This window comes from Paenibacillus sp. P22, assembly GCF_000469945.2.
Taxonomy (GTDB): domain Bacteria; phylum Bacillota; class Bacilli; order Paenibacillales; family Paenibacillaceae; genus Paenibacillus_O; species Paenibacillus_O humicus.
Window position 1 is genome coordinate 1 of the sequence record NZ_CBRA020000002.1, and the last position, 55,154, is coordinate 55,154.

Here is a 55,154-nt window from a genome sequence, read left to right on the forward strand (position 1 = left end):
CTTCCAGCGGCGGCTGCGCGCCGCCGCCGGGGGTGAGGACGGTCAGCGATACCTGACCGTCCCTCACCATAATATCGCGGACGGCAATCCCGTCCGCGGCAAAAGCGGCCGTCACCGAATTGACAGCCTCTATCACGAGTTCACGTGTAAGCATGTTCCACTCTCCACCTTCCGCATAAATCCATTCCATTATAGCATAATGAAATCGGATTTCTCTCCTCTCCTACGGCCTTGCCGCCGGAGATGGGAGCGGCGAAGACGGGCTGGAGGAGCTGCCGGAAGGACGTTCGCCGCTGCTGTAGCGGAGAATGCCCTGATAGACCGCCGCCGCCACCTGCTTCTGATACCCGGCGTCGCCAAGCCTGGCGGCCTCGCCCGGATGCGAAAGGAAGCCGACCTCGACAAGAGCGCTCGGCACCGTATCGACGGCTTGGAGCAGATACACTGTATTGGGAGCCTTGGCGGCCACGCGCTCCGTATTCTGCAGGTTGACGCGGATCTCATCCTGGATGAGAGCTGCAAGCGCGGCATTGCCTTCATGGTTCGGGTAGTAGAACGTCTGGGCTCCCGACCATTTGGGCGAAGGGATGCTGTTCATGTGGATGCTGATCATAAGATCCGCTTGATGCTCCTGCACGAATTTGGCCCGCTTCGCCAAATCCTCGCTCTTCCGTTTGCGGTAGGCTTTCGTATCCGGTGAAGCCAGATCCGTATCTCCCTCCCTCGTCACGTATACAAGGGCGCCCGATTGCTGCAGATAATCCCGCAGCTGGAGCACGATCGCCAGGTTGAGATCCTTCTCGACCAAGCCGCTTTTGCTTACCGCGCCTCCATCCGGCCCGCCGTGTCCCGCATCGAGCACGATCGTCCTGCCGCTCAGCGGCATGGACCAGTCGCTCCATGTGCGGGCCGCCGGCATCTGCTCCGTCAGCATCCAGGCGAGAAGCGCCAGCATGCCTGCGATGATGCCCAGCCGGGTCCAGCCCCGCGGATTCATCCAGACGACGACGCGTCTGCGGCTGCGGTACAGGCCATGCCTATTGTCTTCGGCCACTTTTTTTGTCAAAAAAACACCCCATCCCGCATACATGATCGGCAGCCGCGGGGCTCATGTGGCAAGCCATCCGCGCTCTAATCATTTATATGGGACAGGGCGTTCATTCATTCCGGTTTGTCCGGCTTAGGCATTCGCAGGCTGCTCCTGCATGCCTTCAATGAGAATCTGGGCCACTTCCGGACGGGAGAACTCCGGAGGCGGGCAGATGCCGCCGCGCAGCATCTCGCGAACCTTCGTGCCCGAGAGCGCGACATGCTCCGACTTGTCATGCGGACAAGTCTTGCTCGTAGCCATGTTGCCGCATTTCTTGCAGAAGAAGCTGTGCTCGAAATACAGCGGGGTGATGTCCAGATCTTCCGCCGGGAACGTCTTCAGCAGATCCTGGGCCTCATAGGTGCCGTAGTAATCGCCGACTCCGGCATGGTCGCGCCCGACGATGAAATGCGTGCAGCCGTAATTCTTCCGCACGAGCGCGTGGAAAATCGCTTCGCGCGGGCCCGCATAACGCATAGCCGCCGGGAACACCCCGAGAAACGTCCGGCTTTCCGGGTAGTAATTGTCCAGCAGGGCCAAATAGCTCTTCATCCGAACATTGGCCGGCACATCATCTGATTTCGTCTCTCCGACAAGCGGATTGAGGAAAAGCCCGTCTACAATTTCCATCGCGCATTTCTGGATGAACTCATGGGCGCGGTGGACCGGATTGCGCGTCTGGAAGCCAACGACCGTCTTCCAGCCCTTATCGGCGAAAATCTGGCGCGTCTGCGCCGGATCGAAATAAAACTCGCCGAACTTTTCCGGCTGCGGCCGGTTCAGAACGGTAATCGGACCGCCGACGTACGTATTCGGACGGGAGAAGAGCTTTTTCACGCCGGGATGCTCGAGATCATCCGTCTTGAACACCTGCACGGCTTCATGCTTCTGATCGACCGCATAGACGCTCTCCACGTCCAGCAGCGCATAGACGACTCCGTCCTCGCCCTTGAGGGCGACGCGCTGTCCCGCGGACAGTTCGGAAGCTGTCGCTTCATCTACAGCCAGCGTAATCGGAATGCTCCATACGATTCCGCTGGACAGACGCATCCGGTCCACGACCGAGCGGTAATCCTCTTCGCCGAGGAATCCCGTCAAGGGCGAGAACGCTCCGACGCCGATGAGGTCCAGATCCGAGATCGTCCAATTATCTACCGTCAAAGCCGTGAGGCTGCCGGCTTCCTGCAGCAGGCGCTCGCGCTCGGCCCCCTCTGCAATTCGGTTTACCAGTTCGCCGCCATGAGGCTTGATGCTTGCCATGTCCTTGTCCTCCCCGCGGCTCATTTATGCAGTCCGCATTCGGTTTTGTCGTTGCCCGACCAGCGTCCCGCGCGAGGGTCCTCGCCCGGAGCGACCTGGCGCGTGCACTGCTCGCAGCCGATGCTCGGGAAGTTGCGGTCATGCAGAGGGTTGTAGATGATGTCGTTCTCCCGGATATAGTTCCAGACGTCCTCGGAAGTCCAATCCGCGATCGGGTTGAATTTGACAAGCCCGAATTTCGTATCGTATTCGATCTTCTCGGCGTTCGCGCGCGTCGGCGCCTGATCGCGGCGGATGCCGGTAATCCATGCCTCGTATTGGGACAGGATGCGGGTGAGCGGTTCGACCTTGCGGATGTTGCAGCAAGCATTGGGATCGCTCTTCCACAGCTCCTCGCCATGCTGGGCCGCTTGCTCCTCCGGCGTGAGCACCGGCTTCACCTGAACGAACTTGATGCCGTATTTGGCTTCCATCCGGTCGCGCGTCTCATACGTCTCCGCGAAGTGAAAGTCGGTATCCAGATAGAAAATGTCCGAACGCGGGCTTATTTTCTGCAGCATGTCGACGAGAACGACGTCCTCGGCTCCAAAGCTGCAGGCAAACGTAATATTCGGGAAGGTTTCGACTGCGTATTTGAGGATTTCCTCCGGCGATGCCGTTTCCAGCTTAACCGCCTGCTCGGTAATCAGGGCTTCTTTTTCCAAAAGGTTCAAGGTGGTTCCCCTCCTAATCATTAATACCAAGTAAAAAACTATGCTTTACTATGATTATAAGGGGAACATTGCCGTTGAGCAATTGTTTAATTCATCAAAAAAGCCCGAAATTCCTTGCTGTATAAGGGTTTCTTATCCATTGGATAAGGCTATCTTATGCGGTGCACTCCATCCTTGTCCGCATTGCGGGCAAGCTCCGTCAAGTATTCGAAGAAAGCATCGCGGTTCACGTCGTCCACGACGGTAACCTTTCTTCCGCCTTCCTTTTCCACCGTGCGTCCTTGAGACGGACCGGATGGGATGACGTCGCAAGTCGCCTCTCTCGAGGATACGAGCTCAGGCTTGCCGATGATCGCGGTCGTCAGGACATCCCACAAATAATAAGTGGAGTTGGTCGCGAAGTGAACGAGCGGAGGAACGGTAGCATAACATTGCCCCAGGAAGTCGATTCCCTCATGACGGCGGTTCTGCGCCCACTCCTTGCGGGTTTCCACCATGAGCGGCACTTTGTTCGTGCTTTCCAACGCAACCATATCGATCGCGATGCCGCTGTCCCATACACGCTTGGCGGCCTCGGGATCCCAATAGCTGTTCCATTCCGCCGTGCCGTCATGCTCGGGCTCGTGCACGTTGCCTTCCGGAAGGAACGTTCCGCCCATCCAGTACAGCTTCTCGATCTTGCTTTCAATGGAGCTGTCGACGTCGAGAGCCCGGGCAAGATCCGTGAGCGGTCCCGTGAACAGCAGCGTCACCGGCTCCTTGCTTGCCTGAAGCTTGTCCACGATATCCAGATGCGCCGGCTTCGCAGCCTCTTGCGTAACGACCTCAGGGCGTTCATTCAGCAAAGGAAGGGCATCGACATAGAATGCATGCATGCGCCAATCCTTTGGAAACGGGTTTTTTCCTCGGGAATCGGAACGGGCAACTTCCAATCCCTTCAGCTCCGGAGCGCCATAACGGTCGATGATCTTGCGGCTCGCCGATACGGCCGGCTCCACGTAGCAATCCGCGTCGATTACGGATACGCCGATCAGATCGACATCTTTCATTTGAAGCAGCAAAAAGAGGGAGACGAGATCGTCGACACCTCCGTCGTGATTGAAGTAAACGGGTTTGCGGAAATTCGAATTCATGGTCATCTTCCTTTCTTATGTAAGCCTTGGAGATAGGTTGAAGCCTTTGCCTTGTGCGGAGTAGAGTTCTACCCGTTTAGCTCAAAATCTGCTCTTAACGATATAAGTCCCCTATAGCTTTCGCCGGCCGCCTACAAAAAACACCTTTTCCGCGACAGCGGAAAAGGTGCTTGTAAAACCTATTAACGTTTCGAGAACTGAGGAGCACGACGAGCTGCTTTGAGGCCGTACTTCTTACGTTCTTTCATCCGCGGGTCACGCGTCAGGAATCCAGCGCGCTTCAGGGATGGACGGAATTCCGGATCTGCTTTGAGCAGAGCGCGGGAAATGCCGTGACGGATGGCACCGGCTTGACCGGAAGTGCCGCCGCCATGCGCGATGACGATAACGTCGTATTTGCCGACTGTTTCCGTCAGGGCAAGCGGTTGTTTAACGATCAGCTTCAGCGTTTCAAGACCGAAGTAATCGTCCATTTCGCGCTTGTTGATAATGATTCGTCCTTCACCCGGCACGAGACGTACGCGTGCTACGGAGTGCTTACGACGACCAGTTCCATAGTATTGAACTTGAGCCATTGTAGGGTCCTCCTTCTAATTAACCGCGCAGCTCGTAAGCTACCGGATTTTGTGCTTGGTGCGGATGTTCCGATCCAGCGTATACTTTGAGCTTCAGCTTCATTTTGTTGCCGAGACGGTTTTTAGGAAGCATGCCGTGTACGGCGTACTCAACGAGGCTCTCAGGCTTCTTGATCAGCTGGTCCTTGGCAGGAGTCACTTTCAAACCGCCTGGGTGCATGGAGTGACGGTAGTAGTTCTTGTCATTCCATTTGTTGCCTGTCAGAACGATTTTCTCCGCGTTGATGACAACGACGAAATCGCCGGTGTCGATATGTGGAGTGAATTGCGGCTTGTGCTTGCCGCGGATCAGGCTTGCAACTTCGCTGGCCAGACGGCCAAGCGTTTGGCCTTCAGCGTCAACGATGTGCCAGTTGCGTTGAACTTCGGTAGGCTTAGCCATATAAGTGGAGCGCATGAGGGGATCCTCCTTCAATGTTTACGATCATTTATCATGAAACACACGTTTCAAGGTCAATTATCATGGTAGGGTTATTGCTTGTGTTGCCTTTCGGGTTGTGACTTTCTTACGCGGGGCTGTGGGAGAGCCAATAAGAAAGCACAAGTTATATATTACAATAACGGAGCGCCCAGTGCAAGGATTTTTGGAATCGAATCACGATAATATCACGATATCGGACCGGTATATTTATCCTAGGAAACTGTTCCAAACATCTGCAGTCAGGATTGCTCGCCATAATCCACTTCAACCAGCGTCAATCCATAAGGAACGGCCGTCGGGCCGGCTGCTTGACGATTCTTGGCCAGAATGATTCCGCCCATCGAATCCGGATCCAGCTTGCCTTTGCCGACGAGCAGCAGCGTCCCGGTTATGATCCTGACCATATTGTAAAGGAAGCCGTTCCCCGTCAAATAAAGATCCAGGTGAGGGCCCTCCTGCCGAAGCTCCGCCTCGTAAATCGTCCTCACATGCGAGATCTTGTCCGAATGGACCGTTGTGAACGAGGTGAAGTCATGTTCGCCAACGATATATTCAAGCGCTCTGCGCATGGCCCCGACGTTCAATTGTGGTGCTGGATGATGAAAATGATAATTACGGCGGAAGACGTCATTGAATTTGCCGGTATAGATCGAATAACGGTATGTCTTGCGCTTGGCTGCATATCTGGAGTGAAATTCAAGCGGTACTTCCACCGCATTCTCCACGATTCTTATATCGGAGGGCAGCCGGCTGTTGAGAGCCAGGGACCACCGTTCAACCGCTATCTGCGCCTCGGTGTAAAAGTTGAACACCTGCCCCAAGGCATGCACTCTGGCATCCGTTCTTCCTGAGGCGGTGATGTGGGTTTTAGCATCCGTAAGCACCTCGATCGCCTGCTCAATGACGTCCTGGACCGTATTTCCTCCCGGCTGGGATTGAAATCCGCTGTAGGCGGTGCCGTCGTAGGCTACCTTCATCCGTATGTTTCTCAAAGCTTTTCTCTCCTTGGCCGCCTTTGAAATTCTATCCTTGGCATGGCAAAGATTCCTCGTATTCAGACTGCCTGCTTTTACACCGCTGCGCATTCAAATGATCGTTCCGATCGCTGTTGAAGCCGTATTTCCTGATCAGATTCAACAGGGTTGAAATCCGTCTTCAAAGGCGACCGCTTAGCTGCCTAATCCCGCAAAAGCATGCGGGTCCCCCTTAGGTCGGCAGCTGTCGTTTCTCCACGAATCATTCGATTGCTCCGCTGCTATGTGCAAGCATTTTTCATCGATCGAGGAACCTTTGCAGCCCGTCTGAAATTCCACACGCCCCCCAAGGGGTCAAAGGCAAGCTGCACGGCCTGCCGGAGGGCAAAAGAAAAAAGGTGGCCGCTTAGGTCCACCTTTTGCTTGCCGCCGGCAGCGGCAGCGGGTGCTATTTACGCGCGGTCAACCAGTTCGAGGAAGACCATAGGAGCCGAATCGCCGCGGCGAGGTCCCAGCTTGAGGATACGAGTGTATCCGCCAGCGCGCTCGGAGTAGCGGCTCGCAAGTTCCGAGAACAGCTTTTGGATTGCGTCCTGCTCTCCGTCGATCGTTTCGCGGCGCACGTATGCAGCCACTTGACGGCGGGCGTGGAGATCTCCGCGCTTCGCTTTCGTGATCAGTTTTTCTGCAATCGAACGCACTTCTTTCGCTTTCGCTTCGGTCGTCTGAATGCGCTCGTACAGGAACAGGTCGGTAACAAGGTCACGGAACAGTGCTTTCCGCGCGCTTGCGTCGCGTCCCAGTTTAGAGTATGCCATCGATTTCCCCTCCTTGATGCTTATTCTTCCGTGCGGAGGCCAAGACCAAGCTCTTCGAGCTTCTCCTGAACTTCTTCCAAAGACTTGCGGCCCAGGTTGCGGACCTTCATCATGTCTTCTTCCGTCTTCAAGGTCAGTTCTTGAACGGTGTTGATGCCAGCACGTTTAAGGCAGTTGTAAGAACGGACGGACAGGTCCAGTTCCTCGATCGTCATCTCGAGAACCTTTTCCTTCTTGTCCTCTTCCTTCTCAACCATAATTTCCGCGTCTTTAGCTTCATCGGTCAGTCCGACGAACAGGTCCAAATGCTCGGTCAAAATTTTAGCGCCGAGGCTTACAGCCTCTTCGGGGCGGATGCTTCCATCCGTCCATACTTCAAGCGTCAGCTTGTCGTAGTTGGTCACCTGACCGACACGTGTATTCTCAACGCTATAGTTCACACGAGTAATTGGCGTGTAAATCGAATCAACGGGGATGACGCCAATCGGCTGGTCTTCACGCTTGTTGCGGTCTGCTTGCACATAACCGCGGCCGCGATTGGCGAAAATCCTCATATGGAGCCGTGCGCCGGAAGCCAAGGTTGCGATATGAAGATCAGGCTGAGAATCTCGACATCGCTGTCTGCGCGGATGTCGCCCGCCGTTACGTTCCCTTCGCCTTCTGCATCAATTTCCAGCACCTTCTCTTCGTCGGAGTGGATTTTGAGCGACAGGCCTTTCAGGTTCAGGATCATTTCGGTAACGTCCTCCATGACCCCCGGAACCGTGGAAAACTCGTGAAGAACTCCGTCAATCTGCACGGACGTCACTGCCGCGCCGGGAAGCGACGAGAGCAGGATGCGGCGAAGCGAGTTTCCGAGTGTCGTGCCGTAACCCCGTTCCAGGGGCTCGACGACAAATCGGCCATAAGCTCCGTCGTCACTCAGCTCAACGGTTTCGATTTTCGGCTTTTCGATCTCAATCACTATAGTACCCTCCTTCAAAACGTCGCTCCGTATCAATAACGTTCAATGGCGTCAAATCATGTAGTATGCCAAACCTTCACAACCATTATTCACAAGTTGCAGCAATTTGATACCACAGACCGACGAACTATACGCGACGGCGTTTCGGCGGACGGCAGCCGTTGTGAGGAACCGGAGTTACGTCCTTGATCAGGTTCACTTCGAGGCCAGCGGCTTGAAGGGAACGGATCGCGGCTTCACGGCCGGCGCCAGGTCCTTTAACCATGACTTCAACGGCTTTCATGCCATGTTCCATAGCGGCTTTAGCAGCGGATTCCGCAGCCATTTGAGCGGCGTAAGGCGTGCTTTTACGCGAGCCTTTGAATCCGAGGTTGCCGGAGCTTGCCCAGGAGATGGCGTTGCCGTGCGGATCCGTAATCGTGACGATCGTGTTGTTGAACGTCGAGCGGATGTGCGCTACGCCGGATTCGATATTCTTCCGGTCACGGCGTTTGGTGCGAACCACTTTTTTAGGTTTAGCCATTGTTGTTTATCCCCCCTTATTTCTTCTTGTTCGCTACAGTCCGACGAGGACCTTTACGCGTACGGGCGTTGGTCTTCGTGCGTTGTCCGCGAACCGGCAGACCGCGGCGGTGGCGGATACCACGGTAGCATCCGATTTCAACAAGACGTTTGATGTTGAGGGAAATCTCGCGGCGGAGATCGCCTTCTACTTTAACAGACTTGTCGATTACTTCGCGCAGCTTGCTTACTTCGTCTTCCGTGAGGTCGCGAACGCGCGTGCTTGCGCTGACGCCAGTTTCAGCCAGGATCCTCTTAGCGGTCGTTTGACCGATGCCGAAGATGTACTGGAGAGCAATCTCAACGCGCTTGTCGCGCGGCAAATCCACACCAGCTATACGTGCCATGGGCAGTGTCCTCCTTTCTTAACCTTGTCTTTGTTTGTGTTTCGGATTTTCGCAAATGACCATAACGTTGCCTTTGCGGCGAATGACTTTGCATTTCTCGCAAATAGGCTTAACCGAAGGTCTGACCTTCATTGGTAATTACCTCCCGATTCCTTCTTCCGTCGAACCCGCGGTTCTACTTCCGATAGGTAATGCGTCCTCTGGATAAATCGTAAGGCGACAACTGGATAACCACTTTGTCTCCGGTCAGAATACGGATAAAGTGCATTCTGAGCTTGCCGGATACATGAGCGAGAATCTGGTGACCGTTCTCCAGTTCAACCCGGAACATGGCGTTAGGCAGCGGTTCAATAACCGTTCCTTCGACTTCAATGACGTCTTCCTTGGCCATCCTCATTCTCCTTTCGATCAGCGTACTTCTGTATGACGAATCTAAGCTTGGCATTGGTCACCCGGCCCGTCTCGGACATGCTGTCCGAAACTTCGCTGCTGAGAGCCGGCAGTAACTGAAGATGCTGGATGTTTTTCTTCTTCGGCGAGTCGAAGCGCCGTGCATCTCCATCGGCGATCAAGACGAACCGGTCGTCGATCAATCCGATGATGATGGCGCAGCTGCCCTCGTCCTTGCCTCGAAGCACTTTGACAAGACGGCCGATCTGAGCCAGCGGATCCAAGTTCCTCTTACTCCGAATCCGGCAGCTTCGTCAAAATCTCGCAGCCGTTCTCCGTGACCGCAACCGTGTGCTCGAAATGAGCGCACCAGGAGCCGTCAACCGTTACAACCGTCCAATTGTCCGTCAGTGTCCGGACATAACGCTCCCCGATGTTCACCATCGGCTCGATGGCCAGCACCATGCCTGGTTTCAGCCTCGGGCCCCGGTCCGGAATGCCGTAGTTCGGAATCTGCGGCTCTTCGTGAAGATCCTGGCCGATTCCGTGACCTACATATTCGCGAACGATGGAGAAGCCCTCGTCTTCCACCGCTTTCTGGATGGCGTGCGAGACCGTATACAGCCGAACATCCGGTTTGACCTGTTCAAGCCCGGCGAACAGCGAACGTTCGGTGACCTCCAGCAGTCGGGAGACTTCATCCGTAACCGTCCCTACCGGATAGGTCCAAGCCGAATCCCCATGGTAGCCCTCGTACTGAGCGCCGATATCAAGCGTGATGATATCGCCTTCGTTCAGCTTGCGGGATCCAGGGATGCCGTGCACCAGTTCTTCGTTGACAGAAGCGCAAATGCTGCCAGGAAATTGATTGTAGCCCTTAAACGACGGAATAGCGCCTTGACTGCGAATGTAGCGATCGGCGATATCATCCAGCTCGCGGGTCGTAATGCCCGCCCGCACAGAAGCAGCCATAAGACGGTGTGTCTCGGCTACTATGCGTCCCGCCTCTCTCATGAATCGCAGTTCGGCTTCAGACTTGCAGATTATCATTCGTTCGAACCCCGCAGAGCGGCAACGATCTCGGCCGTTACTTGGTCAATTTCCTTCTCTCCGTCCACTTCGCGCAGCAAGCCTTTGCCGCCGTAGTATTCCAGAAGAGGAGCCGTCTTCGAGATGTACTCGTCGAGGCGTGTACCGACCTTCTCCTCGGTGTCGTCCGAACGCTGGTAAAGCTCTCCGCCGTCCTTGTCGCAGATGCCTTCAACCTTGGGAGGGTTGAACATCACGTGATAAGTGGTGCCGCAGGTTTTGCAGATGCGGCGTCCCGTCAGCCTGGCCAGCAACAGACCGCGATCGACATGCAGGTTGACTACATGATCGATGCCGCGTCCCATTTCCGCCAGCATGGCGTCAAGCGCTGCAGCTTGCTGAAGAGTGCGCGGGAAGCCGTCCAGCAGGAAGCCTCTCTCGCAATCAGCCAGCAGCAGGCGTTCCCGCACGATCCCGTTGGTGATTTCATCCGGGACAAGAAGACCTTGATCCACGAATTCCTTCGCCTTTTGGCCAAGCGGAGTGCCCTGCTTCATCGCCAGCCGGAACGCATCGCCGGTGGAGATGTGAGGAACGTTGAACTTTTCTACGATTCTCTCGGCCTGGGTGCCTTTGCCGGCCCCCGGAGGACCCATGAAAAGAATGTTCATCCTGTCTTCCTCGCTTTAAGCACAATAGGCACGCGCGGGCTGACCACTACCTCCAGCTGGAGCCAGCAAGCCGCCCGTTCGAAGCCCAGTGTTATTTATTGATAAACCCTTTGTAGTGACGCTTGATCAATTGGGTTTCGATCTGCTTCATCGTGTCGAGAGCGACGCCGATGACGATCAGCAGCGAAGTACCGCCAAGCTGAATCGAACGATCCAAGCCGGCCAAGGATCCGAACAGTATCGGCATCAGCGAGATAACCGCCAGGAACAGAGCTCCGAAGAGGGTTATGCGGGACATGACGCGCGTAATGTAGGTCGAGGTCGGTTTGCCCGGGCGAACGCCTGGGATATAGCCGCCGTTCTTCTTCATTTGATCCGCCATCTGTACAGGGTTGATCTGCACGAAGGTGTAGAAGAAGGTGAAGCCGATAATCAGTATAACATAGATCACCATGCCGAGCGCCTTGTCGTAGCTCAGGTGGTTGATGATCCATTGAGCCCAGCTGTGGCCGGACCAGAACTGAGCGATCGTCGACGGGAACATCAGCAGCGATACCGCGAAGATGACCGGGATAACCCCTGCGCCATTGACCTTCAGCGGAATATGCGTCGATTGTCCGCCGTACATCTTGCGTCCTACAACACGCTTGGCGTATTGGACAGGAATCTTGCGGATGCCCTGTTGGACGAAGATGACGCCGACGAGCACGGCCAGAACCACAATCAGAATGGCCAGAACCTTCAGCACGCCCATGAATACTTCACCAGGCTGATCTACGAAGTAAGTCGTGTAGATCTTCCCGATGTGGCCCGGCATGGCTGCGATAATACCCGCGAAGATAATTACCGAGATGCCGTTGCCGATGCCGCGCTCCGTAATCTGCTCGCCCAACCACATGAGGAAGGCTGTACCGGCCGTCAGGATGACGGCGATCATCGCATAGGTAGCGAAGCCCGGATTTTGAACCAGTTCCATGTTAGTGAGACGATTGAAGCCTACTGCCGTGGCAAAGCCCTGAACAAGACCCAACACAATGGTACCATAGCGCGTAATCTGCGCCAGTTTCCGTTTGCCGTTCTCGCCTTCCTTGGCCCATTCTGCGAAGCGCGGAATGACATCCATGGAAAGCAGCTGCACGATGATCGATGCCGTGATGTACGGCATGATTCCGATCGCGAAGATCGAGAATTTGAAGAGCGCGCCGCCCGTGAACGTGTTCAGCAAACCGAACAGATCCGAACCTTGGTTATTGCTTGTGAAGACGCTCTTGTCGATGTTGGGCACCGGAATGAAGGAACCGATGCGGTATACAAGCAAAATGAAAAGGGTAAAGAGGATCCTCTTGCGAAGGTCTTCCACTTTCCAAATGTTTGAAACCGTCTTGAACAATTAGATCACCTCGGTTTGACCGCCGGCAGCCTGGATCTTCTCTACCGCAGATTGAGAGAACTTGCTTGCTTTAACCGTAAGTTGAACCGTTACTTCGCCATTGCCGAGAATCTTGATTCCTGCGAGAGGGTTTTTGATGATGCCCTTCTCAACGAGAACTTCAGGAGTTACTTCGGAGCCAGCTTCAAATACATTCAACTCTTCGATGTTGACAATCGCGTACTCTTTGCGGAATGGATTGTTGAAACCACGCTTAGGCAGACGACGATACAGCGGGTTTTGACCGCCCTCGAATCCAGGACGCACGCCGCCGCCGGAACGGGCATTTTGACCTTTATGGCCTTTGCCCGCCGTTTTGCCGTTGCCGCTACCGATACCGCGTCCTTTACGGAACGGGCTCTTGCGGGAACCTTCAGCTGGTTTAAGATCATGCAATTTCATCGTTCGTTGCACCTCCTTGTTGCTCTTTGAAAGTCTATGGATAGCGATTTGCTCGCTCTTATACTTCTTCTACTTTAACCAGGTGGTTAACCGTAGTCACCATGCCGCGGATAGCGGGGCTGTCGTTAAGGACAACCGTCTGGCGAATTTTGCGAAGACCGAGCGAAGCGACCGTTGCGCGCTGCTTCTCGTTGCGGCCGATCAGACTGCGGACGAGGGTTACTTGCAATTTAGCCATCGTGTTCCCCTCCTTAACCCAAGAGCTCTTCGACAGTTTTTCCGCGAAGCTTGGCAACATCTTCAGCGCGTTTCAGGCGGGAAAGGCCTTCGAGCGTTGCGTTAACCATGTTCATGGAGTTGGAAGAACCGAGGGATTTGGTCAGGATGTCGCCGACACCTGCCAGTTCCAGTACTGCACGCACAGGGCCGCCGGCGATAACGCCGGTACCTTGGGATGCTGGCTTGAGAAGAACTTCGCCAGCGCCGAAGTGGCCGAGCACCAAGTGCGGGATCGTCGTGTTCACGAGAGGAACAGAGATCAGGTTTTTCTTGGCATCCTCAATACCTTTGCGAATGGCTTCAGGTACTTCAGCTGCTTTGCCGATACCAGCGCCTACATGTCCTTTGCCGTCTCCGACAACGACCAGGGCGCTGAAGCTGAAGCGGCGTCCGCCTTTAACTACTTTTGCTACGCGGTTGATGTGGACAACCTTTTCGGTCAGTTCACCCAACGCATTTGCATCAATACGCAAGTCGATTTACCTCCTTTAGTTAGAATTGGAGACCCGCTTCACGGGCTGCATCAGCCAGTGCTTGAATCCGTCCATGGTACAGGTAGCCTCCACGGTCGAATACGACGCTCTCATGGCCTTTATCCTTCGCACGCTTAGCGATCAGTTCGCCTACGAGCTTAGCGGATTCGACGTTGCCGCCGTTGTTCACTTTCTCAGCAAGCTCTTTGTCCAGCGTAGATGCGGACGCGATCGTTACTCCAGCCACATCGTCGATCAGCTGAGCGTAGATGTGCTTGGAGGAGCGGTAAACGGAAAGCCGAGGACGCGCTACAGTGCCGTTGATTTTTTTGCGCACGCGCAGGTGGCGTTTCAGACGGGCTTTGTTTTTGTCGCCTTTGGTGATCATTGAGGGATCCTCCCTTCTTGAATAGATGAACCTCTATACCAATAAGCATAGCCTTATGCTTATTTTTTCTTACCGGCTTTGCCTTCTTTGCGGATAATGCGTTCGCCTTCGTACTTGATGCCTTTGCCTTTGTATGGCTCTGGCTCGCGTACGGAGCGGATTTTCGCAGCCGTTGCGCCGACAAGCTCTTTGTCGATGCCGCGGACCGTGATTTTGTTGTTACCGATCACTTCGAACTCGATGCCGTCAGCAGGCACGATTTCAACCGGGTGGGAGTAGCCGACGTTGAGGACGACTTTCTCGCCGGATTTGCTAGCGCGGTAACCAACGCCTACCAGCTCAAGATTCTTGGAGAATCCATCCGTTACACCGCTGACCATGTTCGCGATGATGCTGCGGGTCGTGCCGTGCAGGGAGCGGTGCAGCTTGTTGTCGGAAGGACGTTCTACGAGGATCGAGCCTTCTTCCAAGTTGACTTTGATATCTTTGTGAACCGGACGGCTAAGGGAACCTTTCGGTCCTTTTACCGTGATCACCGTTTCGTCCAGGGAAACATTCACGCCGCTAGGGACGGTAATCGGTTTGCGACCAATACGGGACATTGTTGCACCTCCTATCGTTGTGGCGATTTATTACCAGACGTAGCAGACGACTTCGCCGCCAGCTTTGCCTTGACGTGCTTCTTTGTCGGTCATAACTCCCTTGGATGTGGAGATAATCGCGATTCCGAGACCGCCGAGTACGCGCGGAACCTCGTTGGATTTCGTGTAAACGCGCAGGCCGGGCTTACTGATACGTTTCAGACCAGTAATGACACGCTCGTTGTTGGAGCCGTATTTCAGGAAAATACGGATCATCCCTTGCTTGCTGTCCTCGATATATTCAGCGTCACGAATGAAGCCCTCGCGCTTGAGAATATCAGCGATTTGCTTCTTGATTTTCGAAGCGGGCATTTCAACGGTTTCATGACGAACAAGATTCGCGTTGCGGATACGGGTAAGCATATCTGCGATCGGATCAGACATAACCATTCTTGTGTACCTCCTTCCCGACTAAAGCTGATTACCAGCTGGCTTTTTTGACGCCAGGGATCTGGCCTTTGTATGCTAATTCACGGAAACAAATCCGGCAAATTTTAAACTTTTGCAGAACCGAGTGCGGACGTCCGCAACGCTCGCAACGAGTGTAGGCGCGGACTTTGAACTTCGGAGCGCGTTGCTGCTTAACTTTCATCGAAGTTTTTGCCACTTTGGTATTACACCTCCTGATTCGCGATTACTTCGCGAACGGCATTCCCAGTTGGGTCAGCAGCTCACGAGATTCTTCGTCCGATTGAGCCGTCGTTACGATAACGACGTCCATACCGCGGACTTTATCGACTTTATCGTATTCGATCTCCGGGAAGATCAGCTGCTCTTTAAGGCCAAGGGTGTAGTTGCCGCGACCGTCGAAAGCTTTGGTCGATACGCCGCGGAAGTCGCGTACGCGAGGCAGGGCAACGTTGAACAGCTTGTCGAGGAAGTAGTACATGCGGTCACCGCGCAGTGTAACTTTAACCCCGATCGGCATATTTTCACGAAGCTTGAAGCCAGCGATGGACTTCTTCGCACGCGTGATTACCGGTTTTTGACCGGAGATGAGGCGGAGATCTTCGACAGCGACGTCAAGCACTTTGGAGTTGGCAACAGCTTCACCTACGCCCATGTTGATGACGACCTTCTCGATCTTCGGCACTTGCATCACCGTCTGGTAGCTGAACTTCTGCATCAGAGCAGGAGTGATTTCATTCAGAAAACGATCTTTCATTCTTGCTGCCATGGTAAAGGGTCCTCCTTTCCGTAAAGAGTAATTAGTCGATAACTTCGCCGGAGCGTTTAGCTACGCGGACTTTTTTGCCGTTATCAAGCACTTTGTAGCCGATGCGCGTTACTTTGCCGCTCTTCGGATCTACGTGCATCACGTTGGAAACGTGGATCGGAGCTTCCTGCTCGAGGATGCCGCCCTGCGGGTTCGCTTGGGAAGGACGCGTATGCTTCTTCACCATGTTAACGCCTTCGATCAGGACACGGTTCTCACGAGGGTAAGCTGCGATGACGCGGCCTTTTTTGCCTTTATCCTTGCCCGTGATGACGATAACGGTATCGTCTTTCTTCACGTGCAGCTTGTTGTTGTGGGATTCCAGAACTTTTTTAACCTTTGGCATGTGTTACACCTCCTGCTCCTTGACTTCAATCACGCCGCCAGGGCGTTAATTAGATAACTTCCGGTGCAAGCGATACGATCTTCATGAAGTCTTTCTCACGAAGCTCACGGGCAACTGGTCCGAAGATACGGGTACCGCGCGGGCTCTTGTCTTCCTTCACGATGACTGCTGCATTCTCGTCGAATGCGATGTAGGAACCGTCCTTACGGCGAACTGTACGCTTCGTGCGCACGATAACCGCTTTGACTACATCGCCTTTTTTGACAACGCCACCGGGTGTTGCTTGTTTGACAGAGCAGACGATCAGATCGCCGATGTGTCCTACGCGACGTCCCGTACCACCCAGAACGCGGATACACATCAGTTCCTTTGCGCCAGAGTTGTCAGCAACCGCAAGGCGTGTAAAAGGTTGAATCATTGAAATGTCCTCCTTTCAGTCATGATGGCCGAATCGTCTTAAAGTACAACGGCTTCTTCGACGACTTGAACCAGTCTCCAACGCTTGTCTTTCGACAGCGGACGAGTTTCCATGATTTTAACCGTATCACCGATTTTCGCAGTGTTGTTTTCATCATGGGCTTTGAATTTCTTCGTGTATTTGATGCGTTTATGGTACAGATCATGTTTTTTGTAGGTTTCTACAGCCACCACGATCGTTTTATCCATTTTGTCGCTGACCACTTTGCCAATCTGAACTTTGCGGTTGTTGCGTTCGCTCATGTTCTTCCTCCTTCCTCAGGCTGGGCCGTTCAGGCACAGGGCTGAATTAGCTGCTGATTCCCAGTTCTCTTTGGCGCAGTACCGTTTTGGCACGTGCGATTTCTTTCCGTACCGCACTGATGCGGGTTGGATTATCCAATTGGCCGGTAGCCAGTTGGAAGCGGAGGTTGAACAGCTCTTCTTTAAAGCCGGCAACCTTTTGGTTCAGCTCGTCAGTGGTCAGGTTGCGGAATTCATTAGCTTTCATTTGCTTCACCACCCACTTCTTCGCGTTTCACAAACTTCGTTTTAACCGGGAGCTTGTGGGCCGCAAGGCGCAATGCTTCGCGCGCGATTTCCTCGGATACGCCGGCAAGTTCAAACATCACTTTGCCCGGTTTAACGACGGAAACCCATTTCTCCACGTTACCTTTACCGCTACCCATCCGGACCTCGAGAGGCTTTTGGGTGATCGGCTTGGAAGGGAAGATCTTGATCCAAACTTTACCGCCACGTTTGATGTAACGGGTCATGGCGATACGAGCGGATTCGATCTGACGGTTCGTGACCCAACCAGGCTCAAGCGCTTGAAGGCCGAATTCACCGAAGTGAACTTCCGTGCCGCCTTTAGCGCGGCCTTTCATATGTCCGCGTTGTTCTTTGCGGTGTTTGACGCGTTTAGGTACCAACATGATTAGTTGCCTCCTTCCTGGACGGCTGCTTTCTTCTTCACAGGAAGGATTTCACCGCGGTAGATCCATACTTTTACGCCGATGCGGCCGTAAGTCGTATGTGCTTCAGCTGTGCCGTAGTCGATATCGGCGCGCAGCGTATGAAGCGGCACGGTTCCTTCGCTGTATCCTTCTTGACGAGCGATCTCGGCGCCGCCGAGGCGACCGCTGACAGAAGTTTTGATTCCTTTTGCGCCTGCGCGCATCGAGCGCTGCAGAGCTTGCTTCATCGCGCGGCGGAACGAAGTCCGGCGCTCAAGCTGTTGTGCGATGCTTTCGGCAACGAGCGTTGCGTCCAGATCGGCTTGTTTGATTTCGGAGATGTTGATGTGAACCTTTTTGCCGTTCGTCAGGCGAGTCAGCTCGTTGCGAAGGTTCTCAACTTCAGAACCGCCCTTGCCGATGACCATGCCTGGCTTCGCGGTGTTGATCGTGACGTTCACGCGATTGGACGCGCGCTCAATCTCGATGCGGGACACAGCAGCGTCTTTCAGCTTGCCTTTGAGGAATTCGCGAACTCGAACGTCTTCCATCAGAAGATCGCCGAAATCTTTACCGGCGTACCATTTGGATTCCCAATCCCGGATGACCCCGATGCGAAGACCAACCGGATTTACCTTTTGACCCACTCGTTATCCCTCCTTATTTTTCAGATACGACCAGCGTAATGTGGCTGGTGCGCTTGTTGATGCGGCTTGCGCGGCCCATAGCGCGCGGCATAAACCGTTTCATAGTCGGCCCTTGGTTAACGAATACCTGGGATACGACCAGTTTGTTCACGTCGAGCTGGTAGTTATGCTCGGCGTTCGCAATTGCAGAGTTCAGAAGTTTTTCCACGATCGGGGATGCGGAGCGCGGAGTGTGGCGCAGGATTGCGATCGCCTCGCCAACTTGCTTGCCGCGGATCAGGTCAACAACGAGCTGAGCTTTGCGCGGTGCAATGCGCACTTGGTTAGCATGTGCTTTAGCTTCTGCCATGACAGGTACCTCCTCTCAAACAGCGATGGTATGGAAAGGGCAACGCAACTTAACGTCTGCCCGTTTTTTTGTCGTCGTCGTGACCTTTGTAGGTACGAGTCGGCGCGAATTCACCGAACTTGTGTCCAACCATGTCTTCCGTCACGTATACCGGCACGTGCTTGCGGCCGTCATAAACAGCCAGCGTGTGTCCGATGAATTGCGGGAAGATGGTGGAACGGCGGGACCAGGTTTTGATCACCGTTTTCTTGTTCGCTGCATTCAGTTCTTCAACTTTCTTCAGCAGGTACCCGTCGATGAAAGGACCTTTTTTCAAACTACGACCCATGGATCTGCTCCTCCCTTCCTCGAAGCGTTAGCGTGACGTACTTACGTCACGCACAATCGCTCAAGCGGTTATTATTTCGTACGGCGACGAATAATATATTGGCTCGATGCTTTCTTCTTCTTGCGCGTTTTGGCACCAAGGGTTGGTTTGCCCCATGGAGACATAGGCGATTTGCGTCCGATTGGAGCGCGGCCTTCACCACCACCGTGAGGGTGATCGTTAGGGTTCATGACAACGCCGCGAACTTCAGGACGCTTGCCCAGCCAACGGGAACGGCCGGCTTTACCGATTTTCACGAGCTCGTGATCCTCGTTGCCCACAGAACCGATCGTTGCACGGCAAGTTTTCAGGATGCGGCGCACTTCACCGGAGCTAAGACGGATAACCACGTAGGATTCCTCTTTGCCGAGAAGTTGAGCTTCCGTGCCGGCTGCGCGAACAAGTTGTCCACCTTTGCCAGGCTTCAGCTCGATGTTGTGGATAAGCGTACCGACTGGAATGTTTTCCAGTGGAAGCGCGTTGCCCACTTTGATGTCTGCGGATGGACCGGAAACGATCGCATCGCCGACTTTAAGGCCTTTAGGCGCGATGATGTAGCGCTTCTCGCCATCGACGTAGTTGATCAGAGCGATGTTCGAAGTACGGTTCGGATCGTATTCGATCGTCGCTACGCGGCCTTCGATGCCGTCTTTGGTCCGCTTGAAGTCGATGACGCGGTATTTGCGCTTGTGTCCGCCGCCGTGGTGACGAACCGTGATTTTACCCTGGTTGTTCCGGCCGGCTTTTTTGAAAAGCGGCGCCAGGAGCGATTTCTCCGGCACGTTTGTTGTGATCTCTTCGAATGTCGAGACCGACATGTGGCGGCGAGCCGGGGAAGTCGGTTTGTACTTCTTGATAGGCACTTTGTTTCCCTCCTTATCTTGTCAGGTTAGACCGACTCGAAGAATTCCAGCTCTTTGCTGTCTTCGCTCAGTTGAACGAAGGCTTTCTTCCATTCGGACGTGTATCCGGAATGACGGCCGTAGCGCTTAGGCTTGGCTGGCACGCGAAGCGTGTTCACGTTCGTCACCTTAACGCTGAAGATCTGCTCGATGGCAGCTTTGATTTCCGTTTTGTTGGCACGGATGTCAACTTCGAACACATAGCGTTTTGCGCCCATGAGCTCAGTTGTCTGTTCCGTGATAACCGGGCGCTTGATAATATCGCGTGGATCTTTCATTACGCAAGCACCTCCTGTACTTTCTCGACCGCATCCTTGGTGATGATGAGTTGGTCATGCGACAGCACATCCAGAACATTGATGCCCGAGGCTGCGACGAACTTCACACCAGGAATGTTGCGGGCGGACAGAGCCACGTTGTTCTCGAATTCAGCCGTAACGACGAGTGCTTTGCGGCCTACTTTGAGGTTGTTCAGAACGGCTTGGAATTCCTTCGTCTTCGGAGCTGCGAAGCTCAGTTGATCGAGAACGATCAGCTCGCTAGCGATGACTTTGGAAGACAGTGCCGAACGAATAGCCAGACGACGAACTTTGCGTGGCAGCTTGAAGCTGTAGCTGCGCGGAGTCGGTCCGAATACCGTACCGCCGCCAACCCATTGCGGGGAGCGGATGGAGCCTTGACGCGCGCGTCCGGTTCCTTTTTGCTTCCAAGGTTTGCGGCCACCGCCGCGAACTTCGGAGCGTCCTTTGGTTTTGTGCGTGCCAGCGCGCTCGGCTGCTTGCTGCAGCAAAACTGCGCTATGCAGTACGTGAGTGTTAGGCTCGATGCCGAAGACATGCTCGGAGAGCTCGATGTCGCCGACTTTTGCGCCGCTCACATTTACCACATCTACTTTAGGCATAGCTTGTTCCTCCTTTCTTCAGGCGGCGAGTTATTTCTTCACCGTTTGTTTGATTTTAACGAAGCTGTTTTTAGGACCCGGAATGGAGCCTTTAACGAGCAGTACGTTGCGTTCAGCATCGACGCGTACGACTTCAAGCTTCTGAATCGTAATCGTCTCATGGCCCATATGTCCCGGAAGGCGTTTGCCTTTAGGTACGCGGTTCGCTTGGATGGAACCCATCGAACCAGGACCGCGGTGGTAACGCGAACCGTGCGCCATAGGGCCGCGGCTTTGTCCCCAGCGTTTGATAACGCCTTGGAAGCCTTTGCCTTTGGATACGCCCGTCACGTCAACGAACTCGCCTTCAGCGAACAGGTCAGCTTTGATTTCTTGGCCAACTTCGTATTCGCCCAGGCTGATGCCACGAATCTCACGAACGTAGCGCTTAGGAGCCGTATTGGCTTTTTTGGCATGGCCGACTTGCGGCTTGTTGGCGTTATTCTCTTTTTTGTCAGAGAAACCGAGCTGAACAGCTTCGTAGCCATCATTTTCTTGGTCTTTCTTTTGCAGGACGACGCATGGGCCGGCTTCGATAACCGTGACTGGCACGACATTACCCTCAGCTGTGAACACTTGCGTCATTCCGAGCTTTTTACCTAAGATACCCTTCATGTTGACACCTCATTTCGTTCTCACATTAGCTTACGCTTGTGGATAACTTACAGTTTGATTTCGATATCTACACCGGACGGCAGGTCCAGGCGCATCAGAGCATCGACCGTTTGCGGAGTCGGGTTCACAATATCGATCAGACGCTTATGCGTACGCTGTTCGAATTGCTCGCGCGAATCCTTGTACTTGTGTACTGCACGGAGAATGGTGATGATTTGCTTTTCCGTCGGAAGCGGAATCGGACCGGAAACGCCTGCCCCGGAACGTTTTGCAGTTTCAACGATTTTCTCTGCAGACTGATCAAGAATGCGGTGATCGTATGCTTTCAAGCGAATACGAATCTTTTGCTTTGCCATATAAGTCCCTCCTTCTATCGCCCAATTTAGTATCGGACATACTCCGCGTGAACTCCTTACACATGCTCCATGGCAAAGGAGCCGGGTGTGTCAGCAACCTCCCGCATCATCGCAACGTCACAGACCAACAGACAATATTTTATCACGTCACACATGCTAATGCAACATGTAAATAGGCTTGCGCTCATGTTATCTTCTTTTGCTCGAAAAAGCCTCCTGCAGGCTGTTTTTATCGTTGAAGAATTAGGACGTATACGAGATTCGGATGATTGGATTCCTCCCTGGAATGGAGAGAGTCGATTGCGTTTCTTCTATATAAATGGAGAGGCGTAATCAACGGCCATCTATGGCCATAAAGGTTGTAGCAGCCAACTCACCGCCCTATTCCTTTTTACAGCCGTTTCATCTCAGAACCAGTGCGAAGGATACGAATACAAATTAAAAATGAATACAAAAAAGCCCCCGCCGAAGCGAGGGCTTGTCCGATCCGCAGCTAGTGCTGCAGGATCATTATTTTTGGATGGATGCTACGGCGCCAGCGCCTACCGTACGGCCGCCTTCGCGGATCGAGAAGCGAGTTCCTTCTTCGATAGCGATTGGAGCGATCAGTTCAACGGTAACCGTGATGTTGTCGCCAGGCATAACCATTTCCGTACCTTCAGGCAGGTTGATGATGCCCGTTACGTCCGTTGTACGGAAGTAAAACTGTGGACGGTAGCCTGTGAAGAAAGGCTTGTGACGTCCGCCCTCTTCTTTAGTCAGGACGTAGATTTGAGCCGTGAAGTTCGTGTGCGGCTTAACCGAACCCGGTTTAGCCAGAACTTGTCCACGCTCGATGTCTTTACGGTCAACACCGCGAAGCAGTGCGCCGATGTTGTCGCCCGCTTGAGCGGAGTCCATCAGCTTGCGGAACATTTCCACGCCCGTAACGACGGATTTGCGGGATTCTTCAGCCAGACCGATGATTTCAACTTCGTCGGAGACTTTGACTACGCCACGGTCGATACGGCCAGTTGCAACCGTACCACGGCCCGTGATCGTGAACACGTCCTCGACAGGCATAAGGAAAGGCTTAGCCGTGTCGCGCTCAGGAGTCGGGATGTACGTATCAACTTGCTCGAAGAGCTCGATGATTTTGTCAGCCCAAGGACCGTCTGGGTTTTGCAGAGCTTCACGAGCAGCGCCGCGGATGATTGGAGTGTCGTCGCCTGGGAACTCATACTCGTTAAGAAGATCGCGAACTTCCATCTCAACCAGCTCGAGGAGCTCTTCGTCTTCAACCATGTCGCATTTGTTCAGGAATACGACGATGTAAGGCACGCCTACTTGGCGGGAGAGCAGGATGTGCTCGCGCGTTTGCGGCATAGGGCCGTCAGCTGCGGATACAACCAGGATCGCGCCGTCCATTTGAGCTGCGCCGGTGATCATGTTTTTAACATAGTCGGCGTGGCCTGGGCAGTCAACGTGTGCATAGTGACGGTTAGGCGTTTCGTACTCAACGTGAGCCGTGGAGATCGTGATACCGCGCTCGCGCTCTTCTGGAGCTTTGTCGATTTGGTCGAAAGCCGTAGCTACGCCGCCGTATTTTTTGGAAAGAACAGTCGTGATGGCAGCCGTCAGCGTCGTTTTACCATGGTCGACGTGACCGATCGTACCGATGTTAACGTGCGGTTTATTACGTTCAAATTTAGCTTTTGCCATTGAACTTAATCCTCCTTAAGGTCAGGAAAGTTTATGTTAGGTGACAGACGAACGCCGCAAGCGGCTCTTCGCCTGTCACAGCGAACCTATATAGAGATTACTCCGATTTGCTCTTGGAAACAATCTCTTCTTGGATCGATTTCGGAACTTCTTCGTAGTGGGAGAGTTCCATGGAGAACACGCCGCGACCTTGGGTACCGGAGCGAAGTGTCGTGGAATATCCGAACATCTCGGCGAGAGGCACCTTGGCACGAACGATTTGCGCGCCAGCGCGCGAATCCATGCCTTCGATGCGTCCGCGACGGGAGTTCAGCATGCCCATGACGTCGCCCATGTACTCTTCTGGAATCGTGACTTCGACCTTCATGATCGGCTCGAGAATGACAGGTTTACACTTGTCTTTCGCAGCCTTGAGGGCCATGGAGCCCGCGATCTTGAACGCCATCTCCGAGGAGTCGACGTCATGATAGGATCCGTCGACGATCGTAGCTTTGATGTCGACCAGCGGGAAGCCTGCGATGACACCATTTTTCATGGACTCTTCGATACCCGCTTGAGTTGGGCCGATGAATTCACGAGGTACGACGCCGCCGACGACTTTGTTCTCGAAGATAAAGCCGCTGCCCGGCTCGAGTGGTTCGAATTCGATCCACACGTGGCCGAACTGGCCGCGACCGCCGGATTGGCGAACGAACTTGCCTTCGACTTTAGCCGCTTGACGGAACGTCTCACGGTAAGCAACTTGCGGTTTACCAACGTTCGTCTCTACTTTGAATTCGCGGAGCATGCGGTCAACGAGGATTTCAAGGTGAAGCTCACCCATGCCTGCGATGATCGTTTGTCCCGTTTCTTCGTCCGTATGAGCACGGAACGTCGGATCCTCTTCCGAAAGCTTCTGCAGAGCGATACCCATCTTGTCTTGGTCAGCCTTGGTCTTAGGCTCAACCGCAAGCTGGATAACCGGCTCAGGGAAGTTCATGGATTCGAGGATGACCGGATTCTTCTCGTCGCACAGCGTATCGCCAGTCGTCGTATCCTTCAGGCCTACTGCAGCGGCGATGTCGCCGGAGTATACCGAGCTGATCTCTTGACGGCTGTTCGCATGCATTTGAAGAATACGGCCGACGCGCTCGCGCTTGCCCTTCGTTGCGTTCACAACGTAAGAACCGGAGTTCAGAACGCCGGAGTAAACGCGGAAGAAGGTCAGCTTGCCGACGAAAGGATCCGTCATGATTTTGAATGCGAGAGCCGAGAACGGCGCTTCGTCGGAAGATTCGCGGGTCGTCTCCGTACCATCCTCAAGGGTACCCTTGATAGCAGGAACGTCGATTGGAGCCGGCAGATAGTCAACGACTGCATCCAGCATCATTTGAACGCCTTTGTTGCGGTACGAGGAGCCAGCGATGACCGGGAAGATCTTCACTTCGACAACGCCCTTGCGGAGCGCCGCTTTGAGTTCTGGAATGGTGATTTCTTCGCCTTCCAGATACTTCATCATGAGTTCTTCGTCCAGCTCGGCCACTTTCTCGACCAGCTCTGCGCGGAGCTCTTCGGCTTGATCAGCCAGCTCGGCAGGAATTTCGACTTGCTCAGGATCTTTTCCGAGGTCGTCTTTGTATTTGTAGGCAACACGTTCAACGAGATCGATTACGCCGACAAAATCATTCTCGGCGCCAATCGGCAGTTGAATCGCGACAGCATTGGCTTGCAGACGATCGCGCATGTCTTTGATGACATTCAGGAAGTCCGCGCCGATGATGTCCATTTTGTTGATGTAGGCAATCCGGGGAACGTTGTAGCGGTCAGCCTGGCGCCATACAGTTTCGGACTGAGGCTCAACGCCTTCCTTTGCACTGAAAACACCAACTGCCCCGTCCAATACGCGCAGGGAACGTTCAACTTCTACGGTGAAGTCAACGTGTCCCGGGGTGTCGATAATATTGATGCGGTTGCCCTTCCACTGAGCGGTCGTCGCGGCAGACGTAATCGTGATGCCGCGCTCCTGCTCTTGCTCCATCCAGTCCATCGTCGCTGCACCTTCGTGCACTTCGCCGATTTTGTGGGTACGGCCTGTGTAGAACAGGATCCGTTCGGTCGTGGTGGTTTTACCCGCATCGATATGCGCCATAATCCCGATGTTACGCGTATTTGCCAAGGAGAACTCTCTTGCCATTGGAATGTCTCCCTTCAAATTGTACTGCTAGAATCCTACCAGCGGTAGTGAGCGAATGCTTTGTTGGCTTCCGCCATTTTGTGCGTGTCTTCGCGTTTTTTAACGGAAGCGCCCGTGTTGTTGGATGCGTCGAGAATTTCAGCTGCAAGACGCTCTTCCATCGTTTTCTCCCCGCGGTTACGCGAGTAGTTCACGAGCCAACGGAGACCAAGCGCGGTACGGCGCTCAGGTTTAACTTCGATCGGCACCTGGTAGTTGGCGCCGCCTACACGGCGGGCTTTAACTTCCAGTACAGGCATGATGTTCTTCAGGGCTGCTTCGAACACTTCCATCGGATCTTTGCCGGAGCGCTCTTGAATCAGTTTGAAGGCATCATACAGCAGTGTTGCGGCAACGCCGCGCTTGCCGTCGATCATGATGCGGTTGATGAGACGTGTAACGAGCTTGCTGTTGTAGATAGGATCCGGCAGTACGTCGCGTTTTGTTACAGGACCTTTACGTGGCATGTAGCAAGTCCCCCTTTCCCTCAGTATCTAATAAGTTGAAGTTTATAAAAGTCTTACTTTTTAACTTTAGGACGCTTCGCGCCATATTTGGAACGAGCTTGCATACGGTTGTTGACGCCAGCCGTATCCAATGCACCGCGAACGATATGGTAACGTACGCCCGGAAGGTCTTTTACACGTCCGCCGCGGATCAGAACGACGCTGTGCTCTTGCAGGTTGTGTCCGATACCCGGAATGTAAGCCGTAACCTCTACGCGGTTCGTCAGACGAACACGAGCGTATTTGCGAAGTGCGGAGTTAGGCTTCTTCGGAGTCATCGTGCCTACGCGAGTGCAGACACCGCGTTTTTGCGGAGCGCTGATTTCCGTAGCCTCACGCTTCAGGGCATTGAATCCCCGCTGCAGTGCTGGCGATTTGGACTTGACCACTTTTGCTTGACGGCCCTTGCGGACCAGTTGGTTGATTGTTGGCATGTCGGTTGCCACCCCCTTCCCATAATTCATGAAACGCTGAACTGATCGACGCTCATTATTTAAGCCCACAGATCCAGGCGGTTCATCTTTGGACAAACAAAAGTTTTTGCCTGACGTATTGAGCGGAAAAATCCGAACCTTACCGGCAAAAACAACGTCCTACTCTTCATCTCCAACCATTGCTGCCATCGCGGCTCCGACGTCAATCCCGCATTGCTCTCCGAGATCGGTCATCGTCTCCGTCCAAGTCACTGGCACGCTCATTCTTCCGCATAACTCGACGATAGCGCCGGTCAGCCTGTCATCAGCGTCTCTGGCTACATAGACGTGAATCGCCTTGCCTGATTCAACGGTCTTGGTCGTCTGCTTCGTGCCAATCTTGTAAGCCATGGATTCACCATCCTTGCTTAAGCACAGAAATCCACTCACAGGCACACTTCGATATAGTAGCACTAGACTTATCCCCATGTCAAGATGGGCTTGTCCATTTGCTCAAAAGATATTCCGGTTCAAAGAGCACGCCCATAAAAGAGCAGCCGCCCGAAGGCCGGGCAGCTGCTGATGTGGAGCGGTATTGCAAGGCTCCGAAGATTTCCGGTTGAATTGTTAGGATTCGACCGGAACCGTCTCGCTGAGCTCGGCTTCCGCCGCTGCGGTCTCGAGTTCGTCCTCTTGGCCGACGAAGCGGATGCTGCGGTAACGGTTCATGCCCGTACCGGCAGGAATCAGCTTGCCGATGATGACGTTCTCCTTGAGGCCGAGCAGCTGGTCGACCTTGCCTTTGATGGCAGCGTCGGTCAGGACGCGGGTCGTTTCCTGGAAGGATGCCGCGGAAAGGAACGAATCCGTCTCCAGGGAAGCCTTGGTGATGCCGAGCAGGACCGGTTTGGCGACTGCCGGCTCGCGGCCGGAAAGAAGCACTTCGCGGTTGGCTGCTTCGTATTCGTGCACATCGACGAACGCGCCAGGCAGAAGCTTCGTGTCGCCGGCATCGACGATACGGATTTTGCGCAGCATCTGCTTGATCATGACTTCGACGTGCTTGTCGTTGATTTCTACGCCCTGGTTCCGGTAAACGCGCTGAACTTCCTGCAGGATGTAGTTCTGTACCCCGCGGATGCCTTTGATGCGCAGCATTTCCTTCGGATCGATGGAGCCGTCCGTCAGCTCGTCGCCGGCTTCCAGATGCTGGCCTTCGATGACGCGGATCCGGGAACCGTAGCTGACCGGATACACTTTGGATTCGGCTTCGCCTTGAACTTCAATCTCACGGCGGTCTTTCGTTTCGCGAATGCTCTTCACGACGCCGTCCAGTTCGCTGATGATCGCTTGGCCTTTAGGGTTACGCGCCTCGAAGAGCTCCTGGATACGCGGCAGACCTTGCGTGATGTCGTCGCCGGCAACGCCGCCGGTATGGAAGGTACGCATGGTGAGCTGGGTTCCCGGCTCGCCGATCGATTGGGCCGCGATGATGCCTACGGCTTCGCCGATCTCTACATGCTTGCCTGTCGCCAGGTTGCGGCCGTAGCAGATCTTGCAGACGCCGTGACGGGCGCGGCAGCTCAGTACGGAACGGATCTGAAGCTTCTCTACGCCTGCATCGACGATCGCATCGGCCTTCTCGGCGTCGATAAGATCGTTGCGGGCAACGATGACTTCTCCCGTCTGCGGATGACGGATCGTCTCGAAGGAATAGCGGCCCTCGATGCGGTCGTACAGATCCTCGATGACTTCCTTGCCGTCCTGGATCTTGGCCACCGTGATGCCTTTGTCCGTGCCGCAATCGTCCTCGCGGACGATAACGTCCTGGGCGACGTCGACGAGACGGCGGGTCAGGTAACCGGAGTCGGCTGTACGGAGGGCGGTATCGGCAAGACCTTTACGCGCGCCGTGAGTCGAGATGTAGTACTCGAGTACCGTCAGGCCTTCACGGAAGTTCGACTTGATCGGGAGCTCGATGATGCGGCCGGATGGGTTGGCCATCAGACCCCGCATGCCGCCCAGCTGGGTGATCTGCGATTTGTTACCCCGCGCCTTGGAATCCACCATGAGCATGATGGAATTGTAGCGGTCCATCGATTTCATGAGGATTTCCGTAATTTGGTCTTTAGTCTTGCTCCAGATCTCGATGACGCGGTCATAACGTTCTTCGTTGGTGATCAGGCCGCGACGGTATTGGTTCGTCACGACTTTGACCTTCTCGTCGGACTGCTTCAGGATCTCTTCCTTCTCCGGCGGCACGATGACGTCGGAGACGGCTACCGTGATGCCCGCGCGGGTCGAGTACGTGAATCCGAGCTCCTTGATCTTGTCAAGGATGACCGACGTCTTGGTCGTGTGGTACTGGCGGAAGCATTCCGCGATCAGAAGACCGAGGTATTCCTTGCCGACAGCGCCCATTTGCGGCACGTTGTCCAGGAAGGAGTTAAGGTCCGCGCCTTTTTCGTACACGAAATATTTATCCGGCGTTCCGTCCATCAAGTTGGTCTTGGTCGCCTCGTTGATGTAAGGGAACGAGCTCGGGAAGATCTCGTTGAAGATGACTTTGCCGACCGTCGTCGAGATGAGCGAGCTGTTCTGCTGGTCCGTGAAGGCATCCTTCTTGAGGACCTTCGCCGGAATGAAGATGCGCGCATGCAGCGACACGATGCCCCGCTGGTAAGCGGAGACGGCTTCGTTGACGGAGCCGAAGACAGAGCCGGATCCTTGCGCTTCCTTGTTGTCCATCGTCAGATAGAAGGAGCCGAGGACCATATCCTGGGACGGAGTTACGACCGGCTTGCCGTCCTTAGGGTTGAGGATGTTGCCTGCCGCCAGCATCAGAAGGCGGGCTTCCGCCTGCGCTTCCGCGGACAGCGGAACGTGAACGGCCATCTGGTCGCCGTCGAAGTCGGCGTTGTAGGCCGTACATACGAGCGGGTGAAGCTTGATGGCGCGTCCTTCGACAAGGATCGGCTCGAATGCCTGGATGCCGAGTCTGTGAAGCGTAGGGGCGCGGTTCAGCAGAACCGGATGCTCCTTGATGACTTCTTCAAGAACGTCCCACACTTCGGCGCTAACTCGTTCGACTTTGCGCTTGGCGCTCTTGATGTTGTGGGCGAGGCCCTTGTTGACCAGTTCCTTCATGACGAACGGCTTGAAGAGCTCCAGCGCCATTTCCTTCGGAAGGCCGCATTGGTACATCTTCAGGCTTGGTCCGACAACGATAACGGAACGGCCGGAGTAGTCGACGCGCTTGCCGAGAAGGTTCTGGCGGAAACGGCCCTGCTTGCCCTTCAGCATATGGCTGAGGGATTTCAGGGGACGATTGCCGGGACCCGTAACCGGACGGCCGCGGCGGCCGTTGTCGATGAGGGCGTCGACGGCTTCCTGCAGCATGCGCTTCTCATTTTGCACGATGATGTCGGGAGCGCCGAGATCGAGCAGGCGCTTCAGACGGTTGTTGCGGTTGATGACGCGGCGGTACAGGTCGTTGAGGTCGGAAGTCGCGAAGCGTCCGCCGTCCAGCTGAACCATCGGACGAAGCTCCGGCGGAATGACCGGGAGCACGTCGAGGATCATCCAATCCGGCTTGTTGCCGGAATGGCGGAACGCCTCGATGACCTCGAGACGCTTGATGGCGCGGTTGCGGCGCTGGCCTTGGGCCGTGCGCAGCTCTTCCTTGAGCTGATCCAGCTCGCGCTCGACGTCGATGTCCTGAAGAAGCTTCTTGACGGCTTCAGCGCCCATGCCGGCTTGGAAGCCGTAGCCGTATTTCTCGCGGTAGCTGCGGTATTCCTTCTCGGACAGAAGCTGCTTTTTCTCCAGCGGGGTTTCGCCCGGATCCGTCACGACATAGCTTGCAAAGTAGATGATTTCCTCGAGCGAACGGGGCGACATGTCGAGAGCCAGCCCCATCCGGCTAGGAATTCCTTTGAAGTACCAGATATGGGAGACAGGAGCGGCAAGCTCGATGTGTCCCATGCGCTCGCGGCGCACTTTGGCACGGGTGACTTCAACGCCGCAGCGGTCGCAGACGACGCCTTTGTAGCGGACGCGCTTGTACTTGCCGCAGTGGCATTCCCAATCCTTGGTCGGGCCAAAGATCTTCTCGCAGAAGAGCCCTTCCTTCTCCGGCTTGAGCGTCCTATAGTTAATGGTCTCCGGCTTCTTGACTTCTCCGCGGGACCAAGAGCGAATCTTCTCCGGCGATGCAAGGCCGATCTTCATGTACTCGAAGTTGTTCACATCCAACAAGGAGCAACCCTCCTTAGTTCAAGTATGGCTTAGGCTTATTCCGCGCCAGCTTCGGCGCCTTCCAGGTTGAGGTTCAGCTTGTCGCTGGTGCCTTCGTCCTCGTCGTCGATTTCCTTCATTTCGATCTCGTTTTCGTCCTCGTTCAGGATTTTGACGTCCATGCCGAGAGACTGCAGCTCTTTGATCAAGACCTTGAACGACTCCGGAACGCCCGGCTCCGGCACGTTCTCGCCCTTCACGATCGATTCGTACGTCTTCACCCGGCCGACCACGTCGTCGGATTTGACCGTCAGGATCTCCTGGAGGGTGTAAGCCGCGCCATAGGCCTCGAGCGCCCATACTTCCATCTCGCCGAAGCGCTGGCCGCCGAACTGGGCTTTGCCGCCGAGAGGCTGCTGCGTTACGAGCGAGTATGGACCCGTGGAACGGGCGTGGATCTTGTCGTCGACCATGTGCGCCAGCTTGATCATGTACATGACGCCGACGGTGACTTCGCGCTCGAACGTCTCGCCCGTGCGTCCGTCGTACAGAACCGTCTTGCCGTTGCGCTGCATGCCCGATTCTTCCATCGTGTCGAACACGTCGTACTCGCGCGCTCCGTCGAATACCGGCGTAGCGGCGTGGATGCCCAGACGCTTGCAGGCCATGCCAAGATGGACCTCGAGCACCTGGCCGATGTTCATCCGGGAAGGTACGCCCAGCGGGTTGAGAACGACTTCTACAGGCGTTCCGTCCGGCAGGAAAGGCATATCCTCTTCCGGCAGGATGCGGGCGATGACGCCCTTGTTGCCGTGACGTCCGGCCATTTTGTCGCCTTCGGAGATTTTACGCTTCTGGGCGATGTAGACACGGACCAGCTGGTTCACGCCAGGAGGCAGCTCGTCGCCGTTCTCGCGGGTGAACACTTTGACGTCGACGACGATGCCGTCCGTGCCGTGAGGCACGCGCAGGCTCGTGTCGCGCACTTCGCGCGCCTTTTCGCCGAAGATGGCGTGCAGCAGGCGCTCTTCCGCCGTCAGCTCCGTTACGCCTTTAGGCGTTACTTTGCCGACGAGGATGTCCCCGGCGCTGATTTCGGCGCCGACGCGGATGATGCCGCGCTCGTCGAGGTTCTTGAGCGCTTCTTCGCCGACGTTCGGGATGTCGCGCGTGATTTCTTCAGGTCCGAGCTTCGTGTCGCGGGCTTCGGACTCGTATTCTTCAATGTGAATCGACGTGTACACGTCTTCCTTCACAAGCTTCTCGCTGAGCAGGATGGCATCCTCGTAGTTGTAGCCTTCCCAAGTCATGAAGGCAACGACGACGTTGCGGCCCAGAGCCAGCTCGCCCTGCTCGGTCGAAGGACCGTCGGCGAGGATGTCGCCTTTCTTGACGATGTCGCCCTTGCGCGCCAGCGGACGCTGGTTGATGCAAGTGCCTTGGTTGGAGCGCATGAACTTGTGCAGCTTGTGCTTCACGAGATCGCCCGTAACCTGCTTGCCGTCCACCATCTCGACGCGGCGCAGCCAAATCTCGTTGGCCGAGGAGCGCTCGATGATGCCGTCATGCTTCGCTACGATGCAGACGCCGGAATCCTTCGCGGACTTGTGCTCCATGCCGGTACCGACAAGAGGCGCCTTCGGAATGAGCAGAGGCACCGCTTGCCGCTGCATGTTGGATCCCATGAGCGCGCGGTTGGAGTCATCGTTCTCGAGGAACGGAATCAGAGCCGTCGCGACGGATACGACCTGCTTCGGCGATACGTCCATGTAGTCGACGCGCTCGGTCGGCATCGTCAGGATGTTGTCGGCCTGCTTGTTGTAGCGCACGACAACCTGATCGTCGACGAACTTGCTGTCTTCCGTCAGGAGGGCGTTTGCCTGCGCGATGACGTAGTTGTCTTCCTCATCCGCGGTCAGGTAAGCGATCTGCTCCGTGACAATGGCGGTCTTGGGATCCACCCAGCGGTACGGAGCTTCAATAAAGCCGTACTCGTTGATGCGGGCGAAGCTGGACAAGGAGTTGATCAGACCGATGTTCGGTCCCTCAGGCGTCTCGATCGGACACATCCGCCCATAGTGGGAGTGATGGACGTCTCGGACTTCCATGCCGGCGCGTTCGCGGGTCAGACCGCCGGGTCCGAGGGCGGACAGACGGCGTTTGTGCGTCAGTTCGGCCAGAGGGTTCGTCTGGTCCATGAACTGCGACAGCTGGGAGGAGCCGAAGAACTCCTTGATGGACGCGATGACCGGACGGATGTTGATCAGCGCCTGCGGCGTGATCGCATTGGCATCCTGGATCGACATGCGCTCGCGGACGACGCGCTCCATGCGGGAGAGGCCGATCCGGAACTGGTTCTGCAGCAGCTCGCCGACGGAACGCAGGCGGCGGTTGCCCAGATGGTCGATGTCGTCCGTGCTGCCTACGCCGTGCAGCAGGTTGATGAAGTAGTTGATCGACGAAATGATGTCGGCAGGCGTAATATGTTTGACCGACTTGTCGATGACGTCATTGGAAATGACCTTGATGATTTTTCCATCTTCGTTGGGAGCGAATACGCTCACCGTCTGCAGTGGGATACTATCCGCATCCAGAACGCCGTTGGCGACGTGATACGTTTTGCTGTTCAGCTGTTTTTCCAGGAATGGAAGCAGCTCATCCAGCAGGCGGCGGTCGATCATCTGGCCGGCTTCGGCCAGAATTTCGCCCGTCTCGTTGTCCACGAGAGTTTCAGCCAGACGCTGGTTGAACAGACGGTTTTTGATATGAAGCTTTTTATTGATCTTGTAACGGCCGACATTGGCCAGATCATAACGTTTAGGGTCGAAGAAGCGCGCGACGAGCAAGCTCTTCGCATTGTCCAGCGTAGGCGGCTCGCCTGGACGCAGGCGCTCGTAAATCTCGATCAGGGCTTTTTCCGTGGAGTCGGTGTTATCCTTGTCCAGCGTGTTCTTAATGTACTCGTCCTGTCCGAGCAAGTCCAAGATTTCGGCATCGCTGCCGAATCCAAGGGCGCGAAGAAGCACCGTTACCGGAATCTTCCGGGTACGGTCGATGCGCACGTAGATGATATCCTTGGCATCCGTCTCCAGCTCCAGCCAAGCACCGCGGTTAGGAATGACAGTGGCCGTGTAAGTGCGCTTGCCGTTTTTGTCGACCTTGGTGCTGAAGTACACGCTGGGGGAGCGTACCAATTGGCTGACGATAACGCGTTCCGCACCATTGATGATGAAGGTGCCGGTCTCGGTCATCAGCGGGAAATCGCCCATGAACACTTCCTGTTCCTTAACCTCGCCCGTTTCCTTGTTAAGGAGCCTTACCTTAACGCGAAGCGGCGCTGCATACGTAACGTCGCGCTCTTTCGACTCGTCGACGGAATACTTAGGCTCTCCCAGGCTATAATCGATGAATTCCAACGAAAGATTCCCCGTGAAGTCCTGAATCGGAGAAATATCCTGGAACAACTCCAGGAGATCGCTCTCCAGAAACTTCTCATAAGACTTTTGTTGGATTTCAATCAAGTTCGGGACTTCGAGCACTTCGTGAATCCGGTTATAGCTCCTGCGCGTGCGTCGACCATACTGAACAAGTTGTCCTGCCAACTTAACCTCACCCCTCATGTCTGCTTCTCAGCGTGATAAGCGCACTCATGAAACATGACCTAGCCAGACCTCAGCCGGTTACCTTCGGGCCGGCCGGTTTGAGCCTCAATCCCATGGTGGTAAATAAAGAAAAGCCCTTATCGAAGTGGTTTCGAAAAAAGAGCATACTTCCGGTCTGAAACCTCGGCCTCCCCCGCATGGACGAACCATAGGGAAGACATGGTCTCCTATCATGTAATTTTGCCCAAAATCTAAACATTATACGTCAAAAACCAATTTTGTATGCATGGCGCATCAAATAAATAATTCTTGACATTTTAGCGGACTAAAGAGATTCCGCCTATTTTAATGCTGACATTTCATAATAATAGCACATCGACAAAGGCGAGTCAACAAAAATGAGAATTTAGTCTCTAGTCAAAAACAGGAGCACACGATAAGGCGATGACCATCCCTTCATGACGCATCGCGCGACGATAGTCGTTCCAATCTTCATAGTCGACAGATGGCTTGATTTAGCGGGTCATGAAGGATGAATCCGACGCCATGGCTGTCCGCCGGCTCCGCCATGGCGAGATCAACCTTGACCGCTGCTCCGAGAGGTTGATTGCCGGCTAATTGTCCAAGGAACGGATCGCCTTGAAAATCCGAAACCCTTTATCCTTGCCGACTTCCTTGACGCGGCCGAACAGCTGCTGAAGCTTGGCTTCGGCAGAAGGAGCCCCCTGCTTCTTTTGAATGACCACCCACATGCTGCCGCCGGGCTTCAGCAACGAATACCCTTCCTCAAAGATTCGGTGAACAGTCGCTTTGCCTGCCCGAATCGGCGGATTCGTCAAGATGACATCAAACGGCTCGCCGCCGGCTTTCTCGAACAGATCGCTCTGCTGTATGCGCACATTGGCGATTCCATTCAGCTTCGCATTCTCTCCGGCCAGCTCTACGGCTCGCTCATTGATATCCAGCATGACAACCTGTCCTTGCGGCGCCAGCCGCGCTGCCGTCAGTCCGATGGGGCCATAGCCGCAGCCGACATCCAGCACCCGGTCAGACTCGCCGATTTCCATCTCCTCGATGAGGAAACGGCTGCCGTAGTCGATTCCGCTTTTGGAAAAGACTCCGTTGTCCGTCATGAACTGAAACCGGAAGCCTCTCAGCTCCGTCTCATGCTTCTGCCGGTTCTGCTGCGTTCCCGGCGTACGGGAATAGTAGTGGTCCGACATCATGTCCCTCCTTCCGGGTATGCCTTCTCATAGAGAGAACCCCTTGGAACCGCGAGGCTCCAAGGGGTTCTCAAGCTTTTAAGAGAAAGCTTATTTCACTTCTACAGCTGCGCCTGCTTCTTCAAGCTTAGCTTTGATAGCTTCTGCTTCTTCTTTAGCTACTTTTTCTTTGATTGCTTTTGGAGCGTTGTCGACAACTTCTTTCGCTTCTTTCAGGCCAAGACCTGTCAGCTCGCGAACGACTTTGATGACGTTGATTTTGGAAGCGCCAGCGCTCGTAAGGATAACGTCGAATTCGGATTGCTCTTCAACTTCAGCAGCGCCGCCGCCAGCAGCTACAACCGTAGGTGCAGCAGCCGTTACGCCGAATTCTTCTTCGATTGCTTTAACGAGATCGTTCAGTTCCAGAACGTTCATGCCTTTAATGGCTTCCAAGATTTGTTCGTTGCTCATGGTTGAACCTCCATTGGGTATAAGTTTTTTTGGTGGTGATGGATGCCGGCTATGCCGGCGCAAGGATCAAGCAATTCCTGCCGGCAGCCCGATGGCCTCCGGACGGAGGAAAATCGTTTTTAGGCTTCCGCTTCTTGCTTTTCCGCCACGGCTTTGACCGCCAGCGCGAAGTTGCGCATAGGAGCCTGGAGGACGCTGAGGAGCATGGAGAGCAGGCCGTCGCGGGATGGCAGGTCTGCCAGCGCCTTGATTTGGGCTGCGTCTACGACTTGGCCTTCGAGGATGCCGCCTTTTACTTTCAGGGCGTCATTTTTCTTGGCGAAGTCGGAGATGATTTTTGCAGGAGCTACGACGTCGTCCGCGCCGAAGGCGATAGCCGTCGGACCCGCGAGAACTTCCGTCAGACCGGAAAGCTCGGCGGATTCGGACGCGCGGCGAACGAGGGAGTTTTTGAGAACCTGGAATTCGATGCCTGCTTCGCGAAGCTGCCTGCGCAGTTCCGTTACTTGAGCCACGTTCAGTCCACGGTAGTCAGCTACAACCGTCGTCGTGCTTGCTTTCAGCTTGGCGGCGATTTCTTCCACCTGCTGCTGCTTGGATTCGATAACTTTTACGTTTGCCATTTTGTTTACACCTCCCGATGTGGATATCCGTTGCATCCTTTAGAACGGTTTACCTTCAACCTGCCGGTGCATGAATAAAGGCCTCCGCCAAGACAGCGAAGGCCATGATTGTCCGTTTACGGGAAACGTATATCATAACACCTCGGTAGGGGATTAAGCCCGAAGGCACCTACTGTCTTAGGTATGCGTGTTCTGAAGTTAGAATCGCAGCTCTTAGCGGAACGTGGAAACGTTGACGCGAGCGCCAGGTCCCATCGTAGAAGATACAGCGATGTTTTTCAGGTAAATCCCTTTTGCCGATGCCGGTTTGGCACGGTTCAGAGCGTCGATCAGCGACTTGAGGTTCTCAGCCAGCTTCTCGGCGTCGAACGACACTTTGCCGATCGGTGCATGGATTTGACCTGCACGGTCAAGGCGGTATTCGATCTTACCGGCTTTGATCTCCTGAACAGCCTTCGTCACGTCGAACGTTACCGTGCCGGCTTTAGGGTTAGGCATGAGGCCTTTACCGCCGAGGATACGTCCGAGCTTGCCGACTTCAGCCATCATGTCAGGCGTAGCCACGCAGACATCGAATTCGAACCAGCCTTGTTGAATTTTGTTGATCATGTCCGCATCGCCGACGAAGTCAGCGCCTGCAGCTTCGGCTTCCTTCGCTTTGTCGCCTTTGGCGAATACGAGGACGCGCTTTGTTTTGCCCGTACCGTGCGGGAGTACAACGACACCGCGAACGGCTTGGTCTTGTTTCCGCGGGTCGACGCCCAGACGGACAGCCACTTCGACGGATTCGTCGAATTTGGCGGTTGCTGCTTTTTTCACGAGCTCGATTGCTTCAGACGGCTCGTAAGTCGCTTCGCTGTCGATCAGCTTAGCGGCTTCAACGTATTTCTTGCCATGCTTTGCCATGAAGAGTTCCTCCTTATGTGGTGTGTAGCGGAACGCCTGACGTACAGCCGTCCCTCCCACTGCGAAACCAAGCGGTCCCGCTGTGACGCCGCGCCTCGAGGCGCGTCCTGGATTAGTCGACGATCGTTACGCCCATGCTGCGGGCAGTACCTTCGACCATGCGCATTGCAGCTTCTACGGATGCAGCGTTCAGATCCTGCATTTTTTGTTCTGCGATCTCGCGGACCTTGGAACGGTTGACCGTAGCGACCTTCTTCTTGTTCGGTTCGCCGGAACCCTTCTCGATGCCTGCTGCTACGCGGAGCAGTACGGCTGCTGGAGGAGTTTTCGTCTCGAACGTGAAGGAGCGGTCTTCGAATACGGTGATGACGACCGGAATGATCAGGCCGGCTTGATCAGCCGTACGCGCGTTGAACTCTTTACAGAACGCCATGATGTTGACGCCTGCTTGACCGAGCGCAGGACCGATTGGCGGAGCCGGGTTGGCTTTGCCTGCCGGAACTTGCAGCTTGACGAGTTTGATGACTTTCTTTGCCATGTGTTACACCTCCTGCGATCGAAGTCAGTTGCCTGACATGAAATGCTCATGCCGCCATCCGGATGAATCCGGAGGCCGGAAACCGGTTCATTATACCTTCTCGACCTGTGTGTAGTCAAGTTCAACCGGGGTTTCACGACCAAACATGTTGACATGGACTTTCAGCTTGCTCTTGTCCATTTGAATTTCTTCAATGACGCCGACAAAGTTAGCAAACGGACCTACTGTAACGCGAACGGTTTCTTTCAGCTCGAATTCCATCTTCGGCTTAGGCTCGGACATTCCCATATGGTTGAGAATGGCGTCCACTTCCTCCGGAAGCAGTGCCGTCGGCTTGGAGCCGGAACCTGTAGAGCCCACGAATCCCGTTACGCCAGGCGTATTGCGAACAACATACCAAGAATCGTCGGTCTGAATCATTTCCACCAGGACGTATCCCGGATAGACTTTGCGCATGACGGTCTTCTTCTTCCCGTCCTTGTTCACGATTTCTTCTTCCATCGGAACCAGCACGCGGAAGATCTTGTCTTCCATGCCCATCGATTCGACGCGGCGCTCGAGGTTGGCTTTCACCTTGTTCTCATAGCCCGAGTAAGTATGAACCACATACCATCTTTTTTCCATTAACAATCCACCTTTGGACCCTTCTTAAACAATCAGTTCAACCAGAGATGAGATCCCGATGTCAAGAAGCCAAAAGTAAATCGTCACAAACACGATCGTGACGAGTACAACGATCGTATAGCTTGTCAACTCTTTACGGTTTGGCCAGCGAACTTTCTTCAGCTCAGCCCAACTGTCTGCAAAAAAACCAAACGTCGATCCGAAGTTTTGCTTCAGCTTTGCGATAAAAGTCACCTGAACCCACCTCCTGACTATCTCGTCTCGCGGTGAGGAGTATGCTCGTTGCAGAACTTGCAGAACTTCCTCATTTCCATGCGGTCGGGGTGATTGCGCTTGTTCTTGGTGTTCGTGTAGTTTCTTTGCTTGCAGTTCGTGCATGCAAGCGTGATAATAACCCGCATTTAGGTCACCTCCCGATCTTAAGAGTGCGCTTCGTCAAACAACGTGCGATAGGACCCGAGAGGGCCTCAGGCCTGATCCGAGTCACTCTAAGTACCTTATCATAACGGATTCTTGCATGTCAATGCAAAATGGAAGGCGTCCGGGCGGCCCGGAAGCCGCACGCAGAGCGGCGGGAAGGCTGGAGAGGCAGGCGGCGGACAGCCCTTGCCGGCATCGGGACCGGAGGACGGCGCGCTGCTTTCATCGCTGTTTCCAAGTATAGCCGTTTTGATAGACTTCTAAACGGCCTTCCATCGGCAGCAGGCGGCGCGGAAAAGAAAAAAGACCCGTCATCCGGGTCTTGAAAGCAGGCAGGTTCAGGATCAGGGCGGCAGCCTAACAGCTGACGTCCCGCAGCTCGAGGTACTTCTCCAGCTTGCGCTTCACTCGCTGAAGGGCGTTGTCGATCGACTTGACGTGCCGGTCCAGATCAACGGCGATCTCCTGGTAGGAGCGGCCGTCCAGATACAGCATGAGAACTTTCCGTTCCAGATCGCTCAGAATCTCGGACATCTTGTCCTCGAGGCCGTCGAACTCCTCCCGATTGATGATGAGCTCTTCCGGATCGCTGACGCGGGTGCCGCAGATGACATCCAGCAGCGTGCGGTCGGAATCTTCATCATAGATCGGCTTGTCCAGCGAAACGTAGGAGTTCAGCGGAATATGCTTCTGCCGGGTCGCCGTCTTGATTGCGGTTATGATTTGGCGGGTGATGCACAGCTCCGCAAAAGCTTTGAAGGAAGCCAGCTTGTCACCCTTGAAGTCGCGGATGGACTTGTAGAGCCCGATCATGCCTTCCTGCACGATGTCTTCCCGGTCCGCTCCGATAAGGAAATAAGAGCGGGCCTTGGCACGAACGAAATTCCGGTATTTGTTGATCAGATATTCCAGCGCTTCGCTGTCGCCCGTCCGCACCGCCTCGACAACGTCTTCATCCGTTCGGCAGTCATAATCGTGCGTACTCCATTCTCTGAGGTCGATGCTCACCAACTATCCCTCCGGCCTGCAAAGCGTGCACTGCAAGGTCTATTTTTCTTAAGTCAGGAAAGCTCTCCTTCCGCTATCGTCCGGACTGGAAAGCCAGGCGGCGACAAGCGGCGGAAAAGCGGACAATTTTGCCAGAAATAATAAGGACAGTATACAAGACCTCTCTTGACATCGTCAACGCAAACGAGCGTTCTATAACCGATAGGATCTTGAAAAATTGTAAACAGATGGTTGGAAAAAGCTATTGCGGAGGCAGATAAGCTTACACGCCTATCTCCATCAATCGCCAGTTCCGTCCATTCATTCCCCCCGTCTCATTCTTTCCAGCATCGTCCGCATTTCCAGCGACAGCTTGGCATCGATCGTATTGCGGGATTTGGCGCTGTCGGAACGCAGCGACTTGTCGATCTCGCGGCGGTTCTGCTGCAGCTCCAGCTCCAGCTCCCGGGCCGAGATCCGCAGGGCGCCTTTGCCGAACGCCACATGCTGCTCGACGGAATCCGAGGTCGCCACATAGATATGGCGGCTTCGCTTCTTGAGCTCGGTGACGAGACGTTCGATGCACTCGTCCGCCGTTTCCTTTTCTTTCGTGAATACGACCGTCAGCTTGTGCTGCTTGTAGGCCGAGCGGCTGCCGGGAACCTGATGCGCGTCAAACACGACGTACACCTGATGTCCCGTATAGCCTTGATAGTCGGCCAGCAGATCGAGCAGCCGGTCCCTTGCCTCCTCCAGATTGCTTTCCTTCAAGCGTTCCAGCTCCGGCCAGGCGCCGATGATGTTGTAGCCGTCGACCAGCAGGACGTCCGACTGGCGGGACACGGCAGCTAGACGCCCCGGCGCTGCCGGACGACCTCGTACATGAGCACGCCGGCGGCCACGGAGGCGTTGAGCGAATTGAGCTGGCCCAGCATCGGGAGCTTGACGAGGAAATCGCATTTCTCGCGGATCAGCCGTCCCATGCCTTTGGCTTCGTTGCCGATGACGAGGGCAAGCGGAAGGTCGAAGCTGGTCTTGTACACATCCTGCTGCGCCGACACGTCCGCGCCCGCAATCCAGATTCCCTCCTGCTTCAGGCTCTCGATCGTCTGGGCGAGATTGGTCACTCGCGCCACCGGCACATGCTCGGCCGCTCCGGCGGAGGTTTTCCATACGGTTGCCGTCAAGCCGGCCGCGCGGCGCTTCGGAATGATGACTCCGTGCACGCCGGTGCATTCCGCCGTCCTCAGAATGGAGCCCAGGTTATGCGGATCCTCGATCTCATCCAAAATGAGCAGCAGTGGCGTCTCGCCGCGGTCCTTGGCCCTCTGCAGCAGCTCTTCCAATTCGGCATACCGGTAGGCCGCCGCCTGGGCTACGACCCCTTGATGGGAAACTTCAAGGCCCAGCTGGTCGAGCTTGCGCTTGTCCACGAACTGGACGACGATTCCCGCTTTCTTGGCTTCGGCCATGATCGGGGATACCGACGGCTTCTGCACCGTGTCGGCGATCCAGATCTTATTCAGCTCGCGGCCCGAGCGGAGCGCCTCCAGGACGGGATGTTTGCCCGCGATCCATTCCTGCTGCTCCTGCTCGTTCTGGTCGTTCTGTTCCTTCTTCTGCCTGTCACTGGCCATTCCCAGTCTCCTTTCCGCGTTCCGCTTCCTTCTCGGAGAAAGCGGCCGCCATCAACTCCCGGATCCGTTCGGTCCGGCCTTTGTAATATAAATACCCCATCAGACTCTCCAGAGCGGTCGCCTGCTTGTAATCGGCCGGATCCGCATTGCGCGGAGACTGGCCGGACTTGGCGTTGCGGCCGCGCCTGACGATGTCGGCCTCCTCCTCCGACAGCATCGGCGCCCAGCGCTCCAGCAGCTGCCGCTGCCCTTTGGCCGACACCATTCCGGTCGCCTCGCGATGGAGATGATGCGGCTTGAGATTCGGCTGGGCGAGCAGATGCTGGCGCACCAGCAGCTCGAACACCGCATCGCCGGCGTAAGCGAGCACGATGGGGTTCAGCAGCTCCGGCGTCTTGGAAGGCGGCTCGTAGGGAAGCTCGCGGCTTTGTTCCTTCACAGGCTCGTTCATTTGCGGCGCCACCGGATGCCCTGCGGAGTGTCCTCCAGCAGGATGCCTTGCTCTGCCAGCAGGTCGCGGATTTCGTCCGCGCGCTTCCAGTTCTTCGAAGCGCGCGCTTCCGTCCGCTCGACGATCAGCGCATCCACCTCGGCATCCAGCAGTCCATGCTGTTCGGACGCGGCCGGAAGCAAGCCGAGCACGCGGTCCATGGCGTCCATCAGCGCGATGAGCGCAAGCGCCTCCCGGGCCGTCACCACAGGCCGCTGCAGATGCTGGTTCGCTTCGGTCACCAGATCGAACAGCACCGTGATGGCATCGGGCGTATTGAAATCATCGTCCATTTTGGCTGTGAAGCGGCCGCTCAGCTCCAGAAGCCGTTCATCCAGCTCGGCATTTCCGGAATCCGGCACGAACCGGAGCGAGCCTAGGCCGGCGGAGCGGCTGCCTGGGGCATCGACGGCTGCATCGGCTTCCATGGAACCGCCGACCGCCGCCAGCCGGTGCAGCAGGTTGGTGCGGCAATTGGCGATCCGCTCCACGCTGCCGAGCGCCTGCTCTACCGTGTCGTCGCTGAAGTTGAGCGGCGAACGGTAATGGCCGGAAAGCATGAAGTAACGGATCGCTTCCGGCTTGATCCGGGTCAGCATGTCATGGACCGTAATGCCGTTGCCGAGCGACTTGGACATCTTCTGGTTGTCGATGTTGATGAAGCCGTTATGCATCCAGTAGTTGGCGAGCGGCTTGCCGCTCAGCGTCTCGGACTGGGCGCATTCGCACTCATGATGCGGGAACTGCAGGTCGTTGCCTCCGCCATGGATGTCGAGGGTATCGCCCAGATGCCGCTTCGCCATCGCAGAGCATTCGATATGCCATCCCGGACGGCCCGGCCCCCATGGACTGTCCCATTTGATCTCTCCCGGCTTGGCGCCCTTCCACAGGACGAAATCCTGCGGATCCTCCTTGCGCTCGTCGATCCCGATGCGGATGCCCATCTGCAGCTCCTGCATGTTCTGGTGGGAGAGCTGGCCGTAGTCCGCGAAGGATTTCGTCCGGAAATAGACGTCGCCGCCGCTTTCATAGGCCGCTCCCTTGTCGACGAGATCCTGGACGAAAGCGATGATTTCCGGCATATGCTCCATGACGCGGGGATTCAGCGACGCACGGCGGACGCCGAGCCCTTCCGTGTCCTCGTAATAGGCGGAGATGAACGTGTCCGCGAGCTCCGGCACCGTAATGCCGAGCTGCTCCGCCTTGCGGATCATCTTGTCGTCCACGTCGGTGAAGTTGACGACGTAGTTGACCTCGTATCCGACCGCTTCCAGATAACGGCGCACGACGTCGAAGAAAATCGCGGGCCGCGCGTTGCCGATATGGATATAGTCGTAGACCGTCGGGCCGCATACGTACATTTTGACCTTGCCCGGCTCTTGCGACTTGAACGTTTCCTTGGTTCTGCTCATCGTATTGTAGATTTCCAAACTCATTTACGCTTCGCCTCCGCTTACCGGAATTTCACCGGTTCCTCCATATATTCACGAACGGGCGCCGCAGGCTGCTTGAGCCGGTCGACCTCCGCCTTGAGGGAATTGATTTCATTCTGCATGCTCCGGATCATCTCGATGAGCGGATCGGGCAGCTTCGCATGGTCGAGCCTGTCGCCGACCTTTTCTCCGTTGCGCTTGACGATGCGGCCCGGGTTGCCTACGACCGTGCTGTTCTCGGGCACCTCCCGGAGAACGACGGCGTTGGAACCGATATTGGAATAGTCTCCAACCTGGAACGATCCTAAAACCTTCGCTCCCGAGCCGATGACGACATTGCTGCCTATGGTAGGATGGCGCTTGCCCTTTTCCTTGCCCGTGCCGCCGAGGGTGACGCCCTGATAGATGATGACGTCGTCCCCGATCTCGCAAGTCTCCCCGATGACGACGCCCATGCCGTGGTCGATGAACAGGCGGCTGCCGATTCTGGCCCCGGGATGGATTTCGATTCCGGTCATGAACCGGCTGACCTGAGAGATGATGCGGGCGGCCGTGAACCATTTGCGCTTGAACAAATAATGCGCGGCGCGATGCGCCCAGATGGCATGCAGTCCCGAATAGGTGAAGATCACCTCGAACACGCTGCGCGCAGCGGGGTCGTTGTCGAACACGGCCCGTATATCGGATTTCATGTGACGCAACATCGGCTTCAGCCCCCTTCGGGCGAGATGATCCAAGCTTTCTTCCGTCCAATCAAAAAATAAGCCTCCGCAGCCCGAAGGCTGCAGAGGCGTACAGACGCGGTCCCACTCTGCGGCACAGGGCCGCATCCGCCCGGGAGAAACGCGCGCGAAGCGGTCTCAAGCGGGTCAGGATGCCTGGCGGCCCTGTCTCGTAGCCTGTAACGCCGGCCATGCGTTGCCGCCTACCCGAGCGGAAGAGAAGCTTCCGCAAGATCGGAGCAAGGCTCGCAGGTGCATGAACCCGCCGCCGGAATGGACAACTCCCAGCCGTCACCTTCCCGGCGCGTCGCGATATGCTGCGGCCGGATGCGTGGCGGTTGTCCTCTCTGCAATCCCGGATATGGCGGTTCTCTCCTGGTCAAAGCCTGTAAAAAGGTTCAATTACTTGTAGTATACCCGATAACCCGCAAAGTGCAAGAAGCCGGAGCGCGGAAATATATGCGGGGCCGTCCTCAGCCCAAGCGGGCGCGCAGGCGCTGTGCGACTTTGGCCCGGCCCAGCAGCGAGATGGTGCGGTTGAGGTCCGGTCCGTGCGTCTGCCCGGTGACCGCGGCCCGGATCGGCATGAAGAGCGACTTGCCCTTGCAGCCGGTTTCCTTCTGGACCGACTTGATGAGCGCCTTGATGCCCTCCTCGTTCCAGGCTTCGGGCTCCAGCGTCTCGACGCCGGACAGGAAGGCTCCCAGCACCGTCGGCACCGTTTCTTCCTCCAGCACGGCGACAGCCTCAGCCTCGTCCTCGAACGATTCCAGGAAGAACAGCTCGGTCAGCGGCACGATCTCGGCTCCCCAGCGCAGCTTGTCGCGGTAGAGGCCGATCAGGTCGGCCGCCCATTCGCGCTCGCCGGCCTCAGGCGCCTCCGATACCCGGCCCGCCTTCTGCAGATGCGGCAGGCAGAGGTCGACAAGGCGGGGAAGCTCCAGCGACTTGATGTATTCGTTGTTCATCCAGGCCAGCTTGTTCGTGTCAAACACGGCCGGGCTGCGGCTGAGGCGCGACTCGTCGAACGCCTCCACGAGCCCCTCGCGGGTGAACAGCTCCTGCTCGCCCTCCGGCGACCAGCCCAGCAAGGCGATGAAGTTGAACAGCGTCTCCGGCAGGTAGCCGAGATTCTCGTACTGCTCGATGAACTGGATGATGGACTCGTCCCGCTTGCTCAGCTTCTTGCGGGATTCGTTCACGATCAGCGTCATGTGGGCGAACAGCGGCGGCTCCCAGCCCAAAGCCTCGTAGATCATCAGCTGGCGCGGCGTATTGGAGATATGGTCCTCGCCGCGGAGCACGTGGGAGATCTTCATGAGATGGTCGTCGACCGCAACCGCGAAGTTGTAGGTCGGGATGCCGTCCTTCTTCACGATGACGAAATCTCCGGTTTCCTTGGTGTCGATGCTGATCGTTCCCTTGACCATGTCGTTCCATGTATATGTGCGGTCTTCCGGCACGCGGAAGCGGATGCTCGCGACGCGTCCTTCCGCTTCGAAGGCAGCCTGCTGCTCGGCAGTCAGATCTCGGTGGCGGCCCGAATAGCGCGGGGTTTCGCCGCGCGCGCTCTGCTCTTCCCGCTCCCGCTCGAGCTCTGCTTCCGTGCAGTAGCAGCGGTAAGCCTTGCCCTCGTCGAGCAGCTGCTGCCAGTACCGGCTGTAGATGTCGAGGCGTTCGGTCTGGCGGTACGGTCCGTAGCCGCCGCCGACATCGATGCTTTCATCCCAGGTGATGCCGAGCCAGCTCATGTACTTCAGCTGGCTCTCCTCGCCGCCGGCCACGTTGCGCTTCACGTCCGTATCCTCGATGCGGACGATGAACTTGCCGCCGTGCCTGCGGGCGAACAGATAGTTGAACAGCGCGGTGCGCGCGTTGCCGATATGCAGATGCCCCGTCGGCGACGGAGCATAACGGACGCGGATTTCCTGCGTTCCTTGGTCTGCCATCTTGAATTCCCCATTTCGTTCTTGTTTTCGTCCCGGGGCCTCGCCCTATGAACGCTATTTATGTAAGTGGAACCATTGCGGCGCTGGAGGCAGCGGCAACATGGAGGTGAAAACGCGGCGTCCGCCTATGAAACCGAGTTCCACTGCGCATAAGCAGGATGAGGAAATACGGGTTCGACAGCGAGCCGGTCGGTATCCTGTTCCGCTTGCCTGAGCGGACTGTACGGCTGCACTTAACCGCCTAAAATAAGTGCCATCATAGCATATTTTTCACGAGGCAGACAACCGCCTGAGCGGCGATTCCCTCGCCCCGTCCGGGAAATCCGAGCCGTTCCGTCGTCGTCGCCTTGACGTTCACCTGGTCCTGCTCCGCTCCCAGCACGCGGGCGATCACTTCCACCATCGCGGGAATGTACGGCGCCATTTTGGGAGCCTGCGCGATAATCGTGCAGTCCAGGTTCCCGAGCGCATATCCCCGCTGGACTGCAAGCGCCCACACATGCTCCAGCAGCTTGACGCTGTCGGCATCCTTGAACGCCGGATCGGTGTCCGGGAAATGCTTGCCGATATCGCCGAGCGCAAGCGCGCCGAGCACCGCATCCGCTACGGTATGCAGCAGCACGTCGGCATCGGAATGGCCGAGCAGCCCTTTTTCGAATGGAATGGCGACGCCCCCGATAATGCATGGACGGCCCTCCACCAGCTGATGCACGTCGAATCCTTGTCCCACTCTAATCATCTCTATCGTCCCCTCTCCCTCTGCTCCAGAAGAAATTCCGCGTAGGGCAGATCTTCCGGGGTCGTAATCTTGATATTCGTATATTCCCCTTCGGCTACGGCGACCGGATCTCCGAGCCGCTCCACGACCATGGAGTCGTCCGTACCGAGAAAGCCGTCCGCAAGCGCCCGTTCATGGGCTTCCCTGAGACGGGCGCGGCGAAAAGCTTGCGGGGTCTGGATCGCCCACAAGCTGCTCCGGTCCGGCGTCGATTCGATGATGCCCGCCGCGTCCACCTTCTTGATCGTGTCCTTGACCGGCACGGCGAGCACGGCCGCGCCGGTCTCCTCGGCACGCGCCAGGCAAGCGGACACCGCAGCCTCGCTGACGAGCGGCCGGACGCCGTCATGGACAAGCGCCCAATCCGCCGAGAGCGAGTCCAGGCCGATCCGCACGGAATGCTGGCGCTCGGAGCCGCCCTCCACGATCGCGGCCACCTTGGTCAAGCCGTACTCCCCGCACCAGCGGCGGCAACGTTCGGCATCCGCCGCTCCCGTGACGAGCACGATCTCCCGGATGGCGTCCATCCTCTGGAACAGCTCCAGCGTATGGACCAGCACCGGCTTGCCCCGCAGCAGCAGGAACTGCTTGCTCTCCGGCGTGCCCATCCGCGTGCCGCGTCCGGCCGCCACGATGACGGCTCCCCAGCAGGCCTCCCGGAAGCCGACAAGCGCCGCATCCGAAGACGCGGCGCCCGGGGCGGCCTGAGAGGTTGCGGCTTGCTCGCCGCCATATTGCTTGTCCATCTTCCGAAGCTCACTTCCCGCTGTAACGTTTATTCCCTATCATACCCTGTTACAGCGCTTTTTCCAACAGCTTGGGCTTTGCGAAGATCATCCGTCCCGCCGAAGTCTGGAGCACGCTCGTCACGAGCACCTCCATCGTCATGCCGATGTAATCCCTGCCGCCCTCCACGACGATCATCGTGCCGTCGTCGAGATAGGCGACTCCTTGTCCATGCTCCTTGCCGTCCTTGATGATCTGCACGACGATTTCCTCGCCCGGCAGCACGACCGGCTTGACCGCATTGGCCAAATCGTTGATGTTCAGCACCGACACTCCCTGCAGCTCGCAAACCTTGTTGAGGTTGAAGTCGTTCGTGAGCACCTTGCCCCGCAGCAGCTTGGCCAGCTTGACGAGCTTGCTGTCCACCTCGCCGATCTCCTCGAAGTCCCCTTCGTAGATGAGAACCTTCACGTCGAGCTCCTTCTGGATCTTGTTCAAGATGTCCAGGCCGCGGCGGCCGCGGTTGCGCTTGAGCAGATCGGAGGAATCGGCGATATGCTGCAGCTCCTCGAGGACGAACTCGGGAATGACGAGCGTCCCCTCGATGAAGCCGGTCTTGCAAATATCCGCGATCCGGCCGTCGATGATGACGCTTGTGTCCATGATCTTGTGCTCTTCGAAATTGACATGCTCTTCCTTCTCCGGAACGGGCAGCGCCTTCGGCTGCATCATCGCGTGGAGCCCTTCCGTCAGCTCTTCCTTCTTCCTCAGCCCGACGCTCAGTCCCACGTAGCCGAGTCCCAAAGTCAGCAGCGCCGGAGCGATCGTCGCCGCCGCCCCCGGAAGCTGGGATACCGAGGGATAGAGCAGAGCCGAAAGGACAAGGCCGCCGGTCAATCCCGCAGCGCCTGCCAGCAGATCCGCCGCCGGCATGTCGGAAGCGCGCCGCACGCCTTCCCCGAGCATTCTCTCCAGTCTTCCGGCAAGGGCGGTCGCCAGCAGCAGGCCCGCCAGCGCGCCTGTCGCCAGGCCGGTGTAAAATCCGAAAGAACCGTAGCTCCCTGCGAGAGGGCTGTAGCTTCCAAGGCCGGCCGGAAGCGCTCCGCCTGTTCCATTGCCGAACTGAGAGCCGATCATGCCGCCGAATACGATACCGAGTAATTGCAGAATACGTTTTATCATCGCTTATGCCACCTCCATTAGCCAGTATGTTCCAATTTGGAGAAGGCTAAACCGTCGCATCCAAGCAACAATTTTGCAGCAGCAGGCGACGGGCGGGCCTCATTCCCGTCCATGCGCCGCAAGTCCTGCGAAAGACGCGTCATGAAGGATTTCTCATAATGGCGATTTCGTTTTTGTATTCTGGACAGGGCGGGCTTATAATGGATTCAGGCCATCGCCGTCCAGCATACGGCGGATGAAATCGCATGCTCGTCCCATGACATGCATTCCCATAGCAGCAAAAATCGCGAAAGAGGTGGATACCGATGAGCGCTCCAACGCTCCAAGAGTTTCAGCAGCAAGTATCGGAATTGCTCCTGCGTCACCGGAGCATGCTCGATGTCCTGTCCAAGTTCGGACAGACGGGCGCAGCTGTCAACCGCGCTGTCACGAAAGCCGTGACCGAATGCGGCTGTATTGAAATCCAGGCCAGCAAGCAGCCTTATTCGGACGATCCCGAGCTTGAGAGCGCCAAGCAGCTTCTGGGCACACACATGGACGGCCATGTGTGCGAGAACTGCCGTGATGTGCTGAAAAACGAGCTGGGACGCCACCTGTTCTACATGTCCGCGCTCTGCAATCTGCTGGAAATCGATCTCGGCGAGGTTCTGTCCGCCGAATCCGATAAATGCTCTACGCTCGGCATTTTCAATTTGACCTGAACCGGAATTCCTATCCGGACATTGAAAAAGCAGTCCATTCTCCAATGGAGGACGGACTGCTTTTTATTTGCTTTCTCCAATGAGAAAGGCTGTGGCCGGCAATCGGCGAGCCTCATCTCAGGCAGGACAGAAGCTCCATATACAACCAACAAACCCGGCACCGAAATTCGGCACCGGGTCAGGAAGTCGCTGCTGCATCGCAGGAGCCGATCCATGCCAGCGGCAGGAGGATGCTAGACGCTCCGCTTGCGGACGTTCTCTTCTTCGCCTTCGGAACGGCGGGATCTGCGGCGGCGCAGGCGTCCCTGGACATTAACGTTTTTTTTTTAGGCCGTACAGCGCATAGAGCAGCAGCGGCACAAAGATGATCTTGGAGATCTGGTTCGGGAAAGCGACGCCGAGCACGACCGCAATGACGACAACGATCGGTATGCTCCAGATCGCGCCCTTGGGCAGTCCGATCTTCTTGAAGTTCGGGTACTTCACCGTGCTGACCATCAGCAGCGCGAGAACGAGCGTGCTCGCCATCAGCACCCAGGGCTGGATATCCGTGTAGAACAGAGCCAGCGTAGCCAGAACGCCCCCTGCTGCCGGAATCGGCAGGCCGACGAAGTAGCCCGGAATGCCGGAGATGACGTTGAACCGGGCGAGCCGGAGCGCGCCGCAGATCGGGAAGATCGCGGTCACGATCCAGGCGGCCGGCTGCGAGCTGAGATCCTGAAATGCCACGACATACATGATGAAAGCAGGGGCGACACCGAACGATATGATATCGGACAAGGAATCGAGCTCCTTGCCGAATTCGCTTTGAACATTGAGCGCGCGGGCGACGCGGCCGTCGACCCCGTCCAGAAGCATGGCGACGATGACCATCATGGCGGCGACTTCAGGCTTTTCATTGAACACCATAATGATGGCGACGATCCCGAGGAACAGGTTGCCTATGGTAAAAAGACTCGGCAATGATTTTGCAAACACTTCATTTCCACCTCATCTCTACTATGCCTTGGGATATCATGGACATCGATGGAAAAAAATCCACCATCATCCAAGCCCTCCTGTCGGCATTCCCCCATTCTAGGGGAATCAGATTTGTCTGTCAATGAACATTTGATCTTGAATCCGGCGCAATCCTTCCTTGATCGCCCGGGCGCGCACCTCGCCGATTCCGTCCACTTCGTCCAATTCGCCGATCGTAGCCATGACGATATTGGGCAGATTTCCGAATTTCTCGATCAGATTGTTCATGATGATGAGCGGAAGCCGCGGAATCCGGTACATCTGGCGGTAGCCGCGCGGATGGACGGCCTCATCTGCGATCGTCGCTCCTTGCGGATAGCCGAGCAGCCGAATGACATGAGGCGCGTCCATCAGCTCGTCGTTGCTGAGCTTTTTGAGCCCGGTCCGGATGTCCCGGATTTTCTCGTCGCTGTTGTCGCGGGCGTAATCCTTGAGCAGGAACCAGGCATCCTCCTCCACGCCTCCGATGAGCTCTTCCATCTGCATGCTGATCAGACGGCCTTCGGTGCCGAGCTCGTTGACGTACCGCTTGATCTCCATTTTGATCCGCAGCACCATCTCCACCCGGTGGATGACATGCGCGACCTCCTGCAGCGTCACCAATTCCTCGAATTCAAGCGCCGACAGATTCGTGAAAGACTGCCTCAGCACCGCCTTGTACTTTTCCAGCGTCTGGATCGCCTGATTCGCCTTCGTAAGAATAACGCCCATGTCCTTCAGGGAATACCTTAGATTACCCATATACAAGGTGATGATATTACGCCTCTGCGAAATTGATACCACCAGCTTGCCCGTCTGCTTGGCCACCCGCTCCGCGGTGCGGTGCCTGATCCCGGTCTCGATCGACGAAATCGACGGGTCCGGAATCAGCTGCGTATTCGCATACAGGATCTTCTTGAGATCCTCGCTCAGGATGATGGCCCCGTCCATCTTGGCCAGCTCGTACAGATAGTTCGGGGAAAAGTCGCAATTGATGGAAAAACCGCCGTCCACGACCTCCATCACCTCGGGACTGTAGCCGACGACGAGCAGCGCGCCTGTCTTCGCCCGCAGCACATTGTCCAGCCCTTCGCGGAAAGCGGTGCCCGGCGCGACCAGCTGCAGCAGCTGATTCGTAATTTCGATCTCTCTGTTCTCTTTCATGATTTCCAGCGAACCCCCTATTCCAGCGCCGCGCGCAATGCTTCGGATACGGTATTCACGCCGACAATCGTTATATCGTCCGGCGGCTTCCAGCCCTTGAGGCTTTTCTCGGGCATGATGACCCGCTTGAAGCCCAGCTTCTGGGCTTCCTTGACCCGCTGCTCGGCTCGGGAGACAGCCCGCACCTCGCCGGTAAGCCCCACCTCGCCGAAGACGACGTCGAATGGACGCGTCGGCGCATCCTTGAAGCTGGAAGCAAGCGCCACGGCGGCGGCCAGATCGACAGCGGGCTCGTCAAGGCGCACTCCGCCGGCGGCGTTCAGGTATGCATCCTGCGTCTGCAGGAACAGCCCGATTCTTTTTTCGAGCACGGCGATGATCAGCGCCATCCGGTTGTGGTCGTAGCCGGTGGACGTCCGTCGCGGCGACGGAAAATGCGTAGGCGCGACCAGCGCCTGGAGCTCCACGAGCACAGGCCTCGTGCCCTCCATGCTCGCCACGACGGTGGAGCCGGAGACGCCCAGAGGCCGCTCCGACAGGAACAGCTCCGACGGGTTCGCCACTTCGCGCAGCCCGCTCTCGCCCATCTCGAAGATGCCGATCTCGTTGGTGGAGCCGAAGCGGTTTTTGACGGCGCGAAGCAGGCGGTAGGAATGATGGCGCTCCCCCTCGAAGTAAAGGACGCAGTCCACCATATGCTCCAGCAGCCTCGGGCCGGCGATCGCTCCCTCCTTGGTGACATGTCCGACCAGCACGGTCGCAATGCCGCCCAGCTTGGAGACGCGCATGAAGTGGGCCGTGCATTCCCTCACCTGGGCGACGCTGCCCGGTGCGGACTGGACGCTGGGGTCATAGACGGTCTGGATCGAGTCGATGACGAGAAAATCCGGCTGGACGGTATCGATGGCATCATTGATATGCTCCATGTTCGTCTCGCAGAGCACGAACAGCGACGCGCTCAGCGCGCCGAGGCGATCGGCGCGGAGCTTGGTCTGGCGAACGGATTCCTCGCCCGATATATAGAGCACCTTGAGTCCGGCGGCCGACAATGCATGGGAGGTCTGCAGCAGCAGCGTCGACTTGCCGATGCCGGGGTCGCCGCCGACGAGTATGAGGGAGCCGGGCACGACCCCGCCGCCCAGCACCCGGTTCAGCTCCCCGATGCTGCTTTCGATGCGGGGCTCATGCCCGGTATCTATGTCTATGATGGAACGCGGCTTTTCTTTCGTCCCGCGGGCCATTGGAGAGGATAATCCGACGCCGGCGGTTTTGACCACCGTCTCCTTTTCCTCCACCATCGTGTTCCAGGCGCCGCAGCCGGGGCATTTTCCCAGCCATTTGGGCGATTCCGTTCCGCATTCCGTACAGGCGAATTTCACTTTTAGTTTGGCCATCGAAGGCTCCTTTTACGGATATGACGTACCTTCAAAGTTTACCATTTCAGAGGCCGCAACAAAAGAAAATCATGCGAACATTCTTTCGAGAAGGAGCCGCTTGCGCTCCTTTCTCGACGATGTCCGGGAATCTAAGAAAAAGATAAGATCTTTTCCGTTATACTGACAGAAAAGAGAGAGAGGAAGCGGTGGGCCATGAACGAAGAAACGGTGCTGCTCGTCGATGACGAGCCCGAAATCGTCAAGCTGATGGGGCTGTACCTCAAGCAGGAAAGGTTCCGTCTTCTGACCGCTGCAAGCGGCGGAGAGGCTCTGGACATCATCCGGAAGGAAAAAGTGGATCTCGTCGTGCTCGATGTCATGATGCCCGGCATGAACGGAATCGACACCTGCATGGCGATTCGGGAAATCCGGCAGATGCCGATCATCTTCCTGTCCGCCAAAAGCGAGGAGATCGATAAAATCCACGGCCTCAGCGTCGGGGCCGACGATTATGTGTCCAAGCCGTTCAGCCCTCTGGAGCTGCTCGCCCGGATCAAAAGCCAGCTGCGACGATACGGCATCTATGGAGCCGCCGCCGGCGACGCCGCCTCGCCGGATGCCGTCACGATCGACGGCGTCACCTTCAACTCCGCGACGCGGGAAGTGACGGTCGAGGGCCAGGAGGTGCGGCTTACGCCCCGGGAATTCTCCATCCTGGAGCTGCTCGGGCGCAATCCCGGCCGGGTGTACAGCATCGAGCAGCTGTACGAGATGATTTGGCAGGAAACTTTTTTTGAAGCGGGAAATACCGTCATGGTCCATATCCGCAAGCTGAGGGAGAAGATCGAAGCCGATCCGAGGCATCCCAGGTACATCAAGACCGTATGGGGCGTCGGCTACAAAATGGAGAAGCTGTAGAGAGGGAGCGGGAGCATCGATACGTTGGAGCTCCAATACCCGGACGCATTGTCATGATGCCGATGCTCATGTCGGGGTCCGGCATGTCCCGGCCGCCGGCTCATCGTCCACATTCAACTCGCCAAGCCGCAGAACGACGTCCGTTTATGAGGGAGGCACATCTTTGGCCAGCCGCATCTTTCAAACCTTTCTATGGAAATTCATCCTCAGCTTCGCCGCCAGCCTGCTCGGCATGGGAGTCCTTCTTTTGCTGGGCAATTACTTGGCGGAGCAGCTTATCCGGTTCAATCCGTCCAAATCCTTTTTCCTGACGAAGGCGCTTGCCTACACCATCAATGGAATCGGCTCCGGCCCGGTTCGGGTCATCTTCGGACTGCTGCTGTTCATCTTCTTGTTCTTTTCCTTGTCCAGGGGCATCATCAAGCGCTTCGACACCCTGACGAGCGCCCTGCAGGCGATCTCGGCAGGAGATCTGTCCCACCGCATCGACGAGAGCAGCAGCGATGAGCTCGGGGTCGTTGCGCGCAGCGTCAACGAAATGGCCCGCAGGCTGCAGCTCGCCCAGGAAGAGGAGCGGGCTGCCGTGCAAGCCAAGGACGACCTCATTACCGGCGTGTCCCATGATCTTCGCACCCCGCTCACCTCGGTGCTGGGGTTTCTGGAATATATCGAGGACGACCGTTACCGCGACGAGGTCGAGATGCGGCAGTATGTCCATATCGCCTATGAAAAATCTCTCGTGCTGCGCAAGCTGATCGACGATCTGTTCGAATATACCCGCGTCACCAGCAGCGGTTTTCCGCTCCAGCGCGAAACCGTCGATCTCAACCCCTTTCTCGGGCAGCTTGCCGAAGAATTCATGCCGGC

The 55,154-nt window shown here is 56.2% G+C and carries 67 protein-coding genes, 2 pseudogenes and 1 other annotated feature (1 of these 70 running past the window's edge); of the genes and pseudogenes, 3 read left to right on the top strand and 66 right to left on the bottom strand.

The annotated features are described in order from the left end of the window. Positions 1 to 223: 223 nt before the first annotated feature. The 63 genes and pseudogenes from cwlD to BN871_RS00435 form a co-directional block, all read right to left on the bottom strand. The gene (cwlD, locus tag BN871_RS00135; protein ID WP_048743685.1) at positions 224 to 1,030 is read right to left on the bottom strand and encodes an N-acetylmuramoyl-L-alanine amidase CwlD; all 807 of its coding nucleotides are present in this window, start codon (positions 1,028 to 1,030) and stop codon (positions 224 to 226) included. Positions 1,031 to 1,180: 150 nt separating this feature from the next. Further along, positions 1,181 to 2,350 carry a sulfate adenylyltransferase gene (sat, locus tag BN871_RS00140; RefSeq protein ID WP_048743566.1) on the bottom strand — a complete coding sequence of 390 codons (1,170 nt, stop codon included), beginning with the start codon at positions 2,348 to 2,350 and terminating at the stop codon, positions 1,181 to 1,183. 20 nt (positions 2,351 to 2,370) lie between these two features. Continuing rightward, positions 2,371 to 3,063, bottom strand: coding sequence for a phosphoadenylyl-sulfate reductase (locus BN871_RS00145; RefSeq protein WP_048743569.1), 693 nt, complete (start codon positions 3,061 to 3,063; stop codon positions 2,371 to 2,373). A gap of 149 nt (positions 3,064 to 3,212) precedes the next feature. Continuing rightward, entirely contained in the window at positions 3,213 to 4,196 is a 984-nt protein-coding gene (locus BN871_RS00150; protein ID WP_048743574.1) for a nucleoside hydrolase, read from the bottom strand. A gap of 182 nt (positions 4,197 to 4,378) precedes the next feature. Then, positions 4,379 to 4,771 carry a 30S ribosomal protein S9 gene (gene rpsI, locus BN871_RS00155; RefSeq protein WP_021878300.1) on the bottom strand — a complete coding sequence of 131 codons (393 nt, stop codon included), beginning with the start codon at positions 4,769 to 4,771 and terminating at the stop codon, positions 4,379 to 4,381. 19 nt (positions 4,772 to 4,790) lie between these two features. After that, entirely contained in the window at positions 4,791 to 5,228 is a 438-nt protein-coding gene (rplM, locus tag BN871_RS00160) for a 50S ribosomal protein L13 (RefSeq protein ID WP_048743578.1), read from the bottom strand. Between the two features lie 263 nt (positions 5,229 to 5,491). After that, a complete protein-coding gene (gene truA / locus BN871_RS00165) occupies positions 5,492 to 6,244 on the bottom strand; it encodes a tRNA pseudouridine(38-40) synthase TruA (protein ID WP_048743579.1) in 753 nt (250 codons plus the stop codon). A gap of 434 nt (positions 6,245 to 6,678) precedes the next feature. After that, the gene (gene rplQ / locus BN871_RS00170; RefSeq protein WP_048743581.1) at positions 6,679 to 7,044 is read right to left on the bottom strand and encodes a 50S ribosomal protein L17; all 366 of its coding nucleotides are present in this window, start codon (positions 7,042 to 7,044) and stop codon (positions 6,679 to 6,681) included. Positions 7,045 to 7,064: 20 nt separating this feature from the next. Beyond that, positions 7,065 to 8,008, bottom strand: a pseudogene (locus BN871_RS00175) (DNA-directed RNA polymerase subunit alpha). Positions 8,009 to 8,135: 127 nt separating this feature from the next. Then, positions 8,136 to 8,531, bottom strand: coding sequence for a 30S ribosomal protein S11 (gene rpsK, locus BN871_RS00180; protein WP_021878306.1), 396 nt, complete (start codon positions 8,529 to 8,531; stop codon positions 8,136 to 8,138). A gap of 16 nt (positions 8,532 to 8,547) precedes the next feature. After that, entirely contained in the window at positions 8,548 to 8,916 is a 369-nt protein-coding gene (gene rpsM, locus BN871_RS00185; protein ID WP_048743584.1) for a 30S ribosomal protein S13, read from the bottom strand. Positions 8,917 to 8,934: 18 nt separating this feature from the next. Then, on the bottom strand, positions 8,935 to 9,048 hold the full coding sequence (rpmJ, locus tag BN871_RS26410) for a 50S ribosomal protein L36 (protein ID WP_021296640.1): 114 nt from the start codon (positions 9,046 to 9,048) through the stop codon (positions 8,935 to 8,937). A gap of 43 nt (positions 9,049 to 9,091) precedes the next feature. Continuing rightward, positions 9,092 to 9,307, bottom strand: coding sequence for a translation initiation factor IF-1 (gene infA / locus BN871_RS00190; RefSeq protein WP_048743586.1), 216 nt, complete (start codon positions 9,305 to 9,307; stop codon positions 9,092 to 9,094). Next, positions 9,285 to 9,590, bottom strand: a complete 306-nt coding sequence (locus BN871_RS00195) for a KOW domain-containing RNA-binding protein (protein ID WP_048743588.1) — start codon at positions 9,588 to 9,590, stop codon at positions 9,285 to 9,287. Before BN871_RS00195 ends, infA begins: the two co-directional genes overlap by 23 nt. A 7-nt stretch (positions 9,591 to 9,597) precedes the next feature. Next, entirely contained in the window at positions 9,598 to 10,356 is a 759-nt protein-coding gene (gene map / locus BN871_RS00200) for a type I methionyl aminopeptidase (protein WP_021878309.1), read from the bottom strand. Then, the gene (locus tag BN871_RS00205; RefSeq protein ID WP_021878310.1) at positions 10,353 to 11,006 is read right to left on the bottom strand and encodes an adenylate kinase; all 654 of its coding nucleotides are present in this window, start codon (positions 11,004 to 11,006) and stop codon (positions 10,353 to 10,355) included. Before BN871_RS00205 ends, map begins: the two co-directional genes overlap by 4 nt. A gap of 91 nt (positions 11,007 to 11,097) precedes the next feature. Then, the gene (secY, locus tag BN871_RS00210) at positions 11,098 to 12,396 is read right to left on the bottom strand and encodes a preprotein translocase subunit SecY (RefSeq protein WP_021878311.1); all 1,299 of its coding nucleotides are present in this window, start codon (positions 12,394 to 12,396) and stop codon (positions 11,098 to 11,100) included. Then, positions 12,397 to 12,837, bottom strand: a complete 441-nt coding sequence (rplO, locus tag BN871_RS00215) for a 50S ribosomal protein L15 (protein WP_048743590.1) — start codon at positions 12,835 to 12,837, stop codon at positions 12,397 to 12,399. A gap of 58 nt (positions 12,838 to 12,895) precedes the next feature. Further along, a complete protein-coding gene (gene rpmD, locus BN871_RS00220; protein ID WP_021878313.1) occupies positions 12,896 to 13,075 on the bottom strand; it encodes a 50S ribosomal protein L30 in 180 nt (59 codons plus the stop codon). A gap of 13 nt (positions 13,076 to 13,088) precedes the next feature. Continuing rightward, positions 13,089 to 13,589: a 30S ribosomal protein S5 gene (gene rpsE, locus BN871_RS00225; protein WP_048743592.1), complete on the bottom strand. Its 501-nt coding sequence runs from the start codon at positions 13,587 to 13,589 to the stop codon at positions 13,089 to 13,091. A gap of 19 nt (positions 13,590 to 13,608) precedes the next feature. Beyond that, on the bottom strand, positions 13,609 to 13,977 hold the full coding sequence (rplR, locus tag BN871_RS00230) for a 50S ribosomal protein L18 (RefSeq protein WP_048743594.1): 369 nt from the start codon (positions 13,975 to 13,977) through the stop codon (positions 13,609 to 13,611). A gap of 59 nt (positions 13,978 to 14,036) precedes the next feature. Next, positions 14,037 to 14,579 carry a 50S ribosomal protein L6 gene (gene rplF, locus BN871_RS00235; protein ID WP_048743596.1) on the bottom strand — a complete coding sequence of 181 codons (543 nt, stop codon included), beginning with the start codon at positions 14,577 to 14,579 and terminating at the stop codon, positions 14,037 to 14,039. A gap of 30 nt (positions 14,580 to 14,609) precedes the next feature. Further along, entirely contained in the window at positions 14,610 to 15,008 is a 399-nt protein-coding gene (rpsH, locus tag BN871_RS00240) for a 30S ribosomal protein S8 (protein ID WP_021878317.1), read from the bottom strand. 31 nt (positions 15,009 to 15,039) lie between these two features. Beyond that, positions 15,040 to 15,225: a type Z 30S ribosomal protein S14 gene (locus BN871_RS26415; RefSeq protein ID WP_010348808.1), complete on the bottom strand. Its 186-nt coding sequence runs from the start codon at positions 15,223 to 15,225 to the stop codon at positions 15,040 to 15,042. A 27-nt stretch (positions 15,226 to 15,252) separates the two neighbouring features. Then, positions 15,253 to 15,795: a 50S ribosomal protein L5 gene (gene rplE / locus BN871_RS00245; RefSeq protein WP_021878319.1), complete on the bottom strand. Its 543-nt coding sequence runs from the start codon at positions 15,793 to 15,795 to the stop codon at positions 15,253 to 15,255. Between the two features lie 31 nt (positions 15,796 to 15,826). Then, on the bottom strand, positions 15,827 to 16,180 hold the full coding sequence (gene rplX / locus BN871_RS00250; protein ID WP_021878320.1) for a 50S ribosomal protein L24: 354 nt from the start codon (positions 16,178 to 16,180) through the stop codon (positions 15,827 to 15,829). A 49-nt stretch (positions 16,181 to 16,229) separates the two neighbouring features. After that, positions 16,230 to 16,598, bottom strand: a complete 369-nt coding sequence (gene rplN, locus BN871_RS00255; protein WP_048743599.1) for a 50S ribosomal protein L14 — start codon at positions 16,596 to 16,598, stop codon at positions 16,230 to 16,232. A 38-nt stretch (positions 16,599 to 16,636) separates the two neighbouring features. Further along, positions 16,637 to 16,900 (bottom strand): 30S ribosomal protein S17, encoded by a 264-nt coding sequence (rpsQ, locus tag BN871_RS00260; protein WP_021878322.1) that lies wholly within the window; start codon positions 16,898 to 16,900, stop codon positions 16,637 to 16,639. A 46-nt stretch (positions 16,901 to 16,946) separates the two neighbouring features. Then, on the bottom strand, positions 16,947 to 17,147 hold the full coding sequence (gene rpmC, locus BN871_RS00265; RefSeq protein WP_048743602.1) for a 50S ribosomal protein L29: 201 nt from the start codon (positions 17,145 to 17,147) through the stop codon (positions 16,947 to 16,949). Continuing rightward, positions 17,137 to 17,571: a 50S ribosomal protein L16 gene (gene rplP, locus BN871_RS00270; protein ID WP_048743604.1), complete on the bottom strand. Its 435-nt coding sequence runs from the start codon at positions 17,569 to 17,571 to the stop codon at positions 17,137 to 17,139. Before rplP ends, rpmC begins: the two co-directional genes overlap by 11 nt. Positions 17,572 to 17,573: 2 nt before the next feature. Then, positions 17,574 to 18,239 carry a 30S ribosomal protein S3 gene (gene rpsC, locus BN871_RS00275; RefSeq protein ID WP_021878325.1) on the bottom strand — a complete coding sequence of 222 codons (666 nt, stop codon included), beginning with the start codon at positions 18,237 to 18,239 and terminating at the stop codon, positions 17,574 to 17,576. A 13-nt stretch (positions 18,240 to 18,252) separates the two neighbouring features. Then, positions 18,253 to 18,588, bottom strand: a complete 336-nt coding sequence (gene rplV / locus BN871_RS00280) for a 50S ribosomal protein L22 (protein ID WP_021878326.1) — start codon at positions 18,586 to 18,588, stop codon at positions 18,253 to 18,255. Positions 18,589 to 18,637: 49 nt separating this feature from the next. Then, entirely contained in the window at positions 18,638 to 18,916 is a 279-nt protein-coding gene (gene rpsS, locus BN871_RS00285; protein WP_021878327.1) for a 30S ribosomal protein S19, read from the bottom strand. Positions 18,917 to 18,987: 71 nt separating this feature from the next. Continuing rightward, entirely contained in the window at positions 18,988 to 19,818 is an 831-nt protein-coding gene (rplB, locus tag BN871_RS00290) for a 50S ribosomal protein L2 (protein WP_021878328.1), read from the bottom strand. 26 nt (positions 19,819 to 19,844) lie between these two features. Further along, positions 19,845 to 20,135, bottom strand: a complete 291-nt coding sequence (gene rplW, locus BN871_RS00295) for a 50S ribosomal protein L23 (protein ID WP_021878329.1) — start codon at positions 20,133 to 20,135, stop codon at positions 19,845 to 19,847. Then, entirely contained in the window at positions 20,135 to 20,758 is a 624-nt protein-coding gene (gene rplD, locus BN871_RS00300; RefSeq protein WP_021878330.1) for a 50S ribosomal protein L4, read from the bottom strand. The genes rplW and rplD overlap by 1 nt, the downstream gene beginning before the upstream one ends. 30 nt (positions 20,759 to 20,788) lie before the next feature. Then, positions 20,789 to 21,412, bottom strand: a complete 624-nt coding sequence (gene rplC, locus BN871_RS00305) for a 50S ribosomal protein L3 (protein ID WP_021878331.1) — start codon at positions 21,410 to 21,412, stop codon at positions 20,789 to 20,791. A 47-nt stretch (positions 21,413 to 21,459) separates the two neighbouring features. Next, a complete protein-coding gene (rpsJ, locus tag BN871_RS00310) occupies positions 21,460 to 21,768 on the bottom strand; it encodes a 30S ribosomal protein S10 (RefSeq protein WP_017692074.1) in 309 nt (102 codons plus the stop codon). Between the two features lie 510 nt (positions 21,769 to 22,278). Continuing rightward, a complete protein-coding gene (gene tuf / locus BN871_RS00315) occupies positions 22,279 to 23,469 on the bottom strand; it encodes an elongation factor Tu (protein ID WP_021878333.1) in 1,191 nt (396 codons plus the stop codon). A 97-nt stretch (positions 23,470 to 23,566) separates the two neighbouring features. Then, entirely contained in the window at positions 23,567 to 25,642 is a 2,076-nt protein-coding gene (gene fusA, locus BN871_RS00320; protein ID WP_048743618.1) for an elongation factor G, read from the bottom strand. A 35-nt stretch (positions 25,643 to 25,677) separates the two neighbouring features. After that, positions 25,678 to 26,148: a 30S ribosomal protein S7 gene (gene rpsG / locus BN871_RS00325; protein WP_048743619.1), complete on the bottom strand. Its 471-nt coding sequence runs from the start codon at positions 26,146 to 26,148 to the stop codon at positions 25,678 to 25,680. A 53-nt stretch (positions 26,149 to 26,201) separates the two neighbouring features. Beyond that, positions 26,202 to 26,621 (bottom strand): 30S ribosomal protein S12, encoded by a 420-nt coding sequence (gene rpsL, locus BN871_RS00330; RefSeq protein ID WP_048743621.1) that lies wholly within the window; start codon positions 26,619 to 26,621, stop codon positions 26,202 to 26,204. Between the two features lie 159 nt (positions 26,622 to 26,780). Continuing rightward, on the bottom strand, positions 26,781 to 27,011 hold the full coding sequence (locus BN871_RS00335; protein ID WP_048743622.1) for a ribosomal L7Ae/L30e/S12e/Gadd45 family protein: 231 nt from the start codon (positions 27,009 to 27,011) through the stop codon (positions 26,781 to 26,783). Positions 27,012 to 27,227: 216 nt separating this feature from the next. Continuing rightward, the gene (gene rpoC, locus BN871_RS00340; RefSeq protein ID WP_048743623.1) at positions 27,228 to 30,857 is read right to left on the bottom strand and encodes a DNA-directed RNA polymerase subunit beta'; all 3,630 of its coding nucleotides are present in this window, start codon (positions 30,855 to 30,857) and stop codon (positions 27,228 to 27,230) included. A 35-nt stretch (positions 30,858 to 30,892) separates the two neighbouring features. Next, positions 30,893 to 34,438: a DNA-directed RNA polymerase subunit beta gene (gene rpoB, locus BN871_RS00345; protein WP_048743625.1), complete on the bottom strand. Its 3,546-nt coding sequence runs from the start codon at positions 34,436 to 34,438 to the stop codon at positions 30,893 to 30,895. A gap of 614 nt (positions 34,439 to 35,052) precedes the next feature. Further along, positions 35,053 to 35,661, bottom strand: coding sequence for a class I SAM-dependent methyltransferase (locus BN871_RS00350; RefSeq protein ID WP_048743626.1), 609 nt, complete (start codon positions 35,659 to 35,661; stop codon positions 35,053 to 35,055). A gap of 90 nt (positions 35,662 to 35,751) precedes the next feature. Then, complete coding sequence (gene rplL, locus BN871_RS00355; RefSeq protein ID WP_048743628.1) at positions 35,752 to 36,114, bottom strand: 50S ribosomal protein L7/L12; 363 nt, start codon at positions 36,112 to 36,114, stop codon at positions 35,752 to 35,754. Positions 36,115 to 36,233: 119 nt separating this feature from the next. After that, a complete protein-coding gene (gene rplJ, locus BN871_RS00360; RefSeq protein ID WP_048743629.1) occupies positions 36,234 to 36,737 on the bottom strand; it encodes a 50S ribosomal protein L10 in 504 nt (167 codons plus the stop codon). A 64-nt stretch (positions 36,738 to 36,801) separates the two neighbouring features. Continuing rightward, positions 36,802 to 36,937: a sequence feature (ribosomal protein L10 leader region), on the bottom strand. Between the two features lie 13 nt (positions 36,938 to 36,950). Beyond that, positions 36,951 to 37,643 (bottom strand): 50S ribosomal protein L1, encoded by a 693-nt coding sequence (gene rplA / locus BN871_RS00365; protein ID WP_048743631.1) that lies wholly within the window; start codon positions 37,641 to 37,643, stop codon positions 36,951 to 36,953. Between the two features lie 112 nt (positions 37,644 to 37,755). Then, entirely contained in the window at positions 37,756 to 38,181 is a 426-nt protein-coding gene (rplK, locus tag BN871_RS00370) for a 50S ribosomal protein L11 (protein WP_021878535.1), read from the bottom strand. Between the two features lie 90 nt (positions 38,182 to 38,271). Further along, the gene (gene nusG, locus BN871_RS00375) at positions 38,272 to 38,805 is read right to left on the bottom strand and encodes a transcription termination/antitermination protein NusG (RefSeq protein ID WP_048743635.1); all 534 of its coding nucleotides are present in this window, start codon (positions 38,803 to 38,805) and stop codon (positions 38,272 to 38,274) included. A 24-nt stretch (positions 38,806 to 38,829) separates the two neighbouring features. Next, positions 38,830 to 39,039, bottom strand: a complete 210-nt coding sequence (gene secE / locus BN871_RS00380; protein ID WP_021878533.1) for a preprotein translocase subunit SecE — start codon at positions 39,037 to 39,039, stop codon at positions 38,830 to 38,832. Between the two features lie 17 nt (positions 39,040 to 39,056). Next, positions 39,057 to 39,206 (bottom strand): 50S ribosomal protein L33, encoded by a 150-nt coding sequence (gene rpmG / locus BN871_RS00385; protein ID WP_021878532.1) that lies wholly within the window; start codon positions 39,204 to 39,206, stop codon positions 39,057 to 39,059. 376 nt (positions 39,207 to 39,582) lie between these two features. Further along, the gene (gene sigH / locus BN871_RS00390) at positions 39,583 to 40,233 is read right to left on the bottom strand and encodes an RNA polymerase sporulation sigma factor SigH (protein ID WP_048743637.1); all 651 of its coding nucleotides are present in this window, start codon (positions 40,231 to 40,233) and stop codon (positions 39,583 to 39,585) included. 300 nt (positions 40,234 to 40,533) lie between these two features. Further along, positions 40,534 to 41,055: an NYN domain-containing protein gene (locus BN871_RS00395; protein WP_021878530.1), complete on the bottom strand. Its 522-nt coding sequence runs from the start codon at positions 41,053 to 41,055 to the stop codon at positions 40,534 to 40,536. A gap of 5 nt (positions 41,056 to 41,060) precedes the next feature. Further along, positions 41,061 to 41,849, bottom strand: coding sequence for a 23S rRNA (guanosine(2251)-2'-O)-methyltransferase RlmB (gene rlmB / locus BN871_RS00400; RefSeq protein WP_048743641.1), 789 nt, complete (start codon positions 41,847 to 41,849; stop codon positions 41,061 to 41,063). After that, entirely contained in the window at positions 41,839 to 42,300 is a 462-nt protein-coding gene (locus BN871_RS00405) for a Mini-ribonuclease 3 (RefSeq protein WP_048743642.1), read from the bottom strand. Before BN871_RS00405 ends, rlmB begins: the two co-directional genes overlap by 11 nt. Further along, positions 42,297 to 43,775 carry a cysteine--tRNA ligase gene (gene cysS, locus BN871_RS00410; protein WP_021878528.1) on the bottom strand — a complete coding sequence of 493 codons (1,479 nt, stop codon included), beginning with the start codon at positions 43,773 to 43,775 and terminating at the stop codon, positions 42,297 to 42,299. Before cysS ends, BN871_RS00405 begins: the two co-directional genes overlap by 4 nt. 17 nt (positions 43,776 to 43,792) lie before the next feature. Continuing rightward, entirely contained in the window at positions 43,793 to 44,476 is a 684-nt protein-coding gene (cysE, locus tag BN871_RS00415) for a serine O-acetyltransferase (RefSeq protein ID WP_174806382.1), read from the bottom strand. 491 nt (positions 44,477 to 44,967) lie between these two features. Beyond that, entirely contained in the window at positions 44,968 to 46,443 is a 1,476-nt protein-coding gene (gene gltX / locus BN871_RS00420) for a glutamate--tRNA ligase (protein WP_048743645.1), read from the bottom strand. Positions 46,444 to 46,699: 256 nt separating this feature from the next. Continuing rightward, positions 46,700 to 47,182: a 2-C-methyl-D-erythritol 2,4-cyclodiphosphate synthase gene (gene ispF, locus BN871_RS00425; protein ID WP_048743647.1), complete on the bottom strand. Its 483-nt coding sequence runs from the start codon at positions 47,180 to 47,182 to the stop codon at positions 46,700 to 46,702. Positions 47,183 to 47,184: 2 nt separating this feature from the next. Next, positions 47,185 to 47,967: a 2-C-methyl-D-erythritol 4-phosphate cytidylyltransferase gene (gene ispD / locus BN871_RS00430; RefSeq protein ID WP_083436161.1), complete on the bottom strand. Its 783-nt coding sequence runs from the start codon at positions 47,965 to 47,967 to the stop codon at positions 47,185 to 47,187. 49 nt (positions 47,968 to 48,016) lie between these two features. Then, on the bottom strand, positions 48,017 to 49,129 hold the full coding sequence (locus BN871_RS00435; protein WP_021878524.1) for a PIN/TRAM domain-containing protein: 1,113 nt from the start codon (positions 49,127 to 49,129) through the stop codon (positions 48,017 to 48,019). 305 nt (positions 49,130 to 49,434) lie between these two features. Between BN871_RS00435 and BN871_RS00440 the strand changes: the two genes are divergently transcribed. Then, positions 49,435 to 49,830 carry a hypothetical protein gene (locus tag BN871_RS00440; protein WP_021878523.1) on the top strand — a complete coding sequence of 132 codons (396 nt, stop codon included), beginning with the start codon at positions 49,435 to 49,437 and terminating at the stop codon, positions 49,828 to 49,830. A gap of 233 nt (positions 49,831 to 50,063) precedes the next feature. On the opposite strand, the pseudogene pssA reads toward BN871_RS00440, so the two are convergent. The 3 genes and pseudogenes from pssA to radA all read right to left on the bottom strand — a co-directional run bounded on the left by pssA (position 50,064) and on the right by radA (position 53,387). After that, positions 50,064 to 50,808, bottom strand: a pseudogene (pssA, locus tag BN871_RS00445) (CDP-diacylglycerol--serine O-phosphatidyltransferase). 108 nt (positions 50,809 to 50,916) lie between these two features. Further along, positions 50,917 to 51,993, bottom strand: coding sequence for a DNA integrity scanning diadenylate cyclase DisA (disA, locus tag BN871_RS00450; protein WP_021878521.1), 1,077 nt, complete (start codon positions 51,991 to 51,993; stop codon positions 50,917 to 50,919). A 17-nt stretch (positions 51,994 to 52,010) separates the two neighbouring features. Then, positions 52,011 to 53,387 carry a DNA repair protein RadA gene (gene radA, locus BN871_RS00455; RefSeq protein ID WP_021878520.1) on the bottom strand — a complete coding sequence of 459 codons (1,377 nt, stop codon included), beginning with the start codon at positions 53,385 to 53,387 and terminating at the stop codon, positions 52,011 to 52,013. Between the two features lie 195 nt (positions 53,388 to 53,582). Between radA and BN871_RS00460 the strand changes: the two genes are divergently transcribed. Further along, positions 53,583 to 54,287 carry a response regulator transcription factor gene (locus BN871_RS00460; protein WP_048743650.1) on the top strand — a complete coding sequence of 235 codons (705 nt, stop codon included), beginning with the start codon at positions 53,583 to 53,585 and terminating at the stop codon, positions 54,285 to 54,287. A 163-nt stretch (positions 54,288 to 54,450) separates the two neighbouring features. Next, positions 54,451 to 55,154, top strand: partial view of a cell wall metabolism sensor histidine kinase WalK gene (locus BN871_RS00465; protein ID WP_048743651.1) — the 5' portion only. The gene runs 445 nt beyond the window's last position; the window shows 704 of its 1,149 coding nt (coding positions 1-704); its start codon is at positions 54,451 to 54,453; its stop codon lies off the right edge, out of view.

Coding starts and splice junctions, on each gene's coding strand:
- sat (WP_048743566.1), bottom strand. CDS start 2,350: ATGGCAAGCATCAAGCCTCATGGCGGCGAACTGGTAAACCGAATTGCA.
- BN871_RS00150 (WP_048743574.1), bottom strand. CDS start 4,196: ATGAATTCGAATTTCCGCAAACCCGTTTACTTCAATCACGACGGAGGT.
- rpsI (WP_021878300.1), bottom strand. CDS start 4,771: ATGGCTCAAGTTCAATACTATGGAACTGGTCGTCGTAAGCACTCCGTA.
- rplM (WP_048743578.1), bottom strand. CDS start 5,228: ATGCGCTCCACTTATATGGCTAAGCCTACCGAAGTTCAACGCAACTGG.
- rplQ (WP_048743581.1), bottom strand. CDS start 7,044: ATGGCATACTCTAAACTGGGACGCGACGCAAGCGCGCGGAAAGCACTG.
- rpsK (WP_021878306.1), bottom strand. CDS start 8,531: ATGGCTAAACCTAAAAAAGTGGTTCGCACCAAACGCCGTGACCGGAAG.
- rpsM (WP_048743584.1), bottom strand. CDS start 8,916: ATGGCACGTATAGCTGGTGTGGATTTGCCGCGCGACAAGCGCGTTGAG.
- rpmJ (WP_021296640.1), bottom strand. CDS start 9,048: ATGAAGGTCAGACCTTCGGTTAAGCCTATTTGCGAGAAATGCAAAGTC.
- infA (WP_048743586.1), bottom strand. CDS start 9,307: ATGGCCAAGGAAGACGTCATTGAAGTCGAAGGAACGGTTATTGAACCG.
- map (WP_021878309.1), bottom strand. CDS start 10,356: ATGATAATCTGCAAGTCTGAAGCCGAACTGCGATTCATGAGAGAGGCG.
- BN871_RS00205 (WP_021878310.1), bottom strand. CDS start 11,006: ATGAACATTCTTTTCATGGGTCCTCCGGGGGCCGGCAAAGGCACCCAG.
- rplO (WP_048743590.1), bottom strand. CDS start 12,837: ATGAAATTGCATGATCTTAAACCAGCTGAAGGTTCCCGCAAGAGCCCG.
- rpmD (WP_021878313.1), bottom strand. CDS start 13,075: ATGGCTAAATTGCAAGTAACCCTCGTCCGCAGTCTGATCGGCCGCAAC.
- rplR (WP_048743594.1), bottom strand. CDS start 13,977: ATGATCACCAAAGGCGACAAAAACAAAGCCCGTCTGAAACGCCACCTG.
- rplF (WP_048743596.1), bottom strand. CDS start 14,579: ATGTCCCGTATTGGTCGCAAACCGATTACCGTCCCTAGCGGCGTGAAT.
- rpsH (WP_021878317.1), bottom strand. CDS start 15,008: ATGGTTATGTCTGATCCGATCGCAGATATGCTTACCCGTATCCGCAAC.
- rplE (WP_021878319.1), bottom strand. CDS start 15,795: ATGGCAGCAAGAATGAAAGATCGTTTTCTGAATGAAATCACTCCTGCT.
- rplX (WP_021878320.1), bottom strand. CDS start 16,180: ATGCCAAAGGTTAAAAAAGTTCTGGAATCCCACAACAACAAGCTGCAC.
- rplN (WP_048743599.1), bottom strand. CDS start 16,598: ATGATTCAACCTTTTACACGCCTTGCGGTTGCTGACAACTCTGGCGCA.
- rpsQ (WP_021878322.1), bottom strand. CDS start 16,900: ATGAGCGAACGCAACAACCGCAAAGTTCAGATTGGCAAAGTGGTCAGC.
- rpmC (WP_048743602.1), bottom strand. CDS start 17,147: ATGAAAGCTAATGAATTCCGCAACCTGACCACTGACGAGCTGAACCAA.
- rplP (WP_048743604.1), bottom strand. CDS start 17,571: ATGTTGGTACCTAAACGCGTCAAACACCGCAAAGAACAACGCGGACAT.
- rplV (WP_021878326.1), bottom strand. CDS start 18,588: ATGGCAGAAGCTAAAGCACATGCTAACCAAGTGCGCATTGCACCGCGC.
- rpsS (WP_021878327.1), bottom strand. CDS start 18,916: ATGGGTCGTAGTTTGAAAAAAGGTCCTTTCATCGACGGGTACCTGCTG.
- rplW (WP_021878329.1), bottom strand. CDS start 20,135: ATGAAAGATCCACGCGATATTATCAAGCGCCCGGTTATCACGGAACAG.
- rplD (WP_021878330.1), bottom strand. CDS start 20,758: ATGCCTAAAGTAGATGTGGTAAATGTGAGCGGCGCAAAAGTCGGCGAC.
- rplC (WP_021878331.1), bottom strand. CDS start 21,412: ATGAAGGGTATCTTAGGTAAAAAGCTCGGAATGACGCAAGTGTTCACA.
- rpsJ (WP_017692074.1), bottom strand. CDS start 21,768: ATGGCAAAGCAAAAGATTCGTATTCGCTTGAAAGCATACGATCACCGC.
- tuf (WP_021878333.1), bottom strand. CDS start 23,469: ATGGCAAAAGCTAAATTTGAACGTAATAAACCGCACGTTAACATCGGT.
- fusA (WP_048743618.1), bottom strand. CDS start 25,642: ATGGCAAGAGAGTTCTCCTTGGCAAATACGCGTAACATCGGGATTATG.
- rpsG (WP_048743619.1), bottom strand. CDS start 26,148: ATGCCACGTAAAGGTCCTGTAACAAAACGCGACGTACTGCCGGATCCT.
- rpsL (WP_048743621.1), bottom strand. CDS start 26,621: ATGCCAACAATCAACCAACTGGTCCGCAAGGGCCGTCAAGCAAAAGTG.
- BN871_RS00335 (WP_048743622.1), bottom strand. CDS start 27,011: ATGGCTTACAAGATTGGCACGAAGCAGACGACCAAGACCGTTGAATCA.
- BN871_RS00350 (WP_048743626.1), bottom strand. CDS start 35,661: ATGTCGGACCACTACTATTCCCGTACGCCGGGAACGCAGCAGAACCGG.
- rplL (WP_048743628.1), bottom strand. CDS start 36,114: ATGAGCAACGAACAAATCTTGGAAGCCATTAAAGGCATGAACGTTCTG.
- rplJ (WP_048743629.1), bottom strand. CDS start 36,737: ATGGCAAACGTAAAAGTTATCGAATCCAAGCAGCAGCAGGTGGAAGAA.
- rplA (WP_048743631.1), bottom strand. CDS start 37,643: ATGGCAAAGCATGGCAAGAAATACGTTGAAGCCGCTAAGCTGATCGAC.
- rplK (WP_021878535.1), bottom strand. CDS start 38,181: ATGGCAAAGAAAGTCATCAAACTCGTCAAGCTGCAAGTTCCGGCAGGC.
- nusG (WP_048743635.1), bottom strand. CDS start 38,805: ATGGAAAAAAGATGGTATGTGGTTCATACTTACTCGGGCTATGAGAAC.
- rpmG (WP_021878532.1), bottom strand. CDS start 39,206: ATGCGGGTTATTATCACGCTTGCATGCACGAACTGCAAGCAAAGAAAC.
- rlmB (WP_048743641.1), bottom strand. CDS start 41,849: ATGGCCAGTGACAGGCAGAAGAAGGAACAGAACGACCAGAACGAGCAG.
- BN871_RS00405 (WP_048743642.1), bottom strand. CDS start 42,300: ATGAACGAGCCTGTGAAGGAACAAAGCCGCGAGCTTCCCTACGAGCCG.
- cysS (WP_021878528.1), bottom strand. CDS start 43,775: ATGAGTTTGGAAATCTACAATACGATGAGCAGAACCAAGGAAACGTTC.
- cysE (WP_174806382.1), bottom strand. CDS start 44,476: ATGTTGCGTCACATGAAATCCGATATACGGGCCGTGTTCGACAACGAC.
- gltX (WP_048743645.1), bottom strand. CDS start 46,443: ATGGCAGACCAAGGAACGCAGGAAATCCGCGTCCGTTATGCTCCGTCG.
- ispF (WP_048743647.1), bottom strand. CDS start 47,182: ATGATTAGAGTGGGACAAGGATTCGACGTGCATCAGCTGGTGGAGGGC.
- ispD (WP_083436161.1), bottom strand. CDS start 47,967: ATGGACAAGCAATATGGCGGCGAGCAAGCCGCAACCTCTCAGGCCGCC.
- BN871_RS00435 (WP_021878524.1), bottom strand. CDS start 49,129: ATGATAAAACGTATTCTGCAATTACTCGGTATCGTATTCGGCGGCATG.
- BN871_RS00440 (WP_021878523.1), top strand. CDS start 49,435: ATGAGCGCTCCAACGCTCCAAGAGTTTCAGCAGCAAGTATCGGAATTG.
- disA (WP_021878521.1), bottom strand. CDS start 51,993: ATGAAAGAGAACAGAGAGATCGAAATTACGAATCAGCTGCTGCAGCTG.
- radA (WP_021878520.1), bottom strand. CDS start 53,387: ATGGCCAAACTAAAAGTGAAATTCGCCTGTACGGAATGCGGAACGGAA.
- BN871_RS00460 (WP_048743650.1), top strand. CDS start 53,583: ATGAACGAAGAAACGGTGCTGCTCGTCGATGACGAGCCCGAAATCGTC.